A 57,671-nucleotide genomic window follows, 5' to 3' on the forward strand; every position below is an offset into this window, starting at 1 on the left:
CCTTGCCGCCGCGATGCAACTTAAATGATTTTGTATATTGCATAGCGACAATATGAATCATTAGCTTTCTTCTTGACCGGTTTTACCCGCTTCAACGTGCTCAAGCGCCAGGGCGGTAATGATCCCGAATGCACAGGCAAGAAGCGTTCCCAGAATCCATGCGAAATACCACATTTTAAGCTCCTTACTTAGTACAGAGAGTGGGTGTTGCTTTCAATATGTTCTTTAGTGATACGACCGAACATTTTCCAGTAACACCAGCTGGTGTAGATCAGAATGATCGGTACGAACACCGCCGCAACCCAGGTCATCAGGTTCAGCGTCATCTGGCTGGATGTCGCATCCCACATGGTCAGGCTAGCATTCATCATCGTGCTGGACGGCATCACAAATGGGAACATAGCGATACCCGCCGTCAGAATAATGCAGGCCAGGGTCAGCGAAGAGAACAGGAATGCCCACGCGCCTTTCTCCATACGGGAAGTCAGGATAGTCAGCAGCGGCAGAACCACGCCCAGAGCCGGAACCAACCACAGGATCGGAGCATTATTAAAGTTCACCAGCCAGGCGCCAGCTTCACGCGCCACTTCTTTAGTCAGCGGGTTAGAGGCGGCATGATGGTCAATCGCGGATGTCACGACATAACCATCAATACCATACATTACCCAAACGCCCGCCAGCGCAAAGCACACTAATGTCACCAGCGCCGCAATCTGCGAGGTGGCGCGCGCGCGCAGGTGCAGTTCGCCAACGGTGCGCATTTGCAGGTAAGTCGCCCCCTGCGTGATGATCATCCCTACGCTTACGATACCCGCCAGCAGACCAAACGGGTTCAGCAACTGGAAGAAGTTACCGGTGTAGTACAGACGCAGATACTCATCCACGTGGAACGGTACGCCCTGCAACAGGTTGCCAAAGGCCACGCCAATCACCAGCGGCGGCACAAAGCTACCGATGAACACGCCCCAGTCCCACATGTTGCGCCAGCGCGGGTCTTCAATCTTGGAACGGTAATCAAAACCGACCGGACGGAAGAACAAAGACGCCAGCACCAGGATCATCGCTACATAGAAACCGGAGAACGCCGCGGCGTAAACCATCGGCCAGGCAGCAAACAACGCACCGCCCGCGGTGATCAACCACACCTGGTTACCGTCCCAGTGCGGGGCGATAGAGTTAATCATAATTCGACGTTCGGTGTCGTTACGACCGAGGAAACGGGTGAGCATCCCCACCCCCATGTCGAACCCATCGGTGACAGCGAAACCAATTAGCAAAATGCCAACCAGCAGCCACCAGATAAAACGTAGTACTTCATAATCGATCATTTGACGACTCCTGTCTTAGCGTGCCGGCTGAGAAGTCACAGTGGACTGCTCAAAGTGATAGCGACCGGTTTTCAGGCTGCTTGGGCCAAGGCGTGCAAATTTGAACATCAGGAACAATTCTGCCACCAGGAACAGGGTATACAGGCCGCAAATCAGGAACATGGAGAACAGCAGATCGCCCACGGTCAGCGATGAGTTCGCCACGGCTGTCGGCAACACTTCGCCGATCGCCCACGGCTGACGACCATACTCGGCGACGAACCAACCTGCTTCAACCGCAATCCACGGCAGTGGAATACCGTACAGCGCCGCGCGCAACAGCCATTTTTTCTCACCGATGCGGTTACGAATCACGCTCCAGAAGGAAAGTGCGATAATTGCCAGCAGCAGGAAGCCGCACGCCACCATGATACGGAAAGCGAAGTACAGCGGCGCAACGCGAGGAATAGAATCTTTCGTCGCTTGCTGGATCTGCGCTTCGGTCGCGTCAGTCACATTAGGCGTATAGCGTTTCAGCAGCAGGCCGTAACCGAGATCTTTCTTCATGCTGTTAAACTGGTCGCGAACGGCCTGGTCGGTAGAACCGGCGCGCAGCTGCTCCAGCAGTTCATAGGCTTTCATCCCGTTACGGATACGCTCTTCATGCTGAACCATGAGATCTTTCAGGCCAATAACCGGCGTGTCCACGGAACGCGTAGCGATAATGCCGAGCGCATAAGGGATCTGAATCGCCAGATGGTTTTCCTGTTTGTCCTGGTCAGGAATGCCGAACAGGGTAAAGGAGGCCGGAGCAGGTTGCGTTTCCCATTCTGCTTCAATCGCAGCGAGCTTGGTTTTCTGCACGTCGCCCATTTCGTAACCGGATTCGTCACCGAGTACGATAACGGACAGTACGGCAGCCATACCGAAGCTGGCGGCAATAGCAAAGGAGCGTTTAGCAAAGGCGAAGTCACGACCTTTCAGCATGTAGTAAGCGCTGATACCGAGGATGAACATCGCGCCGGTGACATAGCCGGACGCCACAGTGTGAACAAATTTCACCTGTGCTACCGGGTTCAGTACCAGTTCAGAGAAGCTCACCATTTCCATACGCATGGTTTCGAAATTGAAATCCGCAGCGATTGGGTTTTGCATCCAGCCGTTCGCTACCAGAATCCACAACGCGGAGAGGTTGGACCCCAGAGCCACCAGCCAGGTGACGCACATATGCTGAACTTTACTCAGACGATCCCAGCCGAAGAAGAACAGACCTACAAAGGTGGATTCGAGGAAGAAGGCCATCAAACCTTCGATGGCCAGCGGCGCACCGAAGATGTCCCCAACATAGTGGGAGTAGTACGACCAGTTTGTCCCGAACTGGAACTCCATGGTCAAACCGGTAGCCACACCCAGAGCAAAGTTGATACCAAACAACTTGCCCCAGAACTTGGTCATATCTTTATAAATCTGTTTGCCGGAAAGGACGTATACCGTTTCCATAATGGCCAGCAGGAACGCCATACCGAGCGTTAGCGGCACAAACAGGAAGTGGTACATCGCGGTCAAGGCAAACTGTAAGCGCGACAGTTCGACTATATCTAACATCATGACTCCTTGCTCATCGCATGAAGACTCCGAGAGTGAACCCCGTTAGAAAGGGTCACACGCATGCCCCAATACAAATTTATTTGCGGCCTTCCATCGTACTATCCCCTCGGGAAGGAAACAGTAATGATGAAAAGTTACAAACATGTTAATAAAAAACCCAAATTGATCCCGCAAATATATTACGCCGTAAAACCCTTACAATAAACAGGTTTTTAGTGGGTCAGATTTGCTTTTTTCGACAGCGATCAATTTATGGCTAATCTATCGCTTTTCAGGGAATTTGATCACGGACAATTTAACCAGTTTTGATGCTCTTTTCCAACATTTAAATATTGATTAAAATCAATTTTTGAAGTTAATGTTAATAATGTTTATTCATTGAATGCATGGTGAATTTTTTGTTAACTTTTTGTTTTTGCAAAGAGTAATTTCAAACTCCCTGTAAAAAGAGGCTTATTCGGTAAGGCTAAACATTTTGTGCGTTTTTTACTGCCCCGCATCCAGTAAAAAACATTCCACATTGATGTTCAATTATTGCTAAATAGCTCACAGATTTTTTCTGTAGGTTATCAACACTTATTATTTTATACATTTAGTCTATTTTTATTTTACTTATAATTAACACCGCAAAGAAACTATCTCATTGCACACGCGCCATCATCCCACCGGGATTACCCTGCCCCAACTTCCCTTTCCCGACGACTAACGGCCAGGATCATCTTGCCAGGTTATCGCCTTAATTATCGCTAATAAGCTTTCCAGATAGCCAGAAACAAACATTTTATTCGCTAATTTTTCTTTATTTCAATAACACCGTATTTGCCTCTCCATAATTATTATAGTGAAGATTCTGTTATCACCTTCACAGATTTACCCTCAATTTCTACGTCACTCATAGTAATAATTCTGTTTATTCGCAGCCATAAATACCCTTTAAACATGATTAATCACGAACGAATAGTGTCAATAAGTTATTAATAATTTTTAAAGTTAACCTCTTTTAACCAGCAAAAGTTCATATGATTTATTAAACGATATCTTTAATACTTCAGGGAAATAATGCTGGTACTCTTATGATTAAAATAGCTGTTTTATTCTGCCATTAAACAAGCAGTCTGTGTAAGCGCGATACATCTGAGGAGACGTGTAGTTCGCGCTCAGGCAAACATGCGCGGCCACAGAGTCAAGCGTCAATTTACTATAGAGGTTAGCGTCAACATAGTGTAATGCTGCAATGCGTTTTTTTCATGGCGGAAAGCGCATAATCCGTCTCCAGTGAGGTCGGCAGGTCTTTCACTAAGACAGCATCTGTATTTGCTGCAAAAGAGTTAACCAGCAAACTGAGTAAATTTACTGCCGCAGCCAGACGGTTATTATCAATTATTTTTAGACTCCACCATGTTTTTTTAATGAGGCATTATTTTCCTATAGTTCAATATTTACAAAGCCAATAATTTTATATCCCGGATGCTTCACCCGTACTTTGCCACAAACAATAAAGCCATAAAAAAGGCCACCGTAAAGGTGGCCAACCATGTCGAAAACGGACATTTATCTGTTCCCGCAGGAACAGCGAGTTTTATTTTATAATTGCTTTCAGCGCTTCGCCGATATCGGCCAGGCTGCGAACGGTTTTCACGCCCGCGGCTTCCAGCGCGGCGAATTTTTCATCCGCAGTACCTTTACCACCGGCAATGATGGCGCCCGCGTGGCCCATACGCTTGCCTTTCGGCGCGGTAACACCCGCGATATAGCCAACAACCGGCTTGGTCACGTGGTCTTTAATATAAGCCGCCGCTTCTTCTTCTGCGCTACCGCCGATCTCGCCGATCATCACGATCGCTTCAGTCTGCGGATCTTCCTGGAACAATTTCAGAATGTCGATGAAGTTAGAGCCCGGAATCGGGTCGCCGCCGATACCTACACAGGTGGACTGGCCGAAACCGTAGTCGGTGGTCTGCTTAACCGCTTCATAGGTCAGCGTACCGGAACGGGAAACGATACCCACTTTACCCGGCTTATGAATGTGACCCGGCATGATGCCGATTTTGCATTCGCCCGGGGTGATCACACCTGGGCAGTTCGGGCCGATCATGCGTACGCCCGCTTCGTCCAGCTTCACTTTCACAGTCAGCATATCCAGCGTCGGAATACCTTCGGTGATGGTGATAATCAGTTTGATGCCTGCGTCGATCGCTTCCAGAATGGAGTCTTTGCAGAACGGCGCCGGGACGTAGATAACGGATGCGGTCGCACCGGTAGCTTCTACCGCTTCGCGCACGGTGTTGAACACCGGCAGACCCAGATGCGTGGTGCCGCCTTTGCCCGGCGTTACGCCGCCGACCATTTGCGTACCGTAAGCAATCGCCTGTTCGGAGTGGAAAGTCCCCTGGCTACCGGTGAAGCCCTGGCAGATAACCTTGGTATCTTTATTAATTAAAACGGACATTATTTCCCCTCCACTGCGGCAACAATCTGCTGAGCTGCATCCGTCAGACTTTTCGCTGCAATAATATTCAGGCCACTGTCAGCCAGTTTCTTCGCGCCGAGTTCGGCGTTGTTGCCTTCCAGACGCACCACCACCGGAACGTTCACGCCCACTTCTTCCACCGCGCCGATGATACCGTCGGCAATCAGGTCACAACGGACGATACCGCCGAAGATGTTAACCAGAACCGCTTTCACGTTGTCATCCGAGAGGATGATTTTAAACGCTTCGGTGACGCGCTCTTTGGTTGCGCCGCCGCCCACGTCAAGGAAGTTAGCCGGTTCGCCGCCATGCAGCTTAACGATGTCCATGGTGCCCATCGCCAGGCCCGCGCCGTTCACCATGCAACCGATGTTGCCGTCCAGCGCGACGTAGTTCAGTTCCCACTGCGCCGCCTGCGCTTCACGCGGATCTTCCTGAGACTGGTCACGCATTTCGCGCAGATCCGGCTGGCGGAACAGCGCGTTGCCGTCAGCGCCCAGCTTGCCGTCGAGGCAAATCAGATCGCCCTGCTTAGTGATCACCAGCGGGTTGATTTCGATCAGCGCCAGGTCGCGCTCAAGGAAAATGGTTGCCAGACCCATAAAGATTTTGGTGAACTGCTGCACCAGTTTACCTTCCAGACCCAATTTGAACGCCAGTTCCCGTCCCTGATACGGCATCGGGCCGGTCAGCGGATCGAGCGCGACTTTATGGATCAGATGCGGGGTTTCCTCCGCGACTTTTTCGATCTCTACGCCACCTTCGGTAGACGCCATAAAGACCACGCGACGAGAACTACGGTCAACTACCGCGCCGAGGTACAGTTCTTTGCCGATGTCGGTCGCCGCTTCAACCAGAATCTGGTTTACCGGTTGGCCATTAGCGTCTGTTTGATAGGTCACCAGACGTTTGCCCAGCCAGTTTTCCGCGAAGGCGCGAATCTCTTCTTTGCTTTTTACTACCTTCACACCGCCCGCTTTGCCGCGGCCGCCAGCGTGAACCTGACATTTCACTACCCACGGGCCAGCGCCGATTTTAGACGCGGCTTCTTCGGCTTCACGCGGAGTAGTACAGGCATAACCCACCGGCGCCGGTAAGCCATAGCGGGCAAAAAGTTGTTTTGCCTGATATTCATGTAAGTTCATGTGTTCTGTCCATCCTTCAGGTAATCGTTATCTTTAGACCTGTAGGCCTGAAAGCTGCGCGCCATCAGGCATTACACCATCGCCGGATGGCGGCGTGAACGCCTTATCCGGCCTACAGGTAGCAGGTGATGCTCTTGCTGACTACACGTCCAACAGCAGACGGGTCGGATCTTCCAGCAACTCTTTGATGGTGACCAGGAAGCCCACGGATTCGCGACCATCGATCAGGCGATGATCGTAAGAGAGCGCCAGGTACATCATCGGCAGGATTTCCACCTTGCCATCCACCGCCATCGGCCTGTCTTTAATAGCATGCATTCCCAGAATCGCGCTCTGCGGCGGGTTGATGATCGGGGTAGACATCAGCGAACCGAATACGCCGCCGTTGGTAATGGTAAAGTTACCACCGGTCAGGTCTTCTACGGTCAGCTTGCCGTCGCGGCCTTTGACAGCCAGTTCTTTAATTTTTTTCTCGATGTCAGCCATGCCCAGCGTATCCACGTCACGCAGGACCGGCGTGACCAGGCCGCGCGGCGTAGACACCGCCATGCTCACATCAAAGTAGTTGTGATACACCACGTCATCGCCGTCGATAGAGGCGTTCACTTCCGGATAACGCTTCAGCGCTTCCACTACCGCTTTCACGTAGAAGGACATAAAGCCCAGGCGGATACCATGACGTTTTTCAAACACTTCGCCATACTGCTTACGCAAATCCATAATCGGCTTCATGTTGACTTCATTGAAGGTCGTCAGCATGGCGGTGGAATTTTTCGCTTCCAGTAGACGCTCGGCCACGCGCTTGCGCAGGCGGGTCATTGGCACGCGTTTTTCGCCGCGCGCGCCCAGAGCGGGTTGTGCTGCAGGTTCAACAGCAGGTGCTTTAGACTCGCCTTTCGCCAGATGTTTTTCCACATCTTCACGGGTCAGACGCCCACCCACACCAGTGCCTTTGATGGCGCTGGCTTCCAGATTGTGCTCAGCCAGCAGGCGACGGATCGCCGGGCTGAGCGCATCGTTGTTTTGTTCTTCCAGCGACGCCTGCTGGCGCTGTGCCGGCGTAGACGCTTTCTCTTCAGATTTCGCGCTGGTCTCTTTACCCGCGCTGTTGCCTTCACGCAGGCGACCCAGGATCTGGCGAGAGGTGACAGTCGTCCCCTCTTCTTCCAGAACCGCATCCAGAATGCCGTCCGCTGATGCCGGTACTTCCAGTACCACTTTGTCAGTTTCGATTTCTACCAGCACTTCGTCACGAACAACCGCATCACCCGGTTTTTTATGCCAGGTGGCGACGGTCGCGTCCGCTACGGACTCAGGCAGGTCGGGAACAAGAATATCTACGCTACTCATTATTTATCCTTTATTTAATCGACGTTCAGCGCGTCATTAACCAGATCTTGTTGCTGTTTCTGGTGAACGGACATATACCCTACCGCCGGAGAGGCGGAGGCCGGGCGACCTGCATAACGCAGAGCGGCCCCAAACGGAATCACTTCACGGAAATGATGCTGACTGCAGTACCATGCGCCCTGGTTGAGCGGCTCTTCCTGGCACCAGACAAAATCATGAACGTGAGCGTATGGTTGCAGCGCTTCCTGCACCGCTTTATGCGGGAACGGATAGAGCTGTTCGATGCGCACGATAGCGACATCTTTCTGGTCGTTTTTGCGACGTTGTTCCAGCAGGTCGTAATAAACCTTACCAGAACACATTACCACGCGTTTTACGGCTTTAGGGTCCAGCTCGTCAATTTCGCCAATGGCCGGCTGGAAGGAACCGTTCGCCAGTTCATCAAGCGTGGAAACCGCCAGCGGGTGACGCAGCAACGATTTCGGCGACATCACCACCAGCGGACGACGCATCCCGCGCAGCGCCTGACGGCGCAGCATATGGTAGACCTGCGCCGGGGTGGACGGCACGCAAACCTGCATATTCTGCTCGGCGCAAAGTTGCAGATAACGTTCCAGACGCGCGGAAGAGTGCTCCGGCCCCTGCCCTTCATAGCCGTGCGGCAACAGCATCACCAGACCGCACATCCGGCCCCATTTCTGCTCGCCGGAGGAGATGAACTGGTCAATCACTACCTGCGCGCCGTTGGCAAAATCGCCAAACTGCGCTTCCCAGATAGTCAGGGTACGTGGTTCCGCCGTGGCATAACCGTATTCAAAAGCCAGTACCGCTTCTTCAGACAGCACGGAGTCCCAGACTTTAAACTGTCCCTGACCGCTGTGAATATGCTGCAACGGCGTATACGTTGAGCCGTTCGTCTGGTTGTGGATCACCGCATGACGATGGAAGAAGGTGCCGCGACCAGAGTCTTCCCCGGACAGGCGCACCGGAATGCCTTCATCGACCAGCGTGGCGTAAGCCAGATTTTCCGCGCCGCCCCAGTCAAACAATTTCTCGCCTGCCGCCATTGCCTGACGGTCGCCATAAATTTTCGCCACGCGAGACTGCATTTCAATGGCTTCCGGCACGGTGCTGATACGTTTTGCCAGCTCCTGCAGACGCTTCATTTCTACCTTGTTCGGGTATGCTTCATCCCATTCGTGGTTTAGATACGGCGACCAGGTGAAGGAGTGCATGTTCATCGGACGCCACTCTTTCACTACGCACTCGCCAGCATCCAGCGCATCGCGATAGAGGTTGACCATTTCGGTGGCATCTTCCAGCGTTGCGACCTTATCAGCTTCCAGTTTGTCGGCGTAGATTTTACGCGGCGTCGGATGCTTTTTGATTTTCTGGTACATCAGCGGCTGGGTTGCGCTTGGCTCGTCGGCTTCGTTGTGGCCGTGACGGCGGTAGCACACCAGATCGATGAACACATCGCGTTTAAAGGTGTTACGGAAGTCCAGCGCCAGACGGGTCACAAAAGCGACGGCTTCCGGATCGTCCGCATTGACGTGGAAAATCGGCGCCTGGACCATTTTACCGATATCGGTGCAGTAAGGCGTTGAACGCGCATCCAGTGGGTTAGAGGTGGTGAAGCCCACCTGGTTGTTGATAACGATACGTACCGTACCGCCCACTTCGTAACCGCGCGCTTTCGACATGTTCAGGGTTTCCTGAACCACGCCCTGGCCGGTCACCGCGGCGTCGCCGTGAATAGTGATCGGCAACACTTTGTTGCTGCTCGGTTCGTCCAGTCTGTCCAGACGGGCGCGCACGGAGCCCATCACCACCGGGCTCACAATTTCCAGATGCGATGGGTTAAACGCCAGCGCCAGGTGAACCAGACCGCCTTCGGTTTCGATATCTGACGAGAAGCCCATGTGATACTTCACGTCGCCGGTACCCAGATGTTCTTTATGCTTACCGGCAAATTCGTCGAACAGATCCTGCGGTTTTTTACCCAGTACGTTGATCAGCACGTTCAGGCGACCGCGGTGCGCCATCCCCAGCACCACTTCGCGAGTGCCGCTGTTACCCGCATGGCGAACCATCTCTTTCAGCATGGGTATCAGCGCATCTCCCCCCTCGAGCGAGAAACGTTTCGCACCCGGGAATTTGGCGCCCAGATAACGTTCCAGCCCTTCAGCGGCAGTCAGTTCGTTCAGGAAGCGTTTTTTCTCGTCAGCGCTAAAGGCCGCACGACCGGATTCGATGCGCTGTTGGATCCAGCGTTTCTCTTCGGTGCTGGTGATGTGCATATACTCAGCGCCAATCGGGCCACAGTAGGTCTGTTTGAGCGCGTCGAGCAGCTCGCCCAGCTTCATCGTCTCTTTGCCGCTGGCAAAGGAGCCGACATTGAAGGTTTCCTGGAAATCGGCCTCGGTCAAATCATGGAAAGAAGGGTCCAGATCCGCCACGCGTTCTTGCTTCCACAGTCCCAGCGGATCGAGGTTTGCATGCTGATGGCCACGGAAACGATAAGCGTTGATAAGCTGCAGGACTTTAACCTGCTTCACATTGGTGTCAGGGTCGGAAATCGTAGAAGAGTGACGTGAGCCAGCCAACGCCTGCCGCCGGAAATATTCACGTGTTTTTGAATGGAGTTGATCCGGTTTGACTCCGATACCAGGTAACTGCTGGAACGTCAAACGCCAGTTAGCGTCTACCGAGTCAGGATCGGTTAAGAAGTCTTCATAGAGCTGTTCTATCCAGCTCTGATTCGAACCAGAGAGGTAAGAAGAGTCCAACCAGGCTTTCAAAGCGCTGTTCTGCATCGTGATCCCTTAAGCATCTTTTCTGCTTATTTAATACTCTAAATAGGTCACGTTTCAGGAAGGCGGCAAGCTTGCGAATCCCTGGGAGCTTACATCCAGTAAGTGACCGGGGTGAGCAAGTGCAGCCAACGCACATGCAACGTGAACTATGACGAGTATTTCGCCGTGGATACTAACCACGCATACGCTGTATGCGTGCCGGGGTTCACTTGTTGCGGACTGTCGTGTCATCTGCGTCCGCTAAGGAACCTTTAAAAACTGTCTAATAATCTTCGCTGTTCAGGCTACGACTGCGTTGCGGCCTTCGCTCACTCCGGTCACATAGTTAACTATGCTCCCGAAGATTCGTTCAGACCGCGCCTTGTCTCGCTCTGAACATCTCGATTATTACTAATCATATGGCAGTTTTTAGAGGTTTCCTGCACTTCTATTGCCTGATGGCGCTGCGCTTATCAGGCCTACGGGATTGCGCCTGTAGGCCGGATAAGACGGTACGTCGCCATCCGGCAACCACTACAACTACTTATGCGCTACGCTGCAACAGCATCGACTTAATATGGCCGATAGCGCGCGTCGGGTTCAGTCCCTTAGGACATACACTGACGCAGTTCATAATGCTGTGACAGCGGAATACGCTGAATGCATCGCTCATCCCTTCCAGACGACTGTCGGTCTCGGTATCACGACTATCGATCAGGAATCGATACGCCGCGAGCAGACCCGCCGGACCGATAAACTTATCCGGGTTCCACCAGAATGACGGGCAGGATGTTGAGCAACAGGCGCAAAGAATACATTCATACAGCCCATCGAGTTTTTCACGCTGCTCCGGCATCTGCAGATGCTCACGAGCCGGTGGATTTTGCCCATTATTCAATAAGTAAGGCTTAATCTTCTCATATTGTGCGTAGAATTGCCCCATGTCTACCACCAAATCGCGGATCACCGGCAAACCGGGCAGCGGGCGAATCACAATCTTCTTACCCGGCTGAGTCAGCGCCGAAATAGGGGTAATACAGGCCAGACCATTCTTACCGTTCATATTCAAACCATCAGAACCACACACACCTTCGCGGCAGGAACGGCGGAAAGAAAGGCTGGGATCTTTTTCTTTAAGCTGGATTAACGCATCCAGCAGCATCATGTCGCGCCCTTCTTCGCCTTCCAGGGTGTAATCCTGCATACGCGGAGCGTTATCGACATCCGGGTTATAACGATAAATCGAAAATTCGAGTTTCATCATCCTGTCTCCGCAATTAATAAGTACGAATCTTCGGCGGGAACGCCGGACGCAGTTTCGGCTCCATATTGACGCTTCGGCGCGTCATGGATTCCGTTTGCGGCTGATACAGGGTATGACACAACCAGTTGGCATCATCACGCTCCGGGAAATCGAAGCGGCTATGCGCGCCGCGGCTTTCCGTTCGGAAGTTGGCTGATACGGCAGTGGCGTAGGCGGTTTCCATCAGGTTATCCAGCTCCAGACACTCAACACGCTGGGTATTAAACTCGCTGGACGTGTCATCCAGACGGGCGTTTTTCAGACGCTCGCGGATCACTTTCAACTGCTCAAGCCCTTTCGCCATCGCGTCGCCTTCACGGAATACGGAGAAGTTATGCTGCATACACTCCTGCAACGCTTTGCGGATAGCCACCGGATCTTCGCCATTGCGGTTATTGTTCCAGCGATTCAGGCGCTCCAGAGAACCTTCAACGTCAGACTCGCTGGCGTCGCGCAGCACGCCCTGCTCGGCGATGGATTCCTGTAAATGCAGCCCCGCCGCACGGCCAAAGACCACCAGATCCAGCAGTGAGTTACCGCCCAGACGGTTGGCGCCGTGAACCGATACACAGGCGATTTCGCCTACCGCAAACAGCCCCGGAATCACCACATCTTCGCCCTGCTCGTTCACGGTCAGCGCCTGACCGGTCACTTTAGTCGGAATACCGCCCATCATGTAGTGGCAGGTCGGGATAACCGGAATCGGCTCTTTCACCGGATCGACGTGAGCGAAAGTGCGGGACAGCTCCAGGATACCCGGCAGGCGAGATTCCAGCACCTCTTTACCCAGATGATCCAGTTTCAGTTTAGCGTGCGGCCCCCACGGACCATCGCAGCCGCGGCCTTCACGGATTTCGATCATGATGGAACGCGCCACCACGTCACGACCCGCCAGGTCTTTGGCGTTCGGCGCATAACGCTCCATAAAGCGCTCGCCGTGTTTGTTCAGCAGGTAACCGCCTTCGCCGCGGCAGCCTTCTGTCACCAGCACGCCCGCCCCGGCGATGCCGGTCGGGTGGAACTGCCACATTTCCATGTCCTGCACCGGGACACCGGCACGCAGCGCCATACCGACACCGTCACCGGTGTTGATGTGAGCGTTGGTGGTGGACTGGTAGATACGGCCTGCGCCGCCGGTCGCCAGCACCGTCGCGCGGGCTTTGAAGTACACCACTTCACCGGTTTCGATGCACAGTGCGGTACACCCCACCACCGCGCCATCCTGGTTTTTCACCAGATCCAGCGCATACCATTCGGAGAAAATCGTGGTGTGGTTTTTCAAATTCTGTTGATACAGCGTGTGTAGCAAGGCGTGACCGGTACGGTCAGCCGCCGCCGCGGTACGTGCCGCCTGCTCGCCGCCAAAGTTTTTCGACTGGCCGCCGAACGGGCGCTGATAGATACGTCCATCATCAAGACGGGAGAACGGTAGCCCCATGTGCTCCAGCTCCAGAATCGCTTCCGGTCCGGTCTTACACATATATTCGATGGCATCCTGGTCACCAATGTAGTCCGACCCCTTAACGGTGTCGTACATGTGCCATTCCCAGTTATCTTCATGGGTATTGCCGAGCGCCACGGTGATACCGCCCTGCGCGGAAACGGTATGGGAACGGGTCGGGAAGACTTTCGAGAGCAGCGCACAGGTTTGGCCGCTCTGGGAAATTTGCAGCGCCGCGCGCATACCTGCGCCACCGGCACCAATCACAACAGCATCAAATTCTCTGACTGGCAGTTTCATTACACACCCCACACCACAACAAATCCATAGATGACGTAAACCACCAGCGCAACAACAATAACGAGTTGCAGTATCAGACGCACTGCCAGTGGTTTAACGTAGTCGGTTAACACCTGCCACATGCCGATCCAGGCATGAATCAAGATGGAAAAAAGCGCCAGCAGGGTGAAGACTTTGGTGAAGGCCGATGAGAAGAAACCGGTCCAGGCTTCAAAGGTCAGTTCGCCGCTCGTGGCGAAAAAACCCACCATGTAGATGATGTATAACGTCAGAACGATAGCGGTAGCACGAACCAGGATGAAGTCATGTACGCCATTGCGTCCTAATGCGGAGGCGTTGCTTACCATACGAGGACTCCTGCGAGAAGTGAAAGCACGACAGTGATAACAAAAGAGATTTTGGCAGAGCGTTGACCCGCTTCGAATGTTTCTTCCAGATAGCCAAAATCCATTAACATGTGACGAATTCCCACGATGACGTGATACGCCAGCGCGGTAAGGATGCCCCACATGATAAATTTAACGATGAAGCCGTCCATGATATCGGCGGCCTGCTGGAATCCTTCCGGAGAAGAGAGGCTGGTGCCCAGTAGCCACAGTAGTATGCCGACGGCGATGAAAGTAATCACACCGGATACGCGATGGAGAATGGACGCTATCGCTGTGATGGGGAACCGAATCGTTTGTAGATCCAGATTGACAGGTCTTTGTTTTTTCACATTTCTTATCATGAATAACGCCCACATGCTGTTCTTATTATTCCCTTAAGACTTCGGTTACAGAGGTGAATCTACCTGTAGCCAGAAAGACGACGGGATTTCCTTCCTCCGGTCTGCGTGCGGGTCAGACAGCGTCCTTTCTATAACTGCGCGTCATGTAAAACACTGCTTCCAGTAGCTAAAACGACACGTTACAACGCTGGGTGGCTCGGGATTGCAGGGTATTCCGGAGACCTGGCGGCAGTATAGGACGTTCACAAAATCATTACAATTAACCTACATATAGTTTGTCGGGTTTTATCCTGAACAGTGACACAGGTCACGATAACAACATTTTTTTAATTTTCAATCATCTGATTTGACAAACATTAAACAAAATTGTTACAAACGACACCAGAAAAAGCATATAATGCGTAAAAGTTATGGGGTCACTCTTTCACCTGTTAATAAGTTATGCAACAGTACAATGATATTGACCCATTCTTTCAGGACAGTTATTAGTGATAGACAGGTTACATTACTCGGATTGCTACGTTCCTGATTTGCTGCTAATTCGAAATTAATCAAGCCGTTACCTGCAAGCGCCCATTGCTCTGTACCCAGGTCATCCCCTCTTTCACAGAGCGGCGAGCCAAATAACAAACTGGTAACGGTTGATTGATGCATACACAGAATCTTCCCTGCACTAACGACGAGGAAGATGACGTGGAGAAGGCAAGTCTGAGTTCCGGCAGTCTTAAGCAATAAGGCGCTAAGGAGACCGTAAATGGCTGATACAAAGGCAAAAATCACCCTTACTGGTGACACTGCTATTGAACTGGATGTGCTAAAAGGTACACTCGGTCAAGATGTTATTGATATTCGTAGTCTCGGTTCAAAAGGAGTTTTTACTTTTGACCCTGGTTTCACCTCTACCGCATCCTGCGAATCTAAAATCACCTTCATCGACGGCGACGAAGGCATTTTGTTGCATCGCGGTTTCCCGATTGACCAGCTTGCTACCGATTCCAACTATCTGGAAGTCTGTTACATCCTGCTGTATGGCGAAAAACCGACGCAGGAAGAGTATGACGAGTTCAGAACGACAGTCACCCGCCATACGATGATCCATGAGCAAATCACTCGCCTGTTCCATGCTTTCCGTCGCGACTCACATCCGATGGCGGTAATGTGCGGGATCACTGGCGCACTGGCAGCGTTCTACCACGACTCGCTGGATGTGAACAATCCGCGCCACCGTGAAATCGCGGCGTTCCGCCTGCTGTCCAAAATGCCGACCATGGCGGCGATGTGTTACAAATATTCCATCGGTCAGCCGTTTGTTTATCCGCGCAACGACCTTTCCTACGCCGGTAACTTCCTGAACATGATGTTCTCCACGCCGTGTGAAACCTATGAAGTGAATCCGGTACTGGAGCGCGCGATGGACCGTATTCTGATCCTGCACGCTGACCATGAGCAGAACGCCTCTACGTCAACGGTACGTACCGCAGGTTCAAGCGGCGCCAACCCGTTCGCCTGCATTGCCGCCGGGATCGCCTCCCTGTGGGGACCCGCGCACGGCGGCGCCAACGAAGCCGCGCTGAAAATGCTGGAAGAAATCAGCTCTGTTAAACACATTCCGGAATTTGTTCGTCGTGCGAAAGACAAGAATGATTCTTTCCGCCTGATGGGCTTCGGTCACCGTGTTTACAAAAACTACGATCCGCGCGCCACCGTGATGCGTGAAACCTGCCACGAAGTGCTGAAAGAGCTGGGCACCAAAGACGATCTGCTGGAAGTGGCGATGGAGCTTGAGCACATTGCGCTGAACGACCCGTACTTCATTGAGAAGAAACTGTACCCGAACGTAGACTTCTACTCCGGCATCATTCTGAAAGCGATGGGCATTCCGTCCTCCATGTTCACCGTGATCTTCGCCATGGCGCGTACCGTTGGCTGGATTGCACACTGGAATGAAATGCACACTGACGGCATGAAAATCGCCCGTCCTCGTCAGCTGTATACCGGCTACGATAAACGCGACTTTAAATCGGCGCTGAAGCGTTAATTGACAACCGGATGGCGACGCAACCCTCGCCATCCGGTACATTTTCCCTTTTTTCTTATCCTCATTATTTTATTCTTACCCCGTTACTCTCTATGATTAATTAAGGTTTCGCTAAATATCATTCAGGGAGCATGGAATGCCGATTCTGCAGTGGTTTTTGTTGTTCCTGTTATCGCTGCTCATTTCCCTTATTTTTCTCTATCTGCACCTTCCGGCGGCAATGCTGCTCGGTCCAATGATTGCGGGTATCGTGTTGAGTTTGCGAGGTAGCACGCTACAACTTCCGCGCGGTATTTTTCTCGCCGCGCAGGCAATTCTCGGCTGTATGATCGCCCAAAATCTAACCGGTTCGATATTGATCACCCTCGCCCTCTACTGGCCGGTCGTGCTTTTAGTGTTGCTGGTGACGCTGCTTTCCAGCGCGGTAGTCGGCTGGCTGCTGGTACGTTACAGCTCGCTGCCCGGCAACACCGGCGCATGGGGGTCATCGCCGGGCGGCGCGGCGGCAATGGTAGCGATGGCGCAAGATTACGGGGCGGATATCCGCCTGGTGGCGTTTATGCAGTATCTGCGGGTACTGTTTGTGGCTGGCGCGGCGGTGCTGGTGACACGCCTGATACTCGGCGACAGCGCGGCAACGGTCAGCCAACAGGTGGTCTGGTTTCCGCCGCTTAGCGGTAATTTATTGACGACGCTGCTATTAGCGATCGTGGCGGGCATTGCCGGTCGCCTGTTGCGTATCCCTTCCGGCACGATGCTGCTCCCCATGTTGGCAGGCGCGCTTCTCCATTCGCAAGGCATCATTGAGATTGAATTACCCGAATGGCTGCTGGCCGTGGCGTATATGGCGATAGGCTGGCGTATTGGGCTGGGTTTTGACAGACAGGTGTTTTTTATGGCGCTGCGGCCATTGCCGCAAATCTTATTGTCAATTTTCGCGCTGATGGCGATTTGCGCCGCGATGGCGTGGGGAATGGCTTACTACATGCAGATTGATTTTATGACGGCTTATCTCGCCACCAGTCCCGGTGGTCTGGATACGGTTGCCGCGATCGCGGCAGGAAGCAGTGCCGATATGGCGCTCATCATGGCAATGCAAACCCTACGGCTGTTCAGCATTCTTTTAACTGGGCCAGCAGTGGCCCGTTTTATTTCAACCTATGCGCCCAAACAACCTTTGTAGGGCTGATAAGCGTCGTACCATCAGGCAATAGCCGCTCGCCGATGGCGGTTCCGGCTATTTCTGGCAATGCGGGCACCAGTAAAACGGGCGTGAGGACAGTGTTGTCTTTTCAATAATGCCGCCGCACCGCTCGCACGCTTCGCCGTCACGGTGGAAAACCTTAAAGCGAAACAGTGCGCCATGATGCTTGTTTTCATCCGCCTGACCGCGAGTAGTGTAGGAAAGGCGCGGAATATCCAACAGCGCGTGAGAAAGCGCATTCAGTTGCGCCTCGTTGAGATCTTTCGCTTTATGCTGTCCGGTTAACCCTACCTGCCAGAGGATTTCAACGCGCAGATAATTCCCCAATCCCGCCAGAAAGGCCTGATCCAGCAACAGTCCGGAAAATTGTCGGTTGCGAAAACGCGGCGACAGCAATCGAGCTTTAACCTCTTTCGGAGTGAGACGCGCGTCCAGCACATCCGGACCGACTCGCTGTAAAAAGGGGTGCGTCGTGAGCTGCTCTGCTGTCAGCATTTCGATATCAGACGCGCTATAAAGCAGAATAGTTTTATCCGCCGTTTGTAGCCTGACGCGCAATATACGCGTGGTCTGCAGTATTTCACCGGTGTCGATCACCCGCCATACGCCATAGAGTTGGTTGTGGCTGTAGAGCGTCAGGCCATTTGAAAAGTGGGTCAATAACGCTTTTCCCCGCGTCTCTATCCGGGTAACAAGTTGACCGGTAAGCTGCGATTCATACGGTTTTAACTGTGCAAAGGCGAACCAGACATCGGTTAAGGGTTTGCCTTTGATTGCCGCCTCCAGATTATCCGCCGCACGACGAATTTCCGGGCCTTCAGGCATGATAATATCCTTTGTTAACAGTTGATTAATGGACTACACCGCCTCTGACTATCTGGAATGCACATCGAACACCATAATGAACATCCACAGCCGTAATATAATAGCTTCAATCGTCGGGCTCTCAGGCAATAACGTGTATATTACGCGCATTGAACGCGGCGCGTAGCCTGCGTGCGAATGCAAGCGCATACTCGCCGTCGCCATGAATGCACACCGTTTGCGCCGTGACAGTCGTCCACACGCCAGTAACGCTTTTCACTCTCCCGGCTTGCACCATATCCAGCGTTTGCGCCAGCGCCTGTCCTTCGTTGTGAATCAGCGCGCCAGGTTGCGTGCGCGGCACCAGGCTACCGTCGGCCTGATAGCCGCGATCGGCAAACACCTCCTGCCGCGTCACCAGGCGATGGCGTTCACCGGCCCGGATCAGCTCGCTTCCCGCCAGTCCAACCAGTATCAGTGACGGATCATAGTCGTGTACCGCTTTCGCAATCGCCTGTGCCAGATGAGGATCTTTCGCCGCCTGGTTATAGAGCATACCGTGCGGTTTGACATGGCGCATCACGCCGCCTTGCGCCTGGACAATCGCCCCCAGCGCGCCGATTTGGTACAGCGTCTGGGCGTATACCGTTTCCGGCGGCAAAACCATCGCCGTCCGCCCAAAATTATCCCGATCCGGAAAGCTGGGATGCGCGCCGATCGCCACGCCGTTTTTCAGCGCCTCGCGCACGCAGGTCAGCATGGTTTGCGCATCACCGGCGTGAAAACCACAGGCGATATTGGCGGAGGAGACCAGCGTTAATAATTCGCTGTCGCTGGCGCAACCTTCGCCCAAATCCGCATTTAAATCAATGTTCATGCTGAAGTCGCCAGGTAAGCTGTTCCAGATAGCGCTGACGCTCGCGGCGCGCGTTGAGCGCCTCCTCCAGCGAACATTGCACAAAATGGATCGGTTGTCCTAGCGGGATCTGCGCCAGATGGTACATATCTGCCTCGATGATGCAGGCAATGCGCGGATAGCCGCCAGTTGTCTGGGCATCATTCATTAGCACAATAGGTTGACCGTTGTAAGGCACCTGTACGACACCGGGCAGCAAACCGTGCGACAACAGTTCGCGATCCGTTGTCCGCGTTAACGATTGTCCCTGCAAACGATAGCCCATGCGATTACTTTGCGGACTGAGCTGCCACGGCGAACGCCAGAACGCTTCTTGCGAGGCGCGATCGAACTCACGGTATTCCGGCCCCGGCAGCGCACGAATGCGATTCCCCCACAGTAACTGCTTCACGCCCTGCGGCCCGCTAAACTGTCGCGATGGTTTACCCGTCGCCAGCCGATCGCCATCTTTTAGCAGCCGTCCTTCCAGCCCACCGATGCCGGACTTCAGATCGGTACTACACGATCCCATCACCTCCGGCACAGCAATACCGCCCGCCACCGCCAGATAGCTACGCATCCCGTGAAGTGGTCGATGCAGCGTAAGACGCTGACCCGCTTTTACCGGCAATCGCCAGCCGGTCCAGACCGGTTGATCATCCAACTGCGCCTCGCAGCCTGCGCCGGTAAGAGCGAACCAGGTCTCATTTTCAAATTCGACAACCAGTTGGCCGAGAGTGATTTCCAGCGCCGGGGCATTCGCATCGTTCCCGACCAGGAGATTAGCGGTCTGAAAGGCGGGTTTATCCAGCGCGCCACAGTGACTCAGCCCCGACTGACGAAAGCCGTGACGCCCGCTATCCTGCACGGAGGTGTAAATCCCCGCGCGAATAATATTCAGCATATTCCCTCCTTTTGCGGCACAAAGCGTACGCTATCGCCAGGGCGTAGCAGAACCGGGGGCTCCCGCATCGGATCGAATAACTTCAACGGCGTGAGGCCGATCAGCTGCCAGCCGCCCGGCGTGGATAATGGATAAATCCCCGTCTGCGCGCCGCCGATGCCGACAGAACCGGCCGGAACCTGCAGGCGCGGCTCCGCGCGTCTGGGCATATGGAGCGGTTCTGGTAAATTCCCAAGATAGGGAAAGCCAGGCTGAAAGCCTAAAAACCAGACGACATACTCAACGGAGGCATGTAGCTCCACGACCTGCTTTTCACTCAAACCGCTGTGCCGTGCCACCGCCGCCAGATCCGGCCCGCCTGCGCCGCCATAGATCACCGGGATCTCAACCGAACGCGAGTCCGGCTCCAGCGCCTCGCTCTCTTCCCACCAGCGCTGCAGACGCTCAATCGCATCCAGCGCCAGGGTTTGCGGTTCCCGCAAGATCACGGTGATATTGTTCATCCCGGGAATGGCTTCCACCACGTTCGGCATATCGACCAGACGCTGCGTCAGACGCCAGATGCGTTTCTGGCTCGCCAGCGTAATCGGCGGTTCAAGTTCCAGGACGACCGCCGTTTCGCCTAACAGATAACAACGCGCTCGCTGCACTTTATTGCCTCTCAGTTATGCCGGGTTAGGGATATCAATAAACGTCACATCCAACGCCGTGTTTTCGTTCAACCATTCGCTCAGGGCGCGAATACCGCCGCGTTCAGTGGCATGGTGCCCGGCGGCATAAAAATGCAGCCCCTGTTCGCGCGCGGAATGAATGGTCTGTTCAGACACCTCGCCGGTAATAAAAGCATCCACGCCGAAGCGGGCGGCGCTATCAATAAAACTTTGCCCGCCGCCGGTACACCAGGCGACACGCTGCACATTCTCTGGCCCGGTATCGCCGCACCATAGCGGTTTACGCCCCAGACGCGCTTCAATCCATGAGGCCAGTTCCAGCCCTGGCACCGGCATTGAGAGCTCTCCCCACGGCACCAGCGGCTCAATTTCTCCTTTCACGGTAATGCCCAATAGCGCCGCCAACTGCGCATTGTTGCCCAGCTCAGGATGCGCATCCAGCGGCAGATGCCAACCGTAAAGGTTAATATCATTTGCCAGTAACGTTTTTAAGCGACGGCGTTTCATGCCGCGAATAACCGGAGACTCGCCTTTCCAGAAGTAACCATGATGAACAATGACCGCATCGGCCTGCAAACGCACCGCCTCATCGAGCAGCGCCTGACTTGCGGTCACGCCGGTAACGATTTTCTGTACCGTCTCTTTTCCTTCGACCTGTAAACCATTCGGCGCATAATCGCTTATTGCCGCACTGTTCAGCTTGTCGTTAATCAGTTGTTCCAGCTCGGTGTTTTTCATCATCGCTCCCTTTAACCCACGTTCTACTTTCCCGTTACGGGTTCAGCCTCCGTTAACATAGCCTCCCGCTAGCCGTTCGTCGATAAACATTTGTTTGACACATCAAGAAACAATCACCCCCGGGTGTGGCGCAAATTACTTAGCAAAACACGATCGGTTTCATGTATATTTATGCAATCAGAACGCATATTGCAGAAAAAATCAGTTCTGTATCATGTTGGTAACTTTAAGGAAACACGGCGATGTGGCAGGCTTAATAAGTCCACAAAGAAAGGCATTATCAAAGAATGCCGCTTTCTTGCCGCAGCGCCTCTATCCCGGAAATACGATGAATAAACAAGCATCTCAACCCCGCGCTATTTACTACGTTGTCGCTCTGCAAATTTGGGAGTACTTCAGCTTTTATGGTATGCGCGCCCTACTGATTCTTTATCTCACCAATCAGCTAAAATACGACGATAACCACGCCTATGAGTTATTCAGCGCTTATTGTTCGCTGGTCTACGTAACGCCGATTCTTGGCGGCTATCTGGCGGATAAGGTGCTTGGCAACCGAATGGCAGTCATGTTGGGCGCATTTTTAATGGCGATCGGTCATTTAGTGCTGGGCGCCAGTGAGATCGCGCCGACATTCCTTTATCTGTCGCTGGCGATCATTGTCTGCGGCTACGGCCTGTTTAAATCGAATATTAGCTGCCTGCTGGGCGAACTGTACCAGCCGGAAGATCCGCGCCGCGACGGCGGGTTCTCGCTGCTTTACGCAGCGGGCAATATTGGTTCGATCGTGGCGCCTATCGCCTGCGGCTATGTGCAAGAGGAGTACAGTTGGGCGATGGGCTTTGCGCTCGCCGCCATTGGTATGCTGGCGGGGCTGGTGATCTTCCTGTGTGGAAATCGTCATTTCACCCACACCACCGGCGTGAATAAAGCCGTGTTGTGCGCCAGAAACTACCTGCTGCCGAACTGGGGCTGGCTGTTAATTCTGCTGGTAGCGGCGCCGTTGCTGATTACCGTTCTGTTCTGGAAAGAATGGTCTGTCTATGCCTTAATCGTGGCGACCGCGATCGGCCTGGTCGTGCTGGCAAAAATTTACCGCCAGGCGCAAACGACAAAACAACGCAAAGAACTGGGGCTGATTGTCACCCTGACCCTGTTCAGTATGCTGTTCTGGGCGTTTGCCCAGCAGGGCGGCAGTTCTATCAGCCTGTATATCGACCGCTTTGTGAACCGCGATATTCTGGGCTATTCCGTTCCTACCGCCATGTTCCAGTCGGTGAACGCCTTTGCCGTGATGCTGTGTGGGGTTGTCCTGGCCTGGCTGGTTAAAGAGAGCGTAAGCGGTAATCGCACCGTGCGTATCTGGGGCAAATTCGCACTGGGTCTCGGTCTGATGAGCGCCGGATTCTGTATTCTGACCCTGAGCGCACGCTGGTCCGCCGCTTACGGACACTCTTCAATGCCGCTAATGGTGCTGGGACTGGCGGTGATGGGCTTTGCCGAGCTGTTTATCGACCCGGTCGCCATGTCGCAAATTACGCGCATTGATATCCCCGGCGTCACCGGCGTATTAACCGGAATTTATATGCTGCTGTCCGGCGCGATAGCTAACTATCTGGCAGGCGTCATCGCTGACCAGACCTCGCAAAGCGCCTTCGACGCGAGCGGCGCGGTTAATTACGCCATCAACGCCTATGTGGATGTTTTTGAACAGATCACCTGGGGCGCGTTAGCCTGCGTAGGGGTTGTCCTGCTGATTTGGCTGTATCAGTCCTTCAAATTCAAAAGCCGCTCGCTGGCCGTCGAATCCTGATAGCAGAATGCCCGGTAGTTTGCGCTACCGGGCCTGTATCACGCCCCTTTTCTCGCCGCCTCATAGGCGGAAAGCGTCGCGATTCTCGCCTGTTTGTGTTCCACAATAGGCCGAGGATAATCAAGCACGACTCCCGCTTTTTCCGCCCACCGCCACGGCTCGTGAATCGCTTTTCCAGGGATATCGCGTAATGCCGGTAGCCACTGGCGGATAAATTCGCCGTCGCGATCGAACCTCTCTCCCTGAGCCGTGGGATTAAAAATACGAAAATAAGGCGCGGCATCGGTACCGGTTGAAGCGGCCCACTGCCAGCCGCCATTATTGGCGGCAAGATCGCCGTCAATAAGCTGCGACATGAAATAGCGCTCCCCCAACCGCCAGTCAATCAACAGATCTTTTACCAGAAAGCTGGCGGTAATCATGCGTAAACGGTTATGCATCCAGCCCGTCGCGTTAAGCTGGCGCATCGCCGCATCGACAATGGGATAACCGGTTTCGCCTTTCTGCCATGCCTGAAAATAGTGCGGGTTCTCCTGCCACGCGACGCGTTTTGTCCAGCGGATAAACGGCTGGTGTTTGCATAATGCCGGATACCAGGTCATTAAATGACGGTAAAATTCCCGCCAGATGAGCTCATTCAACCAGACGCTTCCCGGCCCGCCGTCCAGTGCCTGCGGCTGCTCCGCCAGTAATCGGTGCAGGCACTGTCGCGGCGACAGGCCCCCCGTCGCCAGGCTGGCGGAAAGCCGACTGGTGCCGTCAACCGCAGGGAAATCGCGCCGTGACGCATACTCGTCTGCGCCCTGCGCGCAAAACTGACGTAGCTGCGCGATGACCGCGTTTTCTTCCACCGGGAAAAGCGCGGCGTCAAACGCCTGTTGCGGGTAGTTAAGCGAGACTGGCGTTAAGGGTATAGAAAGCGCGCCGCTCACCCGGATCTTCGGGGCCGGAACGCACGGCGGGATATCCTCTTTTAGCCGTTTCAACCAGGCGTTTTTAAACGGCGTAAAAACTTTATACATTTCATGATTGCTGGTCATCACCGCGCCGGGCGCCAGAATCACGCTATCGTCAAAGCCTTCGCAGATGACAGATGGCAGCGTTTTTTCCACCGCCGCATCACGCTGACGCTCGTTAAACTCATACTGATAGTTATAAAACAGATGGCTGACGTCATGCTGCCGGCAAACGTTTTTAACCGTCTCAATACTGGCGTTAAAATCCGCCACTTCATGAAACAGCAGCGGAATCCCTTTCTCTGCAAGGGCCGTCTGTAGCGCATTGAGCTGCGCGCTGATGAATGCCGCCTGCCGCGGCGCCATATCATGGGCCTGCCACTGGGCGGGGGTGGAAATATAAAGCGCCAGCACCCGCGCGGATGCATCGCGGCAGGCGGCGGCCAGCGCAAGGTTATCCTGTAAACGCAGATCGCGCCTGAACCAGACTAAATGGGTGGGCATACAACTCCTGAAAGATGAAACGTCACGGCGAATAGCGTTAAACAGTGTAGACCCTGGCGCATAAAAAAACCGCCAGCGTGGCGGCTGACGGTTTTTCAGGCTGGTCGCGATTAATAAAAGTCGCAGGTGGCTTTTTCAGCCTGCGCCATCCATACCGGTTTATCACTGGTTTTCGACCAGACACGGTGCAGATAACTATAAAAACGCGCGCGGTCTTTCCAGAAGAGCATCACCGGCAACGCCAGCACGCCTGCGGTCACCGCGAAAGCACGACGGGCAAAAATGACATGCGCCGGATAGTCTTTATAGTGTTCCATACGTTTCCCCCCTTTATACCGACGCTACCCGCCCCGGTATAGATTGAATCGGTGAATAGCACCGAAAAATTGAACCTCGTTACCTGATTAAAATAGTACCGCTTTCGGTGTAATTTTACTACTCATCCGACCACTTATTTTCACGCTTTTCCAGCAGATTTACATTCAAAGCGTAAATTAGTTACAAAAAGGTTAAATTAATACTAACCATTAGTTAAATAATGGTCTTTGCCATTTTTATACTTTTTTTACACTCCGCCCGCCAATTTTTGCGAAATCTTTGCAGCCAAAAAATTACCTTTCTCAGGAGTAAAACAATGCCACTGGAGGTGCTCTGTGAGTGCAGGCGTGATAACCGGCATCGTGCTGGTTTTCTTACTTTTAGGTTATCTGGTCTATGCCCTGATTAATGCGGAGGCGTTCTGATGGCCGCGCAAGGATTTTTACTGATCGCCAGTTTTTTACTGATTTTATTGGTACTGGCGAAACCATTGGGTTCGGGCCTGGCAAGGCTCATCGCCGCCGTTCCGTTGCCGGGCGTGGCTGGCGTTGAGCGTATCCTCTGGCGGACTCTTGGCATTACCGACCACGAAATGAACTGGCGTCAGTATTTACTGGCGCTACTGACGCTCAATCTGCTGGGACTGGGCATCCTGTTTTGCCTGCTATTCTGGCAGGAGTGGTTGCCCTTAAATCCGCAGCGGCTACCGGGTCTGTCCTGGGATCTGGCGCTGAATACCGCCGTCAGCTTTGTCACCAATACCAACTGGCAAGCCTACAGCGGCGAAAGCACGCTGAGCTACTTTAGCCAGATGGCCGGGCTGACGGTGCAAAATTTCCTGTCGGCGGCGACCGGGATTGCGGTGGTTTTTGCGCTTATCCGCGCCTTTACGCGCCAGAATGTGCACACGCTGGGTAATGCCTGGCAGGATCTGGTACGCATTACGCTATGGATATTATTTCCTGTCGCATTAATTATCGCGCTGTTTTTTATCCAACAAGGCGTACTGCAAAACCTGTCGGCTTATCAGCCCATCACCACCCTTGAAGGCGCTAAACAACTCTTGCCGATGGGGCCGGTTGCTTCGCAGGAGGCGATCAAAATGCTTGGCACCAACGGCGGCGGTTTCTTTAACGCCAACTCTTCGCATCCGTTCGAAAACCCTACCGCGCTCACTAATCTGGCGCAGATGCTGGCGATATTTTTGATTCCAGCCGCGCTCTGTTTCGCCTTTGGCGAAGCGGCGGGCGATCGCCGTCAGGGACACGCGCTACTGTGGGCGATGTCATGCATTTTTGTGGTCTGCGTAGCGGTAGTGATGTGGGCGGAAGTTCAGGGAAATCCACATCTGTTAGCGGCAGGCGCGGACAGTAGCGTCAACATGGAGGGTAAAGAAACACGCTTTGGCGTGCTGGCCAGCAGCCTGTTTGCCGTCGTCACGACCGCGGCGTCCTGCGGGGCGGTAAATGCCATGCACGACTCGTTTACCGCCCTGGGCGGTATGGTGCCGATGTGGCTGATGCAAATTGGCGAAGTGGTCTTTGGCGGCGTCGGTTCAGGGCTGTACGGCATGTTGCTGTTTGTCCTGCTGGCGGTGTTTATCGCGGGGCTGATGATCGGTCGCACGCCGGAGTATCTGGGGAAAAAAATCGACGTGCGCGAAATGAAAATGACCGCGCTGGCGATTCTGGTCACGCCGATGCTGGTCTTGTTGGGTTCGGCGCTGGCGATGATGACGGATGCCGGACGCAGCGCAATGCTGAACCCTGGCCCGCACGGTTTTAGCGAAGTGCTATATGCCGTCTCCTCTGCCGCCAACAACAACGGTAGCGCCTTTGCGGGTCTGAGCGCTAACTCGCCTTTCTGGAACTGTTTGCTGGCGTTCTGCATGTTCGTCGGCCGTTTCGGCGTGATTATTCCTGTCATGGCCATCGCCGGATCGCTGGTCAGTAAAAAAGTACAGCCGGCCAGTCAGGGAACGCTGGCGACCCACGGCGCGCTATTTATTGGACTGCTCATCGGCACGGTACTGCTGGTCGGCGCGCTGACGTTTATTCCTGCCCTGGCGCTTGGCCCGGTAGCGGAACATTTCTCTTTACCTTGAGCGATGCGGAGTACATTGATATGAGTCGCAAGCAACTGGCGCTGTTTGAACCTGTTTTACTCGTACAGGCGCTAACGGATGCCGTAAAAAAATTAAGCCCACGCGCCCAGTGGCGTAACCCGGTGATGTTTGTGGTCTGGGCCGGCAGCGTGCTAACCACTCTGTTAACGCTCGCTATGGTAACAGGACAAATAGCGGGAAGCGCCCTGTTTACAGGGATTATCAGTCTGTGGTTATGGTTCACCGTACTGTTCGCCAATTTTGCCGAAGCGCTGGCGGAAGGCCGCAGCAAAGCCCAGGCAAACAGTCTGAAAGGAGTGAAAAAGACCGCGTTCGCTCGTCGGCTGCGCGCCCCGCGCCATGATGCGCAGGCCGATAACGTGCCCGCCGCTGAACTGCGGAAAGGCGACATTGTCCTGGTCAAAGCGGGCGATATTATTCCCTGCGATGGCGAGGTCATCGAAGGCGGCGCCTCGGTGGATGAAAGTGCGATTACCGGCGAATCCGCCCCCGTGATCCGCGAGTCCGGCGGCGATTTCGCCTCTGTCACCGGCGGCACGCGAATTCTTTCCGACTGGCTGGTGATTGCCTGTAGCGTCAATCCTGGCGAAACCTTTCTTGACCGGATGATCGCGATGGTGGAAGGCGCGCAGCGGCGGAAAACGCCTAACGAGATTGCCCTGACGATTTTGCTCATTGCCCTGACCATTGTCTTTTTACTGGCGACCGCCACCCTGTGGCCCTTCTCCGCCTGGGGCGGTAACGCAGTCAGCGTCACCGTGTTAGTGGCGTTGCTGGTGTGCCTGATCCCCACCACCATCGGCGGGCTACTCTCCGCCATTGGCGTAGCCGGAATGAGCCGAATGTTGGGCGCGAACGTCATCGCCACCAGCGGCCGCGCCGTAGAAGCCGCGGGCGATGTCGACGTGCTGCTGCTGGATAAAACCGGCACTATCACGCTCGGCAACCGCCAGGCGTCCGATTTTATACCCGCCCGAGGGGTGGACGAACGCACGCTGGCTGACGCCGCGCAGCTCGCTTCGCTGGCCGACGAAACGCCGGAAGGCCGCAGCATTGTGATCCTCGCCAAACAGCGCTTTAACCTGCGTGAACGCGATGTGCAGTCGCTTCATGCCACCTTTGTTCCGTTTACCGCGCAAAGCCGCATGAGCGGGATTAATATCGATAACCGGATGATCCGTAAAGGCTCGGTGGACGCGATTCGGCGTCATGTCGAGAGCAATGGCGGCCATTTTCCCGCCGATGTCGAGCAAAACGTCGAGAACGTGGCGCGTCTGGGCGCGACGCCGCTGGTGGTCGTGGAAGGCGCGCGCGTACTGGGTGTTATCGCCCTCAAGGATATCGTTAAAGGCGGCATTAAAGAACGTTTCGCCCAGCTGCGAAAGATGGGTATTAAAACGGTGATGATCACTGGCGATAACCGCCTGACGGCGGCAGCGATTGCCGCCGAAGCCGGTGTGGACGATTTTCTTGCCGAAGCCACGCCGGAAGCCAAGCTGGCGCTGATCCGTCAATATCAGGCGGAAGGACGGCTGGTCGCCATGACCGGCGACGGCACTAACGATGCCCCGGCGCTGGCGCAGGCTGACGTCGCGGTGGCGATGAACTCCGGCACCCAGGCGGCGAAAGAAGCCGGTAATATGGTGGATCTGGACTCTAACCCGACCAAGTTGATTGAAGTGGTGCATATCGGTAAGCAGATGCTGATGACGCGCGGCTCGCTCACCACCTTCAGTATCGCGAATGATGTAGCGAAATATTTCGCCATTATTCCCGCCGCGTTTGCCGCTACCTATCCGCAGCTAAACGCGCTCAACGTGATGGGGCTGCATTCGCCGAACTCCGCCATTCTGAGCGCGGTGATCTTTAACGCCCTGATTATTATTTTTCTGATCCCGCTGGCATTAAAAGGCGTGAGTTATAAGCCGCTTTCCGCATCGGCCATGCTGCGCCGTAATTTATGGATCTATGGTCTGGGTGGTCTGGTGGTGCCGTTTATTGGTATCAAAGTGATTGATGTGCTGCTGACCCTGCTGGGTCTGGCGTGAGGTGTATGATGATCGGTTTACGTCCTGCTTTTTCGACAATGTTATTTCTGCTGTTATTGACCGGCGGCGTGTATCCGCTTCTGACCACGGCGCTGGGGCAGTGGTGGTTTCCCTGGCAGGCTAATGGCTCGCTGATTCATAAAGACAATGTGATACGCGGCTCAGCGCTTATCGGACAATCGTTTACCGCCGCGGGTTATTTTCATGGCCGGCCCTCCGCCACCGCCGATACGCCTTATAATCCACTGGCGTCGGGCGGAAGCAACCTGGCCGCCAGCAATCCCGAACTGGATGCGCAAATACAGGCCCGCGTCGCCGCGCTACGCGCCGCTAACCCCCAGGCGAGTTCCGCGGTTCCGGTTGAGCTGGCGACGGCGTCGGCAAGCGGGCTGGATAATAATCTGACGCCCGGCGCCGCGGCATGGCAAATCCCCCGCGTGGCGGCGGCTCGCCAGCTTCCCGTTGAACAGGTCGCGCAACTGGTTGCAGAATATACGCACAGGCCGCTGGCGAGCTTTCTTGGGCAACCAGTGGTGAATATTGTTGAGCTTAATCTGGCGCTGGATGCGCTACAGGGACACAGAGCGAAATGAACGACGAACCCTTGCGTCCTGATCCGGATCGCTTGTTGGAACAAACGCCCCCGCCCCACCGGGGGAAGTTGAAAATTTTCTTCGGCGCCTGCGCAGGCGTCGGAAAAACCTGGGCGATGCTGGCGCAAGCGCAGCGGCTGCGAGCGCAGGGGCTGGATGTGGTGATCGGCGTGGTAGAGACACATGGCCGTAAAGAGACCGCCGCGCTACTTGACGGGCTGACCATTCTGCCGCCAAAACGTCACTCGCACCGGGGGCGGCAAATTCGCGAATTTGACCTAGATGCCGCCCTCGCCCGGCGTCCGGCGCTGATTTTAATGGATGAGCTGGCGCACAGTAACGCGCCTGGCTCACGCCATCCCAAACGCTGGCAGGATATTGAAGAGCTGCTGGAAGCGGGAATCGACGTTTTCACCACCGTGAATGTACAACATCTGGAAAGTCTGAATGATGTGGTGAGCGGCGTCACGGGGATTCAGGTGCGCGAAACCGTCCCCGATCCCTTTTTTGATGCCGCTGATGAAGTCGTACTGGTCGATCTGCCGCCCGACGATCTGCGCCAACGGCTCAACGAAGGTAAAGTGTATATCGCCGGTCAGGCGGAACGCGCTATTGAACATTTTTTCCGCAAGGGCAATCTGATCGCCCTCCGCGAGCTGGCGCTACGCCGGACAGCCGATCGCGTGGACGATCAGATGCGCGCCTGGCGCGCGCATCCGGGCGAAGAAAAAGTATGGCATACCCGCGATGCGATTTTACTGTGTATCGGGCATAACACCGGCAGCGAAAAACTGGTGCGTACCGCAGCGCGTCTGGCCTCCCGGCTCGGCAGCGTCTGGCACGCCGTCTATGTCGAAACGCCAACGTTACACCGCTTACCGGAAAAACAACGGCGGGCCATTTTAAGCGCGCTGCGCCTGGCGCAGGAGCTTGGCGCGGAAACCGCCACCCTGTCCGATCCCGCCGAAGAGAAAGCGGTCGTGCGCTATGCCCGCGAACATAATCTGGGGAAAATCGTCATGGGCCGCCCGGCGTCGCGACGCTGGTGGCGACGTGACGCTTTCGCCGATCGTCTTGCCAGACGCGCGCCGGATCTCGATCAGGTGATCGTCGCGCTGGAAGAACCGCCTGCCCGCGCGTTGGCGCAAACGCCTGATAACCGACCTTTTAAAGAGAAATGGCGTGGGCAGATTCAGGGCTGTCTGGTCGCCGTGGCGCTTTGCGCCATCACCACGCTTATCGCTATGCAGTGGCTTGTCACCTTCGACGCCGCCAATCTGGTGATGCTCTATTTGCTGGGCGTAGTGGTGATTGCGCTGCTTTACGGACGCTGGCCGTCGGTGGTAGCGACGGTGATTAACGTGGCGAGTTTCGATCTCTTTTTTATCGCGCCACGCGGTACGCTCGCCGTTTCGGACGTGCAGTATTTGCTGACCTTTGCCGTGATGCTGACGGTTGGTCTGGTGATTGGCAATCTTACTGCCGGGGTGCGCTATCAGGCGCGCGTCGCCCGTTATCGGGAACAGCGTACCCGTCATTTATATGAAATGTCTAAAGCGCTGGCCGTCGGGCGTAGCGAACATGATATCGCCGCGACCAGCGAGCGGTTTATCGCCTCGACGTTTCAGGCGCGCAGCCAAATTTTATTACCTGATACTAACGGTAAGTTGCTGCCTCTCACCCACCAGCAAGGCATGACGCCGTGGGACGACGCAATTGCGCGCTGGAGTTTTGATAAAGGCCAGCCTGCCGGCGCAGGCACCGATACCCTCCCTGGCGTGCCTTATCAAATCCTGCCGCTGAAAAGCGCCGATAAAACGTACGGTCTGGCTATCGTCGAACCGGGTAATTTGCGTCAGTTAATGGTGCCGGAGCAGCAACGCCTGCTGGAAACATTTACTCTGCTTGTCGCCAACGCGCTGGAACGACTGACGCTGACCGCCAGCGAAGAACAGGCGCGTCTCGCCAGCGAGCGCGAAAGTATTCGCAACGCTCTGCTGGCGGCGCTGTCGCATGATTTACGCACGCCGCTGACGGTATTGTTCGGCCAGGCGGAAATTTTGACGCTGGATTTAGCCAGCGCAGGATCGCCCCACGCGCGTCAGGCCAGTGAAATCCGCCAGCATATTCTCAACACCACCCGGCTGGTGAATAATTTGCTGGATATGGCGCGTATTCAGTCCGGCGGGTTTAATCTTAAAAAAGAGTGGCTGACGCTGGAAGAGGTCGTCGGTAGCGCGTTACAGATGTTAGAGCCGGGTTTATTGCATCCGATTACATTGTCGCTGCCGCAACAGTTAACGCTTATCCATGTCGATGGCCCCTTATTTGAGCGCGTCCTGATCAACTTGCTGGAAAACGCCGTTAAGTACGCCGGGCCGCAGGCCAGTATCGGCATTGATGCTGCGGTTAAGGACGATCGTTTACAACTGGATGTCTGGGATAACGGGCCGGGTATTCCTGCGGGGCAAGAACAGAAGATTTTCGATAAATTCGCCCGCGGCAACAAAGAGTCCGCCGTCCCCGGCGTGGGGCTGGGGCTGGCGATTTGCCATGCTATCGTAGAGGTACACGGCGGCACGCTTACCGCCTATAATCGACCGCAGGGCGGCGCCTGTTTCCGTGTGACGCTGCCGCAAGGAAAGCCACCTGGACTTGATGATTTTCATGAGGATATGTGACAAACGTTCTGATTGTTGAAGATGAACAGGCCATCCGCCGCTTTCTGCGCGCCGCGCTGGAAGGCGACGGCCTGCGCGTGTATGAAGCTGAAACATTACAACGTGGTTTACTGGAAGCCGCCACGCGAAAGCCCGATCTGATTATTCTCGATCTCGGCCTGCCGGACGGCGACGGAATCGATTTTATTCGCGACCTGCGTCAGTGGAGCGCAATACCGGTGATTGTCCTTTCCGCCCGCAGCGAAGAAAGCGATAAGATTGCCGCGCTTGACGCCGGAGCTGATGATTACCTGAGCAAGCCATTCGGCATTGGCGAGCTGCAGGCGCGTTTGCGTGTCGCGCTGCGACGGCACGCCGCCAGCCCTTGCGCCGATCCGATCGTCCGCTTTTCCGGCGTGACGGTCGATCTCGCCGCACGGTTGATCCACCGTGGCGACGAAGAAATCCATCTGACGCCGATTGAGTTCCGCCTGCTGGCGGTATTACTCAATAATGCCGGCAAGGTATTAACCCAACGGCAGTTATTAAACCAGGTCTGGGGCCCTAACGCCGTGGAGCATAGCCACTATTTGCGCATCTATATGGGACATTTACGCCAGAAACTGGAACAAGATCCCACCCGCCCACGCCATTTTATTACCGAAACCGGAATTGGCTATCGCTTTATGCCGTGAATAGCTATTCATTATTTTTAAATAACTTCTAATTTTTATGTCATTTATTTTCGGCGTCGCGAATAATTATTTTCGCGGCGATATTATATTTTATAGAGGATATAAAAAACATATAATTAACATTTAAGAAACAATCCGTTATTTCACAGCACGATATGCATAATCGCCGACTAATTATTTTTCAAATGATCGTTTTTTGTTGATCTGGTTCACAGATTGCTGGCGCTTCCTGGATAAAATATCCATGCTTTCAATAAATCAATGAAAGGATCTCAAAATGGAAAATAATAATCGTTTTATGCCCCATATAAGGCGGACAACGCATATTATGATGTTTGCCCACCGTAATAGTTTCGACTTTCATTTCTTTAATGCCCGGTAGTTTTTCTGCTACGGGTACTTCAGCATACAGGTCTTTCCGACCCTTATGTCATTCAGGTCTATTGCCTAAATAACTCGAATTGTTAAAAGCGACAGTACGGTAATTCCTTTACGCGCAGCCAGCTAACTATGTGGTTTGACAGAAGAAATTCCGACTCAGCGCAATTTTAGTTATCACGGTTTCTGCCTGTATATCGTAGTACTCAACTCCTTAAATCCTGAATTTCCTGCAACCGGACGGGTTGGGATTTATTACATCTAAAATAAAGCTAATTTACTGATTTTTTTATCAGCGGGATAGCTTTGATTTTTTCCGGAAGAATCAGTTTCTCATGCGAGAAATTGAGGGCCTGCTATTACCTGAAATAAAGAGATGAAAAAATGTCAGAATTAAAAATTGCCGTTAGCCGTCATTGCCCGGATTGTTTTTCTACACACCGTAATATTGTAAATGTTGATGAGAGTCGTTTCATCGACGTGGCTGCCATCGTGTTATCCATCGACGACATTGAACACGGAAAACTCGATGAAATCGACGCAACGGGTTACGGTATTCCCGTGTTTGTCGCGACACATGACGAAGGGCGCGTACCGCCTGAGTATTTGCCGCGTATCTCTGGTGTATTCGAATATAATGAATCCCGTACTGCCTTCTATGGTCGCCAGTTGGAAACCGCGGCAAGCCACTACGAAACGCAGTTACGCCCGCCGTTTTTCCGCGCGCTGGTGGATTATGTCAACCAGGGCAACAGCGCATTTGACTGCCCGGGGCATCAGGGCGGCGAATTCTTCCGCCGTCATCCTGCCGGTAATCAGTTCGTGGAATACTTTGGCGAAACGCTCTTCCGCTCCGACCTATGCAACGCGGACGTGGCGATGGGCGATCTGCTGATTCACGAAGGCGCGCCTTGCATTGCGCAGCAACATGCGGCGAAAGTCTTTAACGCCGATAAGACCTACTTTGTGCTGAACGGGACCTCCTCCTCTAACAAAGTCGTACTCAACGCGCTGTTAACGCCGGGCGATCTGGTACTGTTTGACCGTAACAACCACAAATCTAACCACCACGGCGCATTATTGCAGGCGGGCGCAACGCCAGTTTATCTGGAAACCGCGCGTAACCCGTATGGTTTTATCGGCGGGATCGACGCTCACTGCTTCGAAGAAGATTACCTGCGCGAGCTGATTAGCGAAGTCGCGCCGCAGCGTGCCCGCGAAGCACGTCCATTCCGTCTGGCCGTCATCCAGTTAGGCACCTACGACGGTACCATTTATAACGCCCGTCAGGTCGTTGATAAAATTGGTCATCTGTGCGACTACATCCTGTTTGACTCCGCCTGGGTCGGCTATGAACAATTTATTCCGATGATGGCCGATTGTTCGCCGCTGCTGCTGGAACTGAACGAAAACGATCCGGGTATTCTGGTGACGCAGTCCGTTCATAAACAACAAGCCGGTTTCTCCCAGACCTCGCAGATCCATAAAAAAGATAGCCATATCAAAGGGCAATCGCGCTACGTTCCGCATAAGCGCATGAACAACGCCTTTATGATGCACGCCTCCACCAGCCCGTTCTATCCGCTGTTCGCCGCGCTGGACGTTAACGCCAAAATGCACGAAGGCGTCAGCGGTCGCAATATGTGGATGGATTGCGTGGTTAACGGCATCGATGCCCGTAAATTGATCCTCGAAAACTGTCATCACATCCGTCCGTTCGTACCGGAACTGATTGATGGTAAGCCGTGGCAGTCATACCCGACGTCAGAGATCGCCAGCGATCTGCGCTTCTTCCACTTCGTTCCGGGAGAACACTGGCATGCGTTTGAAGGCTATGCCGAACATCAGTACTTTGTCGACCCTTGCAAACTGCTGCTCACCACACCGGGCATTAATGCAGCGAGCGGCGAATATGAAGACTTTGGCGTTCCTGCCACGATCCTCGCCAACTTCCTGCGCGAGAACGGCGTTGTGCCGGAAAAATGTGACCTCAACTCCATTCTGTTCCTGCTGACGCCGGCAGAAGACATGGCGAAGTTACAACAACTTGTCGCCCTGCTGGCTCGTTTCGAAAAACTGCTGGAAGCTGATGCGCCGTTAGCGGAAGTATTACCGTCCATCTACAAACAGCATGAAGCGCGTTATGCCGGCTATACCCTGCGTCAGCTTTGCCAGGAGATGCACGATCTCTATGCGCGGCACAACGTGAAACAGCTGCAAAAAGAGATGTTCCGTAAATCGCATTTCCCGAAAGTCAGTATGAATCCGCAAGAGGCCAACTATGCCTATCTGCGCGGCGAGGTCGAACTGGTTCGCCTGCCGGAAGCCGAAGGTCGTATCGCGGCTGAAGGCGCTCTGCCTTACCCGCCGGGAGTGCTGTGTGTAGTTCCGGGTGAAATCTGGGGCGGTTCTGTCCTGCGTTACTTCAGCGCCCTGGAAGAAGGGATCAACCTGCTGCCGGGCTTTGCGCCTGAACTGCAGGGCGTTTATATCGAAGAACACGACGGCCGTAAGCAGGTCTGGTGCTACGTCATTAAACCTCGTGACGCGCAGCGCTCCCTGCTGAAGGAGGAAAAATTATGAGTAAACCTAAATCCAATAAAATGGGTGTCGTGCAGCTCACAATTCTGACTATGGTCAACATGATGGGCTCCGGGATCATCATGCTACCGACCAAACTGTCTGAAGTCGGCACGATATCCATTATCTCCTGGCTGGTCACCGCCGTCGGCTCGATGGCGCTGGCCTGGGCGTTTGCGAAATGCGGTATGTTTAGCCGTAAATCCGGCGGCATGGGCGGTTACGCCGAATATGCCTTCGGTAAATCCGGTAACTTTATGGCGAACTATACCTACGGCGTCTCGCTACTGATCGCCAACGTGGCTATCGCCATCTCCGCTGTCGGCTATGGTACCGAACTGTTCGGCGCCGCGCTGACGCCGCTCCAGATCGGTCTGGCGACTATCGCCGTATTGTGGGTTTGTACCATCGCAAACTTTGGCGGCGCGCGTATTACCGGACAGATCAGTAGCGTTACCGTTTGGGGCGTCATCATTCCGGTTGTCGGCCTGTGCATCATTGGCTGGTTCTGGTTTAGCCCCAGCATGTACGTAGCGTCATGGAACCCGCACCATGTTCCGTTCTTTAGCGCGGTCGGTTCTTCCATCGCCATGACGTTGTGGGCATTTCTTGGACTGGAATCCGCCTGCGCCAACGCAGACGTGGTCGAGAATCCGGAAAAGAACGTCCCCATCGCGGTACTGGGCGGTACGCTGGGCGCGGCGGTCATCTATATCGTTTCGACTAACGTGATTGCCGGGATTGTGCCGAACATGGATCTGGCGAACTCCACGGCGCCGTTTGGTCTGGCGTTTGCACAGATGTTCACGCCTGCGGTAGGTAAAGTGATCATGGCGCTGATGGTAATGTCCTGCTGCGGCTCGCTGCTGGGCTGGCAGTTCACTATCGCCCAGGTCTTTAAATCCTCCGCTGACGAAGGCTATTTCCCGAAAGTCTTCTCTCGTGTAACGAAAGTCGACGCGCCGGTACAGGGGATGCTGATTATTGTGATTATTCAGACTGGCCTGTCGCTGATGACCATTAGCCCGTCGCTGAATAGTCAGTTTAACGTCCTGGTTAACCTGGCGGTGGTGACGAACATTATTCCGTATATTCTGTCGATGGCCGCGCTGGTTATCATTCAGAAAATGGCGAATGTGCCGTCATCAAAAGCGAAAGTCGCTAACTTCGTGGCCTTCGTTGGCGCCATGTATAGCTTCTACGCGCTATATTCCTCCGGTGAAGAAGCCATGCTGTACGGCTCAATTGTGACCTTCCTCGGCTGGACGTTATACGGCCTGGTCTCACCGCGTTTTGAATTGAAAAATAAACACGGCTGATGGCGCGCCCGGGCTGCGGTAACGATAGCCCGGGCATTTTCACTCTTTGAATAAGATAATAGAAATGAGTAATCCAGAACGGGAAGTCACTGATATAGCAGAAATACTGGCTATTCTCAGTAAACACGAAGTGTGTCGGATAGGGTTTAACGACAATCTCTGTCCGTATGTTGTCCCCGTAAATTTTGGCTACGAGTATCAGAACGGACGCTGGATATTTTATTTTCACGGCGCACGCACCGGGAAAAAGATGCGTCTGTTACGTAAGAACCCGGCAGTATGCATTGAAATGGACGGCGACCATGCATTACTACGTGCCGATGACCCCTGTGATTATAGCTACGCCTACACCAGCGTTTTCGCCACCGGACTGGCATCGATATTGCAAACGCGCGAGGAGATGCGCCACGGCCTGGACGTCATTATGCGCCAGACCGATCCGGGAAAAACCTTCAGTTATCGGGAAGATATGATGAAAGCGGTTTGCGTGGTGCGTATCGAATGCGACGCCCTCACCTGCCGCCGACATCTGGCGACTCAGAGCGAATAAGTCAGATATCAAAAGCGCCTTATCTGGCCTGGAGGCGATTTACAGGCCTGATAAGCGCAGCGCCGTTAATACAAAAAAGGAGCCGTAAGGCTCCTTTTTCTTCCATATCGCCCATCAGGCGTTTTTCAATACTTCGCTAACGATTTCAACGGCTTCTTTCTCAATCTGCTTGCGATGTTCTTCCCCCAGGAAGCTTTCGCAATAGATCTTGTAAGCGTCTTCCGTACCGGATGGACGCGCGGCGAACCAGCCGTTGTCGGTCATTACCTTCAGGCCGCCAATCGATGCGCCATTACCCGGCGCTGCGGTAAGACGCGCGGTGATCGGGTCGCCTGCCAGAGTGCTGGCGCTGACCATTTCCGGAGACAGTTTAGACAATGCCGCTTTCTGGGCCGAGGTCGCTGCCGCCTGCAGACGGTTATAGCTCGGCGCGCCAAAACGCGCTGCCAGTTCATTGTAATGCTCTTGCGGGTTTTTCCCGGTAACAGCGGTGATTTCCGCCGCCAGCAGGCACATGATGATACCGTCTTTATCGGTAGACCACGGCGTACCGTCGAAACGCAGGAACGAAGCGCCCGCGCTCTCTTCCCCGCCGAAACCAAAGCTGCCGTCGAACAAACCGTCAACAAACCATTTGAAGCCAACCGGCACTTCTACCAGCTTGCGTCCCAAGTCATTCACCACGCGGTCAATCATCGCGGAAGAGACCAGCGTTTTACCGACAGCCACGTCTTTGCCCCACAGCGGACGATGCTGGAACAGATAGTTAATGGCGACCGCCAGATAATGGTTCGGGTTCATCAGCCCTGCAGGCGTCACGATGCCATGACGGTCGTAGTCCGGGTCGTTGGCGAAGGCCAGGTCAAACTTGTCACGCAGCGCCAGTAAACCCGCCATCGCACATTCGGAGGAGCAATCCATACGGATCGCGCCATCTTTATCAAGGTGCATAAAGCGGAAGGTTTGATCAACCTGATCGTTAACTAACGTCAGGTTAAGCTTGTAATGCTCAGCGATACGTTTCCAGTATTCAATACCAGAGCCGCCCAGCGGATCAACGCCCAGCGTCAGACCGGCTTTCTGAATCGCCGCCATATCAACGATATCCGCCAGCCCTTCGACAAATGGCTGCACCAGATCTACCGCTTTAACGTGGCCCGAGGCCATTGCCGCATCCAGAGAGATGCGCTTAACGCCTTGCAGGCCGCCCGCCAGCAGCGCATTGGCGCGATCTTCTACCACTTTAGTGACGTTGGTATCCGCCGGGCCGCCATTGGGCGGATTATATTTAATACCGCCATCTTCCGGCGGGTTGTGCGACGGTGTAATGACAATACCATCTGCCAGCGGGCCGCCTTTTTTGTTATGGACCAGGATAGCATTTGACACGGCAGGCGTTGGCGTGAAGCCATTATTTTCCTGCACGATAACGTCTACGCCGTTTGCCGCCAGCACTTCCAGCACGGAAATGAAGGCCGGTTCCGAGAGCGCATGGGTGTCTTTCCCCACATAGCAGGGGCCGGTAATGCCATTCTTCGCCCGCTCTTCAGCAATCGCCTGGGCGATCGCCAGAATATGCGGTTCGTTGAAACTGTGACGACCTGCGCTGCCGCGATGGCCGGAAGTGCCAAATTTCACGGCATGTTCTGCATTCCCTGCCTCCGGTTTCAGTACATAATACTGCGCCGTCAGTTGGGCGACGTTAATCAAATCACTCTGTTGCGCGGGTTGTCCTGCGCGGTTGTGGATTGCCATTGCCTGGTCCTTCTAATGCAAGGATTAAATTGTTCCGCAAACCTTTTCAATCAATTCCGCCGGGAATTGCATTGACTGCATGATGTGTTCGATCATGCTGCATTTACGGCCGGTGTTGGTGTTGGTGATCACCCAGTACGGCGTGCCGGGAACGTGCTTAGGTTTAGTTTGATTCCCATTTTTCAGCAGCGTTTGTTCATCCGCCGCAAAATAGACGCGCGTGCGGCCATGCAACGACTCCGTCGCCTCCGCAAACGCGTGGTGATCCAGTGAATAGAGTGTAGTCAGAATCAGCATAAAGCGGTTGACCGCTTTTTTCTGCTCGGCATATTCGTCAGACAACAACAGCTCACGCATCGCGCGAACTTTGTCTTTTACCGGGTTGACCGGTTTCGCTTCGGCAACGGGTTGCGCCGCAGGCGTCCCCTTCACCGCTGAAGCCGTTGGCTGTGTCGTGGCGGAAAACTTCAACATACGCCGTAAAATGTCGGATGCGCTCTCGCCGATATGCTTGGTGTGGCTGGCAATATAGCTATAGAGTTCATCATCAACTTCAATCGTTTTCATCTTAATCCAGTGCGATGTCTTTGCTGAATACAAGTCATTGGGATTATAGGAACAAATCCCAACAGCGGATAGCGTTAAGCCCGGCTGACAAAAAAACTCGGAGTAAACCTTAGAGGTTGCAGCCCAGTGGCAGAATGGTCAACATAATACCCTAACCCGACAGAGCGAAAAAAAGAACTTTGCCATGAAATTAAACATCCGAGCGCAATCTGCACAAAACCTGCACAATAATTCCCCCATCGTTCTCGTTCATGGCCTGTTTGGCAGCCTGGACAACCTCGGCGTACTGGCGCGCGATCTGGTGACCGATCACGACATTATTCAGGTCGATATGCGCAATCATGGTTTATCGCCGCGCGATCCGGTCATGGATTATCCGGCAATGGCCCAGGATCTTCTGGATACGCTTGACGCGCAGCAGATTGAAAAAGCGACGTTTATTGGTCATTCCATGGGCGGAAAAGCGGTAATGGCGCTGACGGCGCTGGCGCCCGATCGCATCGATCGTCTGGTCGCGATTGATATCGCACCCGTGGATTATCACGTTCGCCGCCACGATCGTATTTTCGCGGCCATTAACGCCGTCAGCGAATCCGACGCGACATCCCGCCAACAGGCGGCAGGGATTATGCGCCAGCACCTCAACGAAGAAGGCGTGATCCAGTTTCTGTTAAAATCCTGGGCTGAAGGCGAATGGCGTTTTAATGTTCCGGTATTATGGGAGCAGTATCCGCATATCGTCGGCTGGGAAACCATTCCGCCCTGGGAACATCCGGCGCTGTTTATTCCAGGCGGTAACTCGCCGTACGTCACCGAAGCGTACCGCGACGCGCTGCTGGCGCAATTCCCTTTGGCGCGCGCGCATGTGATCGCCGGCGCGGGCCACTGGGTACATGCCGAAAAACCAGAGGCGGTTCTGCGCGCCATCCGCCGTTATCTGCACGATAAACGCTAACTGATTAAAAACTCATCGCCTGTGCGCGATTACGCGCGCGGGCGTTGGCGTCGCTTCCTCGCTGATGTATGATGGCGCGCTATCCATCCGGGCATAAGCCTGGCTGATTGTTTCCCCCGAAGTCACCAAAATCATGGCCAAAGAACAAACGGACCGTACGACATTAGATCTGTTCGCGCACGAGCGTCGCCCGGGACGACCTAAAACGAATCCGCTTTCGCGCGATGAACAGTTACGCATCAACAAGCGCAACCAGTTAAAACGCGACAAAGTTCGTGGCCTCAAGCGTGTCGAATTAAAACTCAACGCACAAGCGGTTGACGCGCTGAATGAGCTGGCCGAAGCGCGCAACATTAGCCGCAGCGAGCTCATTGAAGAAATATTAATGAAGCAGCTTATGGCGCTGCGCGGCCAGGGTTTAGTCTGAAAATAAGTTTTGTTTCATATTTCGTGTAGCAGAGCGTGCAGTCCCGCGTGATTGCTGTTTCCGCATATCTGCCTGTTCTGCTATGATTGCCCTTATCCGTGGGCAATTCGCCACCACCATTTCAATAAGTTTCAAGAGGTTATTTTACTCATGGCAATCACTGGCATCTTTTTCGGCAGCGACACCGGTAATACCGAAAATATCGCAAAAATGATTCAAAAACAGCTTGGTAAAGACGTTGCCGATGTGCATGACATTGCAAAAAGCAGTAAAGAAGACCTGGAAGGGTATGACATTCTGCTGCTGGGCATCCCAACCTGGTACTATGGCGAAGCGCAATGTGACTGGGATGACTTCTTCCCGACTCTCGAAGAGATTGACTTTAACGGTAAGCTGGTGGCGCTGTTTGGCTGTGGCGATCAGGAAGACTACGCGGAATACTTCTGTGATGCGCTGGGCACGATTCGCGACATTATTGAGCCGCGCGGCGCCACGATTGTGGGTCACTGGCCAACTGCAGGCTATCATTTTGAAGCCTCTAAAGGTCTGGCTGACGACGATCATTTTGTCGGTCTGGCGATTGACGAAGACCGTCAGCCTGAACTGACCGCCGAGCGTGTTGAAAAATGGGTTAAGCAAGTTTCGGCTGAATTGCACCTCGACGACATCCTCAACGCCTAATCTTATGCGGCGCAGCGTTATATCTGCGCCGCATCAATAGACAAGACCAATCAAAATAATTGCTACAAATTTGTAACTTTCGCACCCATCCCTGTACAATGTCCGGGTGTAATCAGGTGGCGCCAAAATTTGCAGGCAAAACCACAGTTTTATTAACATCTGCAAGAGACTTGCGGTTTTCATTTCGGCATGGCAGTCCTATAATGATACGCATTATCTTGAGTGCAATTTCTGTCACTTCTCTAATGAAGTGAATCGTTTAGCAACAGGACAGATTCCGCATGACTGACAACAATACCGCATTAAAGAAGGCTGGCCTGAAAGTAACGCTTCCTCGTTTAAAAATTCTGGAAGTTCTTCAGGAACCAGATAACCATCACGTCAGTGCGGAAGATTTATACAAACGCCTGATCGACATGGGTGAAGAAATCGGTCTGGCAACCGTGTACCGTGTGCTGAACCAGTTTGACGATGCCGGTATCGTGACCCGCCATAATTTTGAAGGCGGTAAATCCGTTTTTGAACTGACGCAACAGCATCATCACGACCATCTTATCTGCCTTGACTGCGGAAAAGTGATTGAATTTAGTGATGACTCTATTGAAGCGCGCCAGCGTGAAATTGCGGCGAAACACGGTATTCGTTTAACTAATCACAGCCTCTATCTTTACGGCCACTGCGCTGAAGGCGACTGCCGCGAAGACGAGCACGCGCACGATGACGCGACTAAATAAGTGTAAATCTTTCGAAGAGCCAACCGCCCGGTTGGCTTTTTTATATCCTCCTCTTTCCTGCCGCTTGATGTTGATTTAATGTAAAAAAACGCTATCGCATCTCAGGAGAGCAGGAATGGAGCTTCGCCAGTTACGCTATTTCGTGCGTATTATTGAAACCGGCAGTATGGGCAGCGCCGCACAGGATCTTGATATTGGCGTTTCAGCATTAAGTCAACAGATGTCCCGTCTGGAAAACGAGCTTGCTATCCGTCTGCTGCAGCGCACCTCGCGCGGCGTAACGCCAACCAACGCCGGGCTGGCCTTTTATTCACAGGCGCAACTCGCCCTGCGTCATGCCGACGACGCGATTCTCGCCGCCAGAGAAGCGCGCCTTTCCGGTCATGTGAGCGTAGGAATGGCCCCCAGTACCGCCTCCATACTGGGTATACCGTTTATCCATGCCATGCAGGAAAACTATGCCGATGTCCGACTGCATGTGGTGGAAAGCTTGTCCGGTAATCTGGAAAGAATGATCAATACCCGCCAGATTGATTTAGCCGTTGTCTTTCAAAAAGATAAAATCCTGCGCTGGAGCGCCAGACCGATCCTTGAAGAACAGCTTTTTCTGATTGGCTCCCATGCCCTGCTGGCGGCGCTTCCTGATAACCCGATCACACCTGAACAACTGGCAGGCATTCCGCTCATTATGCCAAGCCAGGGACATGGGCTGCGCGGCAGGCTGGACGCTGTCTGCCAGGAACATGCGCTTAACGTTGAAATCGTCGCGGAAATTGACGGCCTGGCGTTGTTGATGCGCGCCGTGCGCGACGGTCTTGGCGCCACGTTACAGCCCGGCGCGGCAATTTCTCATCTGGATAACGACGCGCTACGCGTGATCGGCGTCCATAATCCGGTACTCAGCCGCCCCAATTTTTTAGTCAGCCTGTCGGATGATGAACTGACGCCCGCCGGCCTTGCCGCCAGAGTAGTCCTTACCAAAGTTATGCGTCAGTTAGTCGACGCCGGCGAATGGCCGGGCGCAACCCTTTACGCTTACTAAACCCCTGTTTAGCGCTACCTGATAGCGCGCCGCTTATTTATCCGTATACATTTCAATTACAAATTTAACAAATAGTTAAATGGTACGGGAGTATAAGATGGTTGATGTACTGGTGATAGGCGGAGGCAATGCCGCATTATGCGCCGCCCTGACCGCACGGGAAGCGGGCGCATCGGTTCTGCTGCTGGAGGCTGCCCCGCAAGAATGGCGCGGCGGAAATTCTCAGCACACACGAAACCTGCGCTGTATGCATGATGCGCCGCAGGATGTGCTGGTAGAAAGCTATCCTGAAGAGGAATTCTGGCAGGATCTGTGGCGAGTCACCGACGGCAACACCAACGAGGCGCTGGCGCGGCTGGTCATTCGCACCTCTTCGCAATGCCGCGACTGGATGCGCAAACATGGCGTTAACTTTCAACCGCCGCTATCTGGGGCGCTCCACGTTGCGCGCACCAATGCGTTTTTTATGGGCGGAGGGAAAGCGCTCGTCAATGCCTATTACCGTAGCGCCGAACGGCTGGGCATACAGATTCGCTATAACACGCCGGTTCACGCGCTTGAACTTCATGACGGCGAATTCGTGGCAGCGCTGGCAGGTAGCGAACGTATTACCGCCAAAGCCTGCGTATTAGCGGCTGGCGGTTTCGAATCAAACCGTGAATGGCTGCGGGAGGCCTGGGGAGAAAACGCCCGCGGCGAATGGCCCGCGGATAATTTCCTGATTCGCGGCACGCGTTTTAACCAGGGCGTATTACTCAAATTTATGATGGATGCCGGCGCGGATATCATTGGCGATCCGTCCCAGTCGCACTGCGTAGCGATTGATGCCAGGGCGCCGCTGTACGACGGCGGTATTTGTACTCGCGTGGATTGCGTATCGCTGGGTATTGTCGTGAATCGCGACGCCGAACGTTTTTATGATGAAGGCGAAGATTTCTGGCCGAAGCGTTACGCCATTTGGGGGCGGCTGGTTGCTCAACAGCCAGGACAAATTGGCTATTCGATTATTGACAGCAAAGCCATCGGCCACTTTATGCCGCCGGTTTTTCCTGGCGCGCAGGCCAATACGCTAGCTGAGCTGGCCTGCCAGTTGGGGCTGGACGCGGAAAAATTTACCCATACCGTCACGCAGTATAACCAGGCCTGCCAACCCGGTCATTTTGATCATACCTTGCTTGATGACTGCGCTACTAAAAACCTGACGCCGGCGAAAACCCACTGGGCGCGCCCGCTTGATGCGCCGCCCTACTACGGTTATGCGCTGCGACCCGGCATCACGTTTACCTACCTGGGTCTGAAAGTCAATGAACGTGCCGCGGTGCATTTTGCCGGTCATCCAAGCCGCAACCTGTTTGTTGCCGGCGAGATGATGGCAGGAAATGTTCTGGGCAAGGGGTATACCGCAGGCGTAGGCATGTCTATCGGCACAACCTTTGGCCGCATTGCGGGAATAGAAGCCGCCCGCGCGGCGCACAAGGAGGCGCAGCATGAAACAGCTTGAAAAATTAATCATTGAGGCCACCGTGCTTACCGAACCGGAAGCCGAGGTCGAACGCGTCATGCAAGTGTGTAACGCGTGTCGCTACTGCGAAGGTTTTTGCGCGGTATTTCCGGCGATGACCCAGCGACTCGAATTCGGTAAAGCCGATATTCATTATCTGGCGAATTTATGTCATAACTGCGGTGCCTGCCTGCACGCGTGCCAGTACGCGCCGCCCCATGAATTTGCCATTAACGTGCCGAAAGCGATGGCGCAAGCCCGCCTGGAGACGTATCAACAGTATGCCCAGCCCGCCGCTTTTGGCGCGTTATACCGTCGGGCGGGGATCACCGTCGCGCTGGCGCTGATAGTCGGTCTGACGCTCTTTTTATTACTGGCGATGGCGCTGAAAGGGTCGCTGATTCATCCGCCGCTGGCCGGTGACTTCTATCAAATTTTTCCGCATAGCCTGCTGGCATGGATGTTTGGCTCAGTTTTTGTGCTGGCAATCGGTTTGCTTATGGCGGGCGTAATCCGCTTCTGGCGTGAGATCTCGCCGGGCGTACCGCGTTCGGCGGAGATTGCGGAAGCGTCGCACAATGCGTTAACGCTGAAATATCTCGACGGCGGTCACGGCAAAGGCTGTAACGAAGCGGACGATGCATTCACGCTGCTGCGCCGTCGCTTTCATCACTTTACCTTTTACGGTTTTATGCTCTGTTTTGCCGCCACGGTCGTGGCGACGGGCTATCACTACGTCGCCGGTTGGGAAGCGCCCTATCCGTTCTTTAGCCTGCCGGTCATACTCGGCACGCTGGGCGGTATCGGCCTGCTTATCGGCCCGGCCGGGCTACTGTGGCTCAATCTGCGGCGGTCGCCGTTACATGGCGATGCGCGCCAGAAACCCATGGATCGCGGCTTTATTCTGCTGCTGTTCTTAACCAGTCTGACCGGGCTGGCGCTGCTGGCAGGCAGAGACACCAGCGGAATGGGCATATTGCTGGCGCTCCATTTAGGCGTGGTGATGGCGCTCTTTCTCACCCTTCCCTACGGAAAATTCGCCCACGGATTTTTCCGCTGCGCGGCCTTACTCAAATGGGCAGTTGAGAAGCGACGCGGAAAACATGCGGGGGATACAGGCAACTGACCCGCAACATCTTACCCATAAAACAATAAAGACAGTGGAGAGCAAACCCTATGGCACAACACACACCTGCAACATCGCGCGCCGGCACGTTCGGCGCAATACTGCGCGTGACAAGCGGCAATTTTCTTGAACAGTTTGATTTTTTCTTGTTCGGATTTTACGCCACCTATATCGCCAGAACGTTTTTTCCGGCGGAAAGCGAATTTGCCTCATTAATGTTGACCTTTGCCGTCTTTGGCTCCGGTTTTTTAATGCGCCCCGTCGGCGCGATTGTGCTTGGCGCCTATATTGACAGAATCGGACGCCGTAAAGGGCTGATGGTGACGCTGGCGATTATGGGCTGCGGTACGTTGCTCATCGCCCTCGTCCCCGGCTACCAAACGATCGGCCTGGCAGCGCCTGCGTTGGTGCTGTTGGGCCGGTTATTACAAGGATTTTCTGCGGGCGTTGAGTTAGGCGGCGTCTCGGTCTATCTGTCCGAAATCGCAACGCCAGGCAATAAAGGGTTTTATACCAGTTGGCAATCCGCCAGTCAGCAGGTCGCGATCGTTGTCGCCGCGTTGATTGGTTATAGCCTGAATATCACGCTGGGACACGACGCGATATCGGAGTGGGGCTGGCGAATTCCGTTCTTTATCGGCTGTATGATCATTCCGCTGATTTTTGTTTTACGTCGTTCATTACAAGAAACAGAAGCGTTTTTACAACGCAAGCATCGCCCCGACACCAGGGAAATTTTTGCAACTATCGCCAAAAACTGGCGCATTATTACGGCCGGAACGCTTCTGGTGGCGATGACCACCACAACGTTTTATTTTATCACCATTTATACGCCGACCTATGGCAGAACCGTGCTTAATCTCAGCGCGCGGGACAGTTTGATCGTCACCATGTTGGTGGGGGTGTCCAATTTTATCTGGTTACCCATTGGCGGCGCGATTTCCGACCGGATTGGCCGTCGCGCCGTGTTAATGGGCATTACGTTGCTGGCGCTGATCACCACCTGGCCCGTCATGCAGTGGCTGACCGCCGCACCCGACTTTACCCGCATGACGCTGGTACTGCTGTGGTTCTCTTTCTTTTTTGGCATGTATAACGGCGCAATGGTCGCGGCGTTAACCGAAGTGATGCCAGTCTATGTGCGTACCGTTGGTTTCTCGCTGGCCTTTAGCCTGGCGACGGCGATTTTTGGCGGCCTGACGCCGGCCATCTCTACCGCGCTGGTAAAGTTAACCGGCGACAAAAGCTCGCCCGGCTGGTGGCTGATGTGCGCGGCATTATGTGGACTTGCCGCGACGGCGATGCTGTTTGTACGTCTGAGTCGCGGCTATATCGCGGCAGAAAATAAAGCCTGAAAAAACCACGGGCGGAAAACATTCGCCCGTGGGTGGCAAGGCAGGTTTTTATTGCACGTTATTATGACTGCGAATTTCCTGCCAGACCTTGTCGCAGTCAGCCTTGACCGCCTGATCGTTACCCGTGCGCGTCGCCTGAATGCACTGCTGATAGTCCAGTACCCGCACGCTTTCTTCGTTAGCAAATTGCTGATGTTTGCGGTCTTTTTTAAGGACATTCAGTACGCTTTGGCAGGCCTCTATCTTCTCAGGCGAGCCCTGTGCGGTATTGATACAGGCGCTGTACGCCTCTTTCAGCCGGCTATCTTCTTCCGGCGCGGGTGATGACGCGCAGGCCGTCAAACCGGCGGTCATGCTGGCGATGAGTAAAATTTTTTTCATAGGTCGTTCCTCAACAGCGCGGCAGGCCGGCAGCCTGCCGCATCTGACATCAGAAAATAGTGAATGGCGCAATAACGATAAATTTCACGTCACGCTCATCCTGGAAGATGTTGCCGTAACCACCGCCCCAGCTTGGAATATTGGAGTGGTTGTCATATTCGGTAAAGTGCAGTTTGAACATGGTGCCTTTGGCACGCCCCTCCTGCAGGGTATAAACCGCATCCAGACTGTATGAGGACTCTTCGATAGTGCGGTTTTTGTCGTAGTAAGCATCCGGGTTACTTTGCCAGGTTGCCGGTTTAGCATCCCAGGCGTAAACATAAGACGCGCCCACAGCCCAGCCCGGCAGATTCCAGTTTTTCAGGTCATACATCGCGCCGAAGAAAACCGCCTTTTCACCGTTAGCGTTAAAGTCGGAGCGGTTATCCCACCAGATATCCAGACGACCGTTTGAAGAGGCGTAGGTTGGCGTCATACGTTGCAGAAAATAGCCCTGCTGACCGTCCGCTTTCACCCAAGTGCCTTCCAGACGCAGGTCAACCACTTCCGCGACTTTGTAGCCGAAGGTCAACGCCTGCAGCCAGGCCGTACCGTCGTAAATGTCATTCACGCTGCGATCGTCTACTTTGTCGCGCGCGCCGTAGAACTGGTAACTGGTGGTGAACGGATTGCCGCCTAAATCAAATTTATAGCTGGCCTTTGCGAAATATTGATCGACATAGCCTTCGGACTGACCAAACGCCGCTTCCAGCACCAGATCATTTTTGAAGTCGTACTTCGCGCCGATGGAGTGGAGATAATCTACATTGGTTTTTTTATCCGCCTGATAAAACTTATCCATTTCGGTATGCCACGGCGCTTTATATTCGTTAGTCCACATGTAGGAAAAACTTAACGCGCCCGCATCGCCATAGTCAAAACTGGCGCCGGCTTCCGCACCCTGATAGGTACCCGGCATAAAACTCCAGTGCGGCGCTAACAGCGTCTGACCGGTAGGCTGAATATAACCGGCGCGCGCCCAGACCGGGCCATATTTAAATTTCGCTGCGGCTTTATAAAGACTGATACCGCTCTTATCGCCGGAATAGTCTTCGTCGTAGCCTTTATTCTTTTTCGAGAAGGCAATTTCGTTTGGATGACCGCTGTCGCCGTTTTCTGCCATTTCAATCGCGGTAAACGCCGCGATATCCAGACCGAACATATCCGCAGCGTAACCAGACTGAAAATCCAGGTTAGCGTTCCAGGTCGCATGAGAAAGGTTAGTTTTATATTTGTCGCCGTCGGTCACATCTTTGCGATCGCGTTCACGCTGCCAATAATAGATGCCGCCCGTTAACGTGGAGTCGTCGAAAAAGCCGGAGGCTTGCGCCTGCGGAACAACGATCCACCCCGACATTGCTGTGATACCGGCGATAGCCAGAGCCAGCGTACTACGTTTGCCACTAAACGTACGCATAAGTTAATCCTCTTTGACGTATAAATTGCTGCCGACAAAAGCGAACAGCGAAAAAATAAAAATAAAAAGTAGCGCTGAGAAACCTCATTTACTACGTTAAATAGACTATTTTTCGCGATGCGAATTATCAATCTCTTTCTGTAACCAGTATGTAATAATATGAGCAACCGCACATATTTAATTGCTTTCTGTTACATTCGACTGCTGGTGGGGGAAGCAGACCGCCAGAAAGAAAATTGACTTGTTTTCCATAGGCATGAAAATAATTGTCTCCTGTTGACCTGACGCTTATAACATTTATATTAATAATCATTTATCAGATCAATAATTTTCAGAAAATAATTAATTCGCCTCGCAAAAAAGAGAATCGACTTAGAAATGCAGAGAAAAAACGCCGCAGAACGCGGCGTTGATAAGGTATTTTTACAGCATTCGCCTGTAGGCGCAGTGCTTACTCGCCCGCTTTCGCCCAGGTATCACGCAGGCCCACGGTGCGGTTAAAGACCAGCTTATCGGCCGTTGCATAGCGGCTGTCGAGGCAGAAGTAGCCTTCACGTTCAAACTGGAAAGCTTTTCCTGCTACCGCCGCTTTCAGCGACGGCTCGCCATACCCCTGCTTAATCACTAATGATTCGGGGTTGATAACGGACAGGAAGTCCTCCGCGGCGCCTGGATTCGGCACGCTAAACAGACGGTCGTAGAGACGAATTTCAATCGGCAGCGCATGTGCTGCGCTAACCCAGTGGATTACGCCTTTCACTTTACGCCCGTCAGCCGGATCTTTACTCAGCGTATCGGCATCATAGGTACAGAAGATGGTGGTGATATTCCCTTCGGCATCCTTCTCTACGCGCTCCGCTTTAATGACGTAGGCATTACGCAGACGCACTTCTTTGCCCATCACCAGACGCTTGTACTGCTTGTTCGCTTCTTCGCGGAAATCTGCGCGATCGATCCAGATCTCACCGCTAAACGGCACTTCACGGCTGCCCATCTCCGGTTTATTCGGATGGTTAGGCATGGTAACCATTTCGCTCTCACCCTGCGGGTAGTTTTCGATAACCAGTTTTACCGGATCGATTACCGCCATTGCGCGCGGCGCGTTTTCGTTCAGATCTTCGCGAATGCAGGATTCCAACGACGCCATCTCAATGGTGTTGTCCTGCTTGGTGACGCCGATGCGTTTGCAGAACTCACGAATAGAAGCCGCGGTATAGCCGCGACGGCGCAGACCGGAAATAGTCGGCATACGCGGATCATCCCAGCCTTCGACGTGTTTGTCGGTCACCAGCAGATTCAGCTTACGCTTGGACATCACGGTGTATTCCAGATTCAGGCGCGAGAATTCGTACTGGCGCGGGTGAACCGGAATGGTGATGTTGTCCAGCACCCAGTCGTACAGACGACGGTTGTCCTGGAACTCCAGCGTACACAGAGAATGAGTAATGCCTTCCAGCGCATCGCTGATGCAGTGAGTAAAGTCGTACATCGGATAGATGCACCACTTCGTGCCGGTCTGATGATGCTCGGCGAATTTAATGCGATACAGCACCGGATCGCGCATCACGATAAACGGCGACGCCATGTCGATTTTAGCGCGCAGACAGGCTTTACCCTCTTCAAAACCGCCGGTACGCATTTTTTCAAATAGCGCGAGGTTTTCTTCCACGCTGCGATCTCGGAACGGGCTGTTTTTACCCGGCGCGGTCAGCGTACCGCGGTATTCGCGGATCTGCTCCGGCGTCAGCTCATCAACGTAGGCCAGGCCTTTATTGATCAGCTCGACCGCATAGGCGTGCAGTTGGTCAAAATAATCGGAGGAGTAGCGAATATCGCCAGACCAGTGAAAGCCTAACCACTCGACGTCGTTTTTGATCGAATCAACGTACTCGATATCTTCTTTTACCGGGTTGGTGTCATCGAAACGCAGGTTGCACTGGCCCTGATAATCTTGCGCAATGCCAAAGTTCAGGCAGATAGATTTCGCGTGGCCGATGTGCAGATAGCCATTCGGCTCCGGCGGAAAACGGGTATGGACAGTGGTATGTTTACCACTCGCCAGATCTTCATCAATAATCTGACGAATAAAGTTAGTCGGGCGGGCTTCAGCCTCACTCATCGTGGATTCCTCAAAGCGTAAACAACGTATAACGGCATATGATCTTATAAGCCGGACAGACTGACAACCTTTAGTTACTTAAAAAGTGGCTTTGCAGAAAATATTGGGGCTAATTGCGGTAAAAAAAAGCGGCGAAGGTTTCCCTCTGCCGCTTATGTTTTCTGTGATATCGCCGGATGACGTCTTACGCCTTATCCGGCCAAGAAGCGATTATTTACTCTTGATCTCGTACAGTGGCGTTTTACCCGCTACCACGTGACCATCCGCTTTGATGACCAGAGCGCTGAAGTCATCGCTGTTGCTGCAAACAACCGGGCTTATCATGGAGCGCGCGTTGGCATTCAGGAAGTCCAGATCCAGTTCCAGCACCGGCTGACCCGCCGTGACTTCCGCACCCTCTTCTACCAGACGCTTGAAGCCCTGACCGTTCAGCGCGACGGTATCGATACCCATATGGACAACGATCTCCGCGCCTTTTTCGGTTTCCAGACAGAACGCGTGGTTAGTGTTGAAGATTTTCACGATAGTACCCGCCGCCGGAGAAACCACGGTTTTATCGGTGGGTTTCACCGCCACGCCGTCGCCGACCGCTTTGCTGGCGAAAGCTTCATCCGGTACCTGATCCAGCGCCACTACCTCACCGGTAATCGGAGAGACCAGTTCAGCGATAGTCACCGCATTCGGCACCGCCTGGGGTTTGGCCGCCGGAGCAGGTGTTGCAACGTGAGCCACATCAGCAGACGCTGCCGCGACCGGTCCCCGCGCCACCACTTTCTTCATTTCATCGCCAATCGATTCCGCTTTCGCGCCGACAATAACCTGAATGGTCTGTTTGTTCAGTTTAACCACCCCGGAAGCGCCGAGGCGTTTGCAGGCCGCATCGTTAACGCGAGCAGAGTCGTTCACGGTCAGGCGCAGACGGGTAATACACGCATCGATAGCTTTCAGGTTGTCCGTACCGCCAACCGCAGCAATATAGCTGGTCGCCAGTTGCGTTAACCCTTCTTCGGTGTTGCTGTTGGCTTCTTCCGTTACCATCTCATCAACTTTATCTTCGCGGCCCGGCGTTTTCAGGTTAAACATACGAATAACCGCGCTGAACAGCAGGAAGTAGATGATAAAGAATACAACGCCCATCACCAGCAACATCCAGACGTTATTGCTGGCCGCTGGCAAGTTATACATCAGAACATAGTCGATCGCGCCTGCCGAGAAAGAGAAGCCCGCATGGATACCCAGCAGCGTCGCGACGAACAGGCTGATACCGGTCAAAATGGCGTGCAGGAGGTACAGCAGCGGCGCCAGGAACATAAACAGGAATTCCAGCGGCTCGGTTACGCCGGTCAGAAACGCGGTGATCGCGACAGACAGCAGCATACCGCCCACCATCGGACGACGTTCTTTCGGCGCGGCGAAATACATCGCCAGAGCGGCGCCCGGCAGACCAAACATCATGATCGGGAAGAAGCCGGACATAAACATCCCCGCCGTGCCGTCGCCAGCATAGAAGCGGTTGATGTCGCCGTGGAATACAGTGCCTGCGGCATTGGTGAATTCGCCAATCTGGAACCAGGCGATGGTGTTCAGTACCTGATGCAGACCGGTGGGGATCAGCAGACGGTTGATGAAGCCAAAGATACCGGAACCCAGCGCGCCTGCGGAAACGATCCATTCACCGCCCGCATGGATACCATGCTGTACCGGCGGCCAGACGTAACCGAAAATAGCGGCCAGCACCAGACAGAAAAAGCCCGTTGCGATCGGCACAAAACGTTTTCCACCGAAGAAACTGAGAAAATCAGGCAGTTTGATACCAGACCAGCGATTATAAACCGCGCCGCCGACCAGACCGGTAATAATCCCCGCCAGCACGCCCATGTTGATTTCCGGGTTAATCGTCACCATCGCTTTGGTCATGACGAAGTAACCCACGGCTCCCGCCAGCGCTGCCGCGCCCGCGCTATCTTTAGACCAACTGGAGGCCACGCCGATAGCGAAAACCAGCGCCAGGTTATCGAAAATAGACCCGCCCGCTTGCGCGATAAACGGCATATTCAGCAAATCTGGTTGGCCGAATCGCAGCAACAACGCTGCCACCGGCAACACGGCGATAGGGAGCTGCAACGCCCTACCCAGCCGCTGGAAAAAACCTAAAATATTCATCTTATTCCCCCTACGAGACGCCGATATGGCTTCTTTGAAGCCGTTTTTTATTGTGCTGCAAACGTTAAAAACGTGATGTTCTGTAATCGAACGGTGAGATCATCTTCTGCAGAGTGTGTGGAAAATTAATTCGCCTCGCAAATTAAACGGGTGTTTTTTGTGATTATAATCACTAAATATCGTAATTACCCCCACCATCCACTGGCTAACACGGAAAACTTATTTTATGATTCAAAAAATCAGGACGGATTGAACACGAACCCTGGATATCCAGGTTACGCTTAATACGATCCGCCAAATTTTGACATTGATTATTGAGGTGAAGAATGAGACTGATCCCCCTGAGTACCGCAGAACAGGTTGGCAAATGGGCCGCTCGCCATATCGTTAACCGTATTAATGCGTTCAAACCGACCGCCGATCGTCCGTTTGTCCTTGGGCTGCCTACCGGCGGCACGCCGCTAACGGCGTACAAAGCGCTGGTTGAGATGCACAAAGCGGGCGAGGTCAGCTTTAAGCATGTGGTCACCTTTAATATGGACGAATATGTTGGCCTGCCGAAAGAGCACCCGGAAAGCTACCACAGCTTTATGCATCGTAACTTTTTCGATCACGTTGATATTCCAGCAGAAAACATCAATCTTCTCAACGGTAACGCACCGGATATCGATGCAGAATGCCGTCAATATGAAGAAAAAATTCGTTCTTACGGTAAAATCCATCTGTTTATGGGCGGCGTCGGCAACGACGGTCACATCGCCTTTAACGAACCGGCGTCTTCCCTGGCTTCCCGTACCCGTATCAAAACGTTAACCCATGATACTCGCGTAGCGAACTCCCGCTTCTTTGACGGCGACGTAAACCAGGTGCCGAAATACGCGCTGACGGTAGGCGTAGGCACGCTGCTGGATGCGGAAGAAGTGATGATTCTGGTGCTGGGCCATCAGAAAGCCCAGGCGCTGCAGGCGGCGGTTGAAGGCAACGTCAACCACATGTGGACCATTAGCTGCCTGCAACTCCATCCGAAAGCGGTTGTGGTATGCGATGAGCCTTCCACAATGGAACTTAAAGTTAAAACATTGAAATATTTCAATGAATTAGAAGCAGAAAATATTAAAGGTCTGTAATGTTGTCTCCGCCCCGCCAGTCAATGCGGGGCGGTAAATTTTTGATATCGGGGGTCAGAATGTATGCTTTAACCCAGGGCCGGATCTTTACCGGTCACGAAATTCTTGATGACCATGCGCTTGTTGTCGCTAATGGCCTGATTGACCGCGTTTGTCCGATGGCCGAACTGCCGCCGGGAATAGAACAACGCTCATTGAATGGGGCCATTCTCTCCCCCGGTTTTATTGATGTGCAGCTAAACGGCTGCGGCGGCGTGCAGTTTAACGATACCGCAGAAGCCGTCAGCGTTGAAACGCTGGAAATTATGCAGAAAGCCAATGAAAAATCGGGCTGTACTAACTTTCTGCCAACGCTTATCACTACCAGCGATGAATTGATGAAACAGGGCATTCGCGTCATGCGCGAATACCTGGAAAAACATCCGCACCAGGCGCTGGGTCTCCACCTGGAAGGCCCCTGGCTTAATCTGGTAAAAAAAGGCACCCATAATCCTGATTTCGTGCGTAAACCAGACGCTGCGCTGGTCGATTTCTTATGCGATAATGCCGACGTCATCACCAAAGTCACTCTCGCGCCGGAAATGGTGCCTGCTGACGTAATCGCTAAACTGGCGAATGCGGGCATTGTGGTTTCCGCAGGTCACTCCAACGCGACGTTAAAAGAGGCAAAAGCGGGCTTCCGCGCCGGGATTACCTTTGCGACTCACCTGTTTAACGCGATGCCGTACATTACAGGGCGTGAGCCGGGCCTTGCTGGCGCTGTTCTGGACGAAGCGGATATTTATTGCGGCATTATCGCCGATGGTCTGCATGTCGACTACGCCAACATTCGCAATGCCAAACGCCTGAAAGGCGACAAACTTTGTCTGGTGACAGACGCCACCGCACCGGCGGGGGCCAATATTGAGCAGTTCATTTTCGCAGGTAAAACAATATACTACCGCAATGGACTGTGTGTGGATGAAAACGGTACGTTGAGCGGTTCGTCCTTAACCATGATTGAAGGCGTACGCAACCTGGTCGCGCATTGCGGCATCGCGCTGGATGAAGTGCTGCGCATGGCAACGCTCTATCCGGCTCGCGCTATCGGCGTTGATAAACATCTCGGTAGCATTGCGCCGGGTAAAGTCGCCAACCTGACCGCGTTCACCCACGATTTTAAAATTATCAAGACCATCGTTAATGGTGACGAGGTCGTTGACTTGAGTAAGTGAGAATATGACACCAGGCGGACAAGCTCAGATAGGTAACGTTGATCTCGTAAAACAGCTTAACAGCGCGGCCGTTTACCGCCTGATTGACCAGCATGGTCCTATCTCGCGCATACAAATTGCCGAGCAAAGCCAGCTTGCCCCCGCCAGCGTAACGAAAATTACGCGTCAACTCATTGAACGCGGGCTGATCAAAGAAGTCGATCAGCAGGCCTCTACCGGAGGCCGCCGCGCTATCTCTATCGTCACGGAAACCCGTAACTTCCACGCCATTGGCGTTCGCCTGGGCCGTCATGACACCACTTTAACGCTCTACGATCTGAGCAGTAAAGTGGTCGCTGAGGAGCATTATCCGCTACCGGAGCGCACCCAGGAGACGCTGGAACATGCGCTGCTCAACACCATCGCCGTCTTTATTGATAGCTGTCAGCGTAAAATTCGTGAATTGATCGCTATCTCGGTGATCCTGCCAGGGCTTGTCGATCCGGAAAGCGGCGTGATTCGTTACATGCCGCACATTCAGGTTGAAAACTGGGGACTGGTCGAAGCGCTGGAAAAACGGTTTCACGTTACCTGTTTCGTGGGACACGATATCCGTAGCCTGGCGCTGGCGGAACACTACTTCGGCGCCAGTCAGGATTGCGAGGACTCGATTCTGGTGCGCGTCCATCGTGGTACAGGCGCCGGGATTATCTCCAACGGGCGCATCTTCATTGGCCGTAACGGCAACGTCGGCGAAATTGGGCATATTCAGGTGGAGCCGTTGGGCGAGCGCTGCCACTGCGGTAATTTCGGCTGTCTGGAAACCATTGCCGCCAATGCGGCGATTGAA

General features: G+C 53.8%; 49 protein-coding genes and 1 pseudogene (1 of these 50 running past the window's edge). 25 read left to right on the plus strand and 25 right to left on the minus strand.

The window, feature by feature from the left end; translation table 11 throughout:
• Nucleotides 1-60 precede the first annotated feature (60 nt).
• The 12 genes from cydX to HU143_RS15520 form a co-directional block, all read right to left on the minus strand.
• Nucleotides 61-174, minus strand: a complete 114-nt coding sequence (gene cydX, locus HU143_RS15465) for a cytochrome bd-I oxidase subunit CydX (RefSeq protein WP_000270278.1) — start codon at nucleotides 172-174, stop codon at nucleotides 61-63.
• A gap of 14 nt (nucleotides 175-188) precedes the next feature.
• Nucleotides 189-1,328 (minus strand): cytochrome d ubiquinol oxidase subunit II, encoded by a 1,140-nt coding sequence (gene cydB, locus HU143_RS15470; protein ID WP_000568258.1) that lies wholly within the window; start codon nucleotides 1,326-1,328, stop codon nucleotides 189-191.
• 15 nt (nucleotides 1,329-1,343) lie between these two features.
• Nucleotides 1,344-2,912: a cytochrome ubiquinol oxidase subunit I gene (gene cydA, locus HU143_RS15475; protein ID WP_000884369.1), complete on the minus strand. Its 1,569-nt coding sequence runs from the start codon at nucleotides 2,910-2,912 to the stop codon at nucleotides 1,344-1,346.
• A gap of 1,582 nt (nucleotides 2,913-4,494) precedes the next feature.
• Nucleotides 4,495-5,364, minus strand: coding sequence for a succinate--CoA ligase subunit alpha (gene sucD / locus HU143_RS15480; RefSeq protein WP_000114631.1), 870 nt, complete (start codon nucleotides 5,362-5,364; stop codon nucleotides 4,495-4,497).
• On the minus strand, nucleotides 5,364-6,530 hold the full coding sequence (gene sucC / locus HU143_RS15485; protein ID WP_051129332.1) for an ADP-forming succinate--CoA ligase subunit beta: 1,167 nt from the start codon (nucleotides 6,528-6,530) through the stop codon (nucleotides 5,364-5,366). The genes sucD and sucC overlap by 1 nt, the downstream gene beginning before the upstream one ends.
• A gap of 141 nt (nucleotides 6,531-6,671) precedes the next feature.
• Nucleotides 6,672-7,880, minus strand: coding sequence for a 2-oxoglutarate dehydrogenase complex dihydrolipoyllysine-residue succinyltransferase (gene odhB, locus HU143_RS15490; protein ID WP_000099858.1), 1,209 nt, complete (start codon nucleotides 7,878-7,880; stop codon nucleotides 6,672-6,674).
• 14 nt (nucleotides 7,881-7,894) lie between these two features.
• A complete protein-coding gene (gene sucA, locus HU143_RS15495) occupies nucleotides 7,895-10,696 on the minus strand; it encodes a 2-oxoglutarate dehydrogenase E1 component (protein WP_023227629.1) in 2,802 nt (933 codons plus the stop codon).
• A gap of 523 nt (nucleotides 10,697-11,219) precedes the next feature.
• On the minus strand, nucleotides 11,220-11,936 hold the full coding sequence (gene sdhB, locus HU143_RS15500; RefSeq protein ID WP_001537859.1) for a succinate dehydrogenase iron-sulfur subunit SdhB: 717 nt from the start codon (nucleotides 11,934-11,936) through the stop codon (nucleotides 11,220-11,222).
• 16 nt (nucleotides 11,937-11,952) lie between these two features.
• On the minus strand, nucleotides 11,953-13,719 hold the full coding sequence (sdhA, locus tag HU143_RS15505) for a succinate dehydrogenase flavoprotein subunit (RefSeq protein WP_000775561.1): 1,767 nt from the start codon (nucleotides 13,717-13,719) through the stop codon (nucleotides 11,953-11,955).
• On the minus strand, nucleotides 13,719-14,066 hold the full coding sequence (gene sdhD, locus HU143_RS15510; protein WP_000254356.1) for a succinate dehydrogenase membrane anchor subunit: 348 nt from the start codon (nucleotides 14,064-14,066) through the stop codon (nucleotides 13,719-13,721). Before sdhD ends, sdhA begins: the two co-directional genes overlap by 1 nt.
• Nucleotides 14,060-14,464 carry a succinate dehydrogenase cytochrome b556 subunit gene (sdhC, locus tag HU143_RS15515; protein WP_000263340.1) on the minus strand — a complete coding sequence of 135 codons (405 nt, stop codon included), beginning with the start codon at nucleotides 14,462-14,464 and terminating at the stop codon, nucleotides 14,060-14,062. The genes sdhD and sdhC overlap by 7 nt, the downstream gene beginning before the upstream one ends.
• A 393-nt stretch (nucleotides 14,465-14,857) precedes the next feature.
• On the minus strand, nucleotides 14,858-15,103 hold the full coding sequence (locus HU143_RS15520) for a hypothetical protein (protein WP_001539488.1): 246 nt from the start codon (nucleotides 15,101-15,103) through the stop codon (nucleotides 14,858-14,860).
• A gap of 100 nt (nucleotides 15,104-15,203) precedes the next feature.
• Here HU143_RS15520 and HU143_RS15525 point away from each other — a divergent pair, with 100 nt between their 5' ends.
• Together HU143_RS15525 and HU143_RS15530 are read left to right on the plus strand one after the other, a co-directional pair.
• Nucleotides 15,204-16,487, plus strand: a complete 1,284-nt coding sequence (locus HU143_RS15525; RefSeq protein ID WP_000785811.1) for a citrate synthase — start codon at nucleotides 15,204-15,206, stop codon at nucleotides 16,485-16,487.
• Between the two features lie 136 nt (nucleotides 16,488-16,623).
• Complete coding sequence (locus HU143_RS15530) at nucleotides 16,624-17,670, plus strand: AbrB family transcriptional regulator (RefSeq protein WP_023227630.1); 1,047 nt, start codon at nucleotides 16,624-16,626, stop codon at nucleotides 17,668-17,670.
• Between the two features lie 54 nt (nucleotides 17,671-17,724).
• On the opposite strand, the gene nei is transcribed toward HU143_RS15530, so the two are convergent.
• The 5 genes from nei to ybgI form a co-directional block, all read right to left on the minus strand.
• Complete coding sequence (nei, locus tag HU143_RS15535) at nucleotides 17,725-18,516, minus strand: endonuclease VIII (RefSeq protein ID WP_023227631.1); 792 nt, start codon at nucleotides 18,514-18,516, stop codon at nucleotides 17,725-17,727.
• Between the two features lie 121 nt (nucleotides 18,517-18,637).
• Nucleotides 18,638-19,372, minus strand: a complete 735-nt coding sequence (pxpA, locus tag HU143_RS15540; RefSeq protein ID WP_023227632.1) for a 5-oxoprolinase subunit PxpA — start codon at nucleotides 19,370-19,372, stop codon at nucleotides 18,638-18,640.
• Nucleotides 19,362-20,294 (minus strand): 5-oxoprolinase subunit PxpC, encoded by a 933-nt coding sequence (gene pxpC / locus HU143_RS15545; RefSeq protein ID WP_000932044.1) that lies wholly within the window; start codon nucleotides 20,292-20,294, stop codon nucleotides 19,362-19,364. The genes pxpA and pxpC overlap by 11 nt, the downstream gene beginning before the upstream one ends.
• Nucleotides 20,288-20,944, minus strand: a complete 657-nt coding sequence (pxpB, locus tag HU143_RS15550; protein ID WP_001188371.1) for a 5-oxoprolinase subunit PxpB — start codon at nucleotides 20,942-20,944, stop codon at nucleotides 20,288-20,290. The genes pxpC and pxpB overlap by 7 nt, the downstream gene beginning before the upstream one ends.
• Nucleotides 20,945-20,959: 15 nt before the next feature.
• Nucleotides 20,960-21,703, minus strand: a complete 744-nt coding sequence (gene ybgI / locus HU143_RS15555; protein ID WP_000798844.1) for a radiation resistance protein YbgI — start codon at nucleotides 21,701-21,703, stop codon at nucleotides 20,960-20,962.
• Between the two features lie 328 nt (nucleotides 21,704-22,031).
• On the opposite strand from ybgI, the gene HU143_RS15560 reads away from it, so the two are divergent.
• On the plus strand, nucleotides 22,032-23,513 hold the full coding sequence (locus HU143_RS15560) for an MFS transporter (RefSeq protein ID WP_023227633.1): 1,482 nt from the start codon (nucleotides 22,032-22,034) through the stop codon (nucleotides 23,511-23,513).
• Between the two features lie 38 nt (nucleotides 23,514-23,551).
• On the opposite strand, the gene phrB is transcribed toward HU143_RS15560, so the two are convergent.
• On the minus strand, nucleotides 23,552-24,973 hold the full coding sequence (gene phrB, locus HU143_RS15565) for a deoxyribodipyrimidine photo-lyase (RefSeq protein ID WP_023227634.1): 1,422 nt from the start codon (nucleotides 24,971-24,973) through the stop codon (nucleotides 23,552-23,554).
• Between the two features lie 110 nt (nucleotides 24,974-25,083).
• Nucleotides 25,084-25,290, minus strand: a complete 207-nt coding sequence (locus tag HU143_RS15570) for a YbfA family protein (protein ID WP_000401435.1) — start codon at nucleotides 25,288-25,290, stop codon at nucleotides 25,084-25,086.
• 336 nt (nucleotides 25,291-25,626) lie between these two features.
• Between HU143_RS15570 and kdpF the strand changes: the two genes are divergently transcribed.
• The 10 genes from kdpF to HU143_RS15620 all read left to right on the plus strand — a co-directional run bounded on the left by kdpF (nucleotide 25,627) and on the right by HU143_RS15620 (nucleotide 38,239).
• Entirely contained in the window at nucleotides 25,627-25,716 is a 90-nt protein-coding gene (kdpF, locus tag HU143_RS15575; RefSeq protein ID WP_001670793.1) for a K(+)-transporting ATPase subunit F, read from the plus strand.
• On the plus strand, nucleotides 25,716-27,395 hold the full coding sequence (gene kdpA, locus HU143_RS15580; protein WP_064441701.1) for a potassium-transporting ATPase subunit KdpA: 1,680 nt from the start codon (nucleotides 25,716-25,718) through the stop codon (nucleotides 27,393-27,395). The genes kdpF and kdpA overlap by 1 nt, the downstream gene beginning before the upstream one ends.
• 20 nt (nucleotides 27,396-27,415) lie before the next feature.
• Nucleotides 27,416-29,464 carry a potassium-transporting ATPase subunit KdpB gene (gene kdpB / locus HU143_RS15585; RefSeq protein WP_000088026.1) on the plus strand — a complete coding sequence of 683 codons (2,049 nt, stop codon included), beginning with the start codon at nucleotides 27,416-27,418 and terminating at the stop codon, nucleotides 29,462-29,464.
• Between the two features lie 8 nt (nucleotides 29,465-29,472).
• The gene (gene kdpC, locus HU143_RS15590; RefSeq protein WP_001531408.1) at nucleotides 29,473-30,057 is read left to right on the plus strand and encodes a potassium-transporting ATPase subunit KdpC; all 585 of its coding nucleotides are present in this window, start codon (nucleotides 29,473-29,475) and stop codon (nucleotides 30,055-30,057) included.
• Nucleotides 30,054-32,738 (plus strand): two-component system sensor histidine kinase KdpD, encoded by a 2,685-nt coding sequence (gene kdpD, locus HU143_RS15595; protein WP_023227636.1) that lies wholly within the window; start codon nucleotides 30,054-30,056, stop codon nucleotides 32,736-32,738. Before kdpC ends, kdpD begins: the two co-directional genes overlap by 4 nt.
• Nucleotides 32,735-33,412: a two-component system response regulator KdpE gene (gene kdpE, locus HU143_RS15600; protein WP_000186053.1), complete on the plus strand. Its 678-nt coding sequence runs from the start codon at nucleotides 32,735-32,737 to the stop codon at nucleotides 33,410-33,412. The genes kdpD and kdpE overlap by 4 nt, the downstream gene beginning before the upstream one ends.
• A gap of 277 nt (nucleotides 33,413-33,689) precedes the next feature.
• Nucleotides 33,690-33,794: a leader peptide SpeFL gene (gene speFL / locus HU143_RS15605; RefSeq protein ID WP_015632840.1), complete on the plus strand. Its 105-nt coding sequence runs from the start codon at nucleotides 33,690-33,692 to the stop codon at nucleotides 33,792-33,794.
• A 380-nt stretch (nucleotides 33,795-34,174) separates the two neighbouring features.
• Nucleotides 34,175-36,373 (plus strand): ornithine decarboxylase SpeF, encoded by a 2,199-nt coding sequence (gene speF, locus HU143_RS15610; RefSeq protein ID WP_001292402.1) that lies wholly within the window; start codon nucleotides 34,175-34,177, stop codon nucleotides 36,371-36,373.
• Nucleotides 36,370-37,689: a putrescine-ornithine antiporter gene (potE, locus tag HU143_RS15615; RefSeq protein WP_000042658.1), complete on the plus strand. Its 1,320-nt coding sequence runs from the start codon at nucleotides 36,370-36,372 to the stop codon at nucleotides 37,687-37,689. The genes speF and potE overlap by 4 nt, the downstream gene beginning before the upstream one ends.
• 64 nt (nucleotides 37,690-37,753) lie before the next feature.
• On the plus strand, nucleotides 37,754-38,239 hold the full coding sequence (locus HU143_RS15620; RefSeq protein ID WP_000070053.1) for a pyridoxamine 5'-phosphate oxidase family protein: 486 nt from the start codon (nucleotides 37,754-37,756) through the stop codon (nucleotides 38,237-38,239).
• A 114-nt stretch (nucleotides 38,240-38,353) separates the two neighbouring features.
• Here HU143_RS15620 and pgm read toward each other — a convergent pair whose 3' ends face one another.
• Both pgm and seqA read right to left on the minus strand, forming a co-directional pair.
• A complete protein-coding gene (pgm, locus tag HU143_RS15625; RefSeq protein WP_000974385.1) occupies nucleotides 38,354-39,994 on the minus strand; it encodes a phosphoglucomutase (alpha-D-glucose-1,6-bisphosphate-dependent) in 1,641 nt (546 codons plus the stop codon).
• Nucleotides 39,995-40,018: 24 nt separating this feature from the next.
• On the minus strand, nucleotides 40,019-40,561 hold the full coding sequence (gene seqA, locus HU143_RS15630) for a replication initiation negative regulator SeqA (RefSeq protein WP_000848395.1): 543 nt from the start codon (nucleotides 40,559-40,561) through the stop codon (nucleotides 40,019-40,021).
• A gap of 184 nt (nucleotides 40,562-40,745) precedes the next feature.
• Here seqA and ybfF point away from each other — a divergent pair, with 184 nt between their 5' ends.
• The 9 genes and pseudogenes from ybfF to tcuC all read left to right on the plus strand — a co-directional run bounded on the left by ybfF (nucleotide 40,746) and on the right by tcuC (nucleotide 48,382).
• Nucleotides 40,746-41,516 (plus strand): esterase, encoded by a 771-nt coding sequence (gene ybfF / locus HU143_RS15635; RefSeq protein ID WP_000773245.1) that lies wholly within the window; start codon nucleotides 40,746-40,748, stop codon nucleotides 41,514-41,516.
• Between the two features lie 133 nt (nucleotides 41,517-41,649).
• The gene (ybfE, locus tag HU143_RS15640; protein ID WP_001040939.1) at nucleotides 41,650-41,943 is read left to right on the plus strand and encodes a LexA regulated protein; all 294 of its coding nucleotides are present in this window, start codon (nucleotides 41,650-41,652) and stop codon (nucleotides 41,941-41,943) included.
• A 150-nt stretch (nucleotides 41,944-42,093) separates the two neighbouring features.
• Nucleotides 42,094-42,624 (plus strand): flavodoxin FldA, encoded by a 531-nt coding sequence (gene fldA / locus HU143_RS15645; protein WP_001018621.1) that lies wholly within the window; start codon nucleotides 42,094-42,096, stop codon nucleotides 42,622-42,624.
• 203 nt (nucleotides 42,625-42,827) lie between these two features.
• Nucleotides 42,828-42,913 (plus strand): annotated as a pseudogene (locus HU143_RS15650) (ryhB-regulated fur leader peptide).
• Complete coding sequence (gene fur, locus HU143_RS15655) at nucleotides 42,906-43,358, plus strand: ferric iron uptake transcriptional regulator (protein WP_000131699.1); 453 nt, start codon at nucleotides 42,906-42,908, stop codon at nucleotides 43,356-43,358. Before HU143_RS15650 ends, fur begins: the two are co-directional and overlap by 8 nt.
• A 115-nt stretch (nucleotides 43,359-43,473) precedes the next feature.
• On the plus strand, nucleotides 43,474-44,400 hold the full coding sequence (gene tcuR, locus HU143_RS15660; RefSeq protein WP_000423371.1) for a tricarballylate utilization LysR family transcriptional regulator TcuR: 927 nt from the start codon (nucleotides 43,474-43,476) through the stop codon (nucleotides 44,398-44,400).
• Between the two features lie 97 nt (nucleotides 44,401-44,497).
• A complete protein-coding gene (gene tcuA, locus HU143_RS15665; protein ID WP_051129163.1) occupies nucleotides 44,498-45,901 on the plus strand; it encodes an FAD-dependent tricarballylate dehydrogenase TcuA in 1,404 nt (467 codons plus the stop codon).
• Complete coding sequence (tcuB, locus tag HU143_RS15670) at nucleotides 45,888-47,027, plus strand: tricarballylate utilization protein TcuB (protein WP_051129162.1); 1,140 nt, start codon at nucleotides 45,888-45,890, stop codon at nucleotides 47,025-47,027. Before tcuA ends, tcuB begins: the two co-directional genes overlap by 14 nt.
• A 50-nt stretch (nucleotides 47,028-47,077) precedes the next feature.
• Nucleotides 47,078-48,382: a tricarballylate/proton symporter TcuC gene (tcuC, locus tag HU143_RS15675; protein WP_051129161.1), complete on the plus strand. Its 1,305-nt coding sequence runs from the start codon at nucleotides 47,078-47,080 to the stop codon at nucleotides 48,380-48,382.
• Nucleotides 48,383-48,430: 48 nt separating this feature from the next.
• On the opposite strand, the gene chiQ is transcribed toward tcuC, so the two are convergent.
• The 4 genes from chiQ to nagE all read right to left on the minus strand — a co-directional run bounded on the left by chiQ (nucleotide 48,431) and on the right by nagE (nucleotide 54,501).
• Entirely contained in the window at nucleotides 48,431-48,763 is a 333-nt protein-coding gene (gene chiQ / locus HU143_RS15680) for a ChiQ/YbfN family lipoprotein (protein ID WP_000722258.1), read from the minus strand.
• 49 nt (nucleotides 48,764-48,812) lie between these two features.
• On the minus strand, nucleotides 48,813-50,219 hold the full coding sequence (gene chiP / locus HU143_RS15685) for a chitoporin ChiP (protein ID WP_001258803.1): 1,407 nt from the start codon (nucleotides 50,217-50,219) through the stop codon (nucleotides 48,813-48,815).
• A 451-nt stretch (nucleotides 50,220-50,670) separates the two neighbouring features.
• Nucleotides 50,671-52,338 carry a glutamine--tRNA ligase gene (gene glnS / locus HU143_RS15690; RefSeq protein ID WP_001287186.1) on the minus strand — a complete coding sequence of 556 codons (1,668 nt, stop codon included), beginning with the start codon at nucleotides 52,336-52,338 and terminating at the stop codon, nucleotides 50,671-50,673.
• Between the two features lie 210 nt (nucleotides 52,339-52,548).
• Entirely contained in the window at nucleotides 52,549-54,501 is a 1,953-nt protein-coding gene (gene nagE, locus HU143_RS15695; protein WP_053505565.1) for a PTS N-acetyl glucosamine transporter subunit IIABC, read from the minus strand.
• Nucleotides 54,502-54,827: 326 nt separating this feature from the next.
• Between nagE and nagB the strand changes: the two genes are divergently transcribed.
• The 3 genes in view from nagB to nagC are tightly spaced (at most 59 nt apart) and all read left to right on the plus strand, a layout consistent with a single transcriptional unit that may run on beyond the window.
• The gene (gene nagB, locus HU143_RS15700; RefSeq protein WP_001237059.1) at nucleotides 54,828-55,628 is read left to right on the plus strand and encodes a glucosamine-6-phosphate deaminase; all 801 of its coding nucleotides are present in this window, start codon (nucleotides 54,828-54,830) and stop codon (nucleotides 55,626-55,628) included.
• A gap of 59 nt (nucleotides 55,629-55,687) precedes the next feature.
• Nucleotides 55,688-56,842: an N-acetylglucosamine-6-phosphate deacetylase gene (gene nagA / locus HU143_RS15705; protein ID WP_023245076.1), complete on the plus strand. Its 1,155-nt coding sequence runs from the start codon at nucleotides 55,688-55,690 to the stop codon at nucleotides 56,840-56,842.
• A 4-nt stretch (nucleotides 56,843-56,846) separates the two neighbouring features.
• Nucleotides 56,847-57,671, plus strand: the 5' portion of a protein-coding gene (gene nagC, locus HU143_RS15710; protein WP_000187578.1) for a DNA-binding transcriptional regulator NagC. Its footprint extends 396 nt past the window's final position; 825 of the gene's 1,221 nt are visible here — the first part of the coding sequence; it begins with the start codon at nucleotides 56,847-56,849; its stop codon lies off the right edge, out of view.

Origin of the sequence: Salmonella sp. SJTUF14076, from assembly GCF_015534835.1 — a bacterium.
Taxonomy (GTDB): domain Bacteria; phylum Pseudomonadota; class Gammaproteobacteria; order Enterobacterales; family Enterobacteriaceae; genus Salmonella; species Salmonella enterica.

Excerpts from the sequence above, each read along its gene's own strand:
- cydX (WP_000270278.1), bottom strand. The coding sequence starts at position 174 with ATGTGGTATTTCGCATGGATTCTGGGAACGCTTCTTGCCTGTGCATTC.
- cydB (WP_000568258.1), bottom strand. The coding sequence starts at position 1,328 with ATGATCGATTATGAAGTACTACGTTTTATCTGGTGGCTGCTGGTTGGC.
- cydA (WP_000884369.1), bottom strand. The coding sequence starts at position 2,912 with ATGTTAGATATAGTCGAACTGTCGCGCTTACAGTTTGCCTTGACCGCG.
- sucD (WP_000114631.1), bottom strand. The coding sequence starts at position 5,364 with ATGTCCGTTTTAATTAATAAAGATACCAAGGTTATCTGCCAGGGCTTC.
- sucC (WP_051129332.1), bottom strand. The coding sequence starts at position 6,530 with ATGAACTTACATGAATATCAGGCAAAACAACTTTTTGCCCGCTATGGC.
- odhB (WP_000099858.1), bottom strand. The coding sequence starts at position 7,880 with ATGAGTAGCGTAGATATTCTTGTTCCCGACCTGCCTGAGTCCGTAGCG.
- sucA (WP_023227629.1), bottom strand. The coding sequence starts at position 10,696 with ATGCAGAACAGCGCTTTGAAAGCCTGGTTGGACTCTTCTTACCTCTCT.
- sdhB (WP_001537859.1), bottom strand. The coding sequence starts at position 11,936 with ATGAAACTCGAATTTTCGATTTATCGTTATAACCCGGATGTCGATAAC.
- sdhA (WP_000775561.1), bottom strand. The coding sequence starts at position 13,719 with ATGAAACTGCCAGTCAGAGAATTTGATGCTGTTGTGATTGGTGCCGGT.
- sdhD (WP_000254356.1), bottom strand. The coding sequence starts at position 14,066 with ATGGTAAGCAACGCCTCCGCATTAGGACGCAATGGCGTACATGACTTC.
- sdhC (WP_000263340.1), bottom strand. The coding sequence starts at position 14,464 with ATGTGGGCGTTATTCATGATAAGAAATGTGAAAAAACAAAGACCTGTC.
- HU143_RS15520 (WP_001539488.1), bottom strand. The coding sequence starts at position 15,103 with ATGCATCAATCAACCGTTACCAGTTTGTTATTTGGCTCGCCGCTCTGT.
- HU143_RS15525 (WP_000785811.1), top strand. The coding sequence starts at position 15,204 with ATGGCTGATACAAAGGCAAAAATCACCCTTACTGGTGACACTGCTATT.
- HU143_RS15530 (WP_023227630.1), top strand. The coding sequence starts at position 16,624 with ATGCCGATTCTGCAGTGGTTTTTGTTGTTCCTGTTATCGCTGCTCATT.
- nei (WP_023227631.1), bottom strand. The coding sequence starts at position 18,516 with ATGCCTGAAGGCCCGGAAATTCGTCGTGCGGCGGATAATCTGGAGGCG.
- pxpA (WP_023227632.1), bottom strand. The coding sequence starts at position 19,372 with ATGAACATTGATTTAAATGCGGATTTGGGCGAAGGTTGCGCCAGCGAC.
- pxpC (WP_000932044.1), bottom strand. The coding sequence starts at position 20,294 with ATGCTGAATATTATTCGCGCGGGGATTTACACCTCCGTGCAGGATAGC.
- ybgI (WP_000798844.1), bottom strand. The coding sequence starts at position 21,703 with ATGAAAAACACCGAGCTGGAACAACTGATTAACGACAAGCTGAACAGT.
- HU143_RS15560 (WP_023227633.1), top strand. The coding sequence starts at position 22,032 with ATGAATAAACAAGCATCTCAACCCCGCGCTATTTACTACGTTGTCGCT.
- phrB (WP_023227634.1), bottom strand. The coding sequence starts at position 24,973 with ATGCCCACCCATTTAGTCTGGTTCAGGCGCGATCTGCGTTTACAGGAT.
- HU143_RS15570 (WP_000401435.1), bottom strand. The coding sequence starts at position 25,290 with ATGGAACACTATAAAGACTATCCGGCGCATGTCATTTTTGCCCGTCGT.
- kdpA (WP_064441701.1), top strand. The coding sequence starts at position 25,716 with ATGGCCGCGCAAGGATTTTTACTGATCGCCAGTTTTTTACTGATTTTA.
- kdpB (WP_000088026.1), top strand. The coding sequence starts at position 27,416 with ATGAGTCGCAAGCAACTGGCGCTGTTTGAACCTGTTTTACTCGTACAG.
- kdpC (WP_001531408.1), top strand. The coding sequence starts at position 29,473 with ATGATCGGTTTACGTCCTGCTTTTTCGACAATGTTATTTCTGCTGTTA.
- kdpD (WP_023227636.1), top strand. The coding sequence starts at position 30,054 with ATGAACGACGAACCCTTGCGTCCTGATCCGGATCGCTTGTTGGAACAA.
- speFL (WP_015632840.1), top strand. The coding sequence starts at position 33,690 with ATGGAAAATAATAATCGTTTTATGCCCCATATAAGGCGGACAACGCAT.
- speF (WP_001292402.1), top strand. The coding sequence starts at position 34,175 with ATGTCAGAATTAAAAATTGCCGTTAGCCGTCATTGCCCGGATTGTTTT.
- potE (WP_000042658.1), top strand. The coding sequence starts at position 36,370 with ATGAGTAAACCTAAATCCAATAAAATGGGTGTCGTGCAGCTCACAATT.
- HU143_RS15620 (WP_000070053.1), top strand. The coding sequence starts at position 37,754 with ATGAGTAATCCAGAACGGGAAGTCACTGATATAGCAGAAATACTGGCT.
- pgm (WP_000974385.1), bottom strand. The coding sequence starts at position 39,994 with ATGGCAATCCACAACCGCGCAGGACAACCCGCGCAACAGAGTGATTTG.
- seqA (WP_000848395.1), bottom strand. The coding sequence starts at position 40,561 with ATGAAAACGATTGAAGTTGATGATGAACTCTATAGCTATATTGCCAGC.
- ybfF (WP_000773245.1), top strand. The coding sequence starts at position 40,746 with ATGAAATTAAACATCCGAGCGCAATCTGCACAAAACCTGCACAATAAT.
- ybfE (WP_001040939.1), top strand. The coding sequence starts at position 41,650 with ATGGCCAAAGAACAAACGGACCGTACGACATTAGATCTGTTCGCGCAC.
- fldA (WP_001018621.1), top strand. The coding sequence starts at position 42,094 with ATGGCAATCACTGGCATCTTTTTCGGCAGCGACACCGGTAATACCGAA.
- fur (WP_000131699.1), top strand. The coding sequence starts at position 42,906 with ATGACTGACAACAATACCGCATTAAAGAAGGCTGGCCTGAAAGTAACG.
- tcuR (WP_000423371.1), top strand. The coding sequence starts at position 43,474 with ATGGAGCTTCGCCAGTTACGCTATTTCGTGCGTATTATTGAAACCGGC.
- tcuA (WP_051129163.1), top strand. The coding sequence starts at position 44,498 with ATGGTTGATGTACTGGTGATAGGCGGAGGCAATGCCGCATTATGCGCC.
- tcuB (WP_051129162.1), top strand. The coding sequence starts at position 45,888 with ATGAAACAGCTTGAAAAATTAATCATTGAGGCCACCGTGCTTACCGAA.
- tcuC (WP_051129161.1), top strand. The coding sequence starts at position 47,078 with ATGGCACAACACACACCTGCAACATCGCGCGCCGGCACGTTCGGCGCA.
- chiQ (WP_000722258.1), bottom strand. The coding sequence starts at position 48,763 with ATGAAAAAAATTTTACTCATCGCCAGCATGACCGCCGGTTTGACGGCC.
- chiP (WP_001258803.1), bottom strand. The coding sequence starts at position 50,219 with ATGCGTACGTTTAGTGGCAAACGTAGTACGCTGGCTCTGGCTATCGCC.
- glnS (WP_001287186.1), bottom strand. The coding sequence starts at position 52,338 with ATGAGTGAGGCTGAAGCCCGCCCGACTAACTTTATTCGTCAGATTATT.
- nagE (WP_053505565.1), bottom strand. The coding sequence starts at position 54,501 with ATGAATATTTTAGGTTTTTTCCAGCGGCTGGGTAGGGCGTTGCAGCTC.
- nagB (WP_001237059.1), top strand. The coding sequence starts at position 54,828 with ATGAGACTGATCCCCCTGAGTACCGCAGAACAGGTTGGCAAATGGGCC.
- nagA (WP_023245076.1), top strand. The coding sequence starts at position 55,688 with ATGTATGCTTTAACCCAGGGCCGGATCTTTACCGGTCACGAAATTCTT.